This is a genomic window from Terrabacter sp. RAF57 (genome assembly GCF_052113925.1).
Classification (GTDB): domain Bacteria; phylum Actinomycetota; class Actinomycetes; order Actinomycetales; family Dermatophilaceae; genus Terrabacter.
Genome location: NZ_JBFRDT010000001.1, coordinates 54,880 through 111,563 on the forward strand (window position 1 = coordinate 54,880; position 56,684 = coordinate 111,563).

51 protein-coding genes and 2 tRNA genes (2 of these 53 only partly in view) are annotated in these 56,684 nt (G+C 70.7%); 26 read left to right on the forward strand and 27 right to left on the reverse strand.

Going from position 1 to position 56,684, the window contains the following annotated elements:
• The 3 genes in view from AB4Y83_RS00270 to pknB are tightly spaced (at most 1 nt apart) and all read left to right on the forward strand, a layout consistent with a single transcriptional unit that may run on beyond the window.
• Positions 1 to 1,240: the 3' portion of a peptidoglycan D,D-transpeptidase FtsI family protein gene (locus AB4Y83_RS00270; protein WP_442274450.1), read on the forward strand. It extends 221 nt beyond the left edge of the window; only the last 1,240 of its 1,461 coding nucleotides appear in the window; the start codon falls outside the window, past its left edge; its stop codon occupies positions 1,238 to 1,240.
• Entirely contained in the window at positions 1,237 to 2,601 is a 1,365-nt protein-coding gene (locus tag AB4Y83_RS00275; RefSeq protein ID WP_442274451.1) for a serine/threonine-protein kinase, read from the forward strand. Before AB4Y83_RS00270 ends, AB4Y83_RS00275 begins: the two co-directional genes overlap by 4 nt.
• 1 nt (position 2,602) lies before the next feature.
• The gene (gene pknB, locus AB4Y83_RS00280; RefSeq protein WP_442295673.1) at positions 2,603 to 4,540 is read left to right on the forward strand and encodes a Stk1 family PASTA domain-containing Ser/Thr kinase; all 1,938 of its coding nucleotides are present in this window, start codon (positions 2,603 to 2,605) and stop codon (positions 4,538 to 4,540) included.
• Positions 4,541 to 4,631: 91 nt separating this feature from the next.
• Here the strand turns inward: pknB and AB4Y83_RS00285 are convergent, their stop codons facing one another.
• Together AB4Y83_RS00285 and AB4Y83_RS00290 are read right to left on the reverse strand one after the other, a co-directional pair.
• Positions 4,632 to 5,270 (reverse strand): aminodeoxychorismate/anthranilate synthase component II, encoded by a 639-nt coding sequence (locus AB4Y83_RS00285; protein WP_442295674.1) that lies wholly within the window; start codon positions 5,268 to 5,270, stop codon positions 4,632 to 4,634.
• A gap of 31 nt (positions 5,271 to 5,301) precedes the next feature.
• Positions 5,302 to 6,111 carry a DUF881 domain-containing protein gene (locus AB4Y83_RS00290; protein WP_442295675.1) on the reverse strand — a complete coding sequence of 270 codons (810 nt, stop codon included), beginning with the start codon at positions 6,109 to 6,111 and terminating at the stop codon, positions 5,302 to 5,304.
• Between the two features lie 195 nt (positions 6,112 to 6,306).
• On the opposite strand from AB4Y83_RS00290, the gene AB4Y83_RS00295 reads away from it, so the two are divergent.
• Positions 6,307 to 6,495 carry a hypothetical protein gene (locus tag AB4Y83_RS00295; RefSeq protein ID WP_442274455.1) on the forward strand — a complete coding sequence of 63 codons (189 nt, stop codon included), beginning with the start codon at positions 6,307 to 6,309 and terminating at the stop codon, positions 6,493 to 6,495.
• A gap of 373 nt (positions 6,496 to 6,868) precedes the next feature.
• A complete protein-coding gene (locus tag AB4Y83_RS00300) occupies positions 6,869 to 7,120 on the forward strand; it encodes a cell division protein CrgA (protein WP_056780519.1) in 252 nt (83 codons plus the stop codon).
• Positions 7,121 to 7,423: 303 nt separating this feature from the next.
• On the opposite strand, the gene AB4Y83_RS00305 is transcribed toward AB4Y83_RS00300, so the two are convergent.
• The 3 genes from AB4Y83_RS00305 to AB4Y83_RS00315 form a co-directional block, all read right to left on the reverse strand.
• On the reverse strand, positions 7,424 to 8,008 hold the full coding sequence (locus AB4Y83_RS00305) for a hypothetical protein (protein WP_442295676.1): 585 nt from the start codon (positions 8,006 to 8,008) through the stop codon (positions 7,424 to 7,426).
• 7 nt (positions 8,009 to 8,015) lie between these two features.
• Positions 8,016 to 8,966, reverse strand: a complete 951-nt coding sequence (locus AB4Y83_RS00310) for a rhomboid family intramembrane serine protease (RefSeq protein WP_442274457.1) — start codon at positions 8,964 to 8,966, stop codon at positions 8,016 to 8,018.
• A gap of 79 nt (positions 8,967 to 9,045) precedes the next feature.
• Positions 9,046 to 9,564, reverse strand: a complete 519-nt coding sequence (locus AB4Y83_RS00315) for a peptidylprolyl isomerase (RefSeq protein ID WP_435988039.1) — start codon at positions 9,562 to 9,564, stop codon at positions 9,046 to 9,048.
• A 133-nt stretch (positions 9,565 to 9,697) separates the two neighbouring features.
• Here AB4Y83_RS00315 and AB4Y83_RS00320 point away from each other — a divergent pair, with 133 nt between their 5' ends.
• Together AB4Y83_RS00320 and AB4Y83_RS00325 are read left to right on the forward strand one after the other, a co-directional pair.
• Positions 9,698 to 10,363 carry an antitoxin gene (locus tag AB4Y83_RS00320; RefSeq protein ID WP_442295677.1) on the forward strand — a complete coding sequence of 222 codons (666 nt, stop codon included), beginning with the start codon at positions 9,698 to 9,700 and terminating at the stop codon, positions 10,361 to 10,363.
• Positions 10,364 to 10,488: 125 nt separating this feature from the next.
• Complete coding sequence (locus AB4Y83_RS00325) at positions 10,489 to 11,673, forward strand: hypothetical protein (protein ID WP_442295678.1); 1,185 nt, start codon at positions 10,489 to 10,491, stop codon at positions 11,671 to 11,673.
• 695 nt (positions 11,674 to 12,368) lie between these two features.
• Here AB4Y83_RS00325 and AB4Y83_RS00330 read toward each other — a convergent pair.
• The gene (locus AB4Y83_RS00330) at positions 12,369 to 15,116 is read right to left on the reverse strand and encodes a cation-translocating P-type ATPase (RefSeq protein ID WP_442295679.1); all 2,748 of its coding nucleotides are present in this window, start codon (positions 15,114 to 15,116) and stop codon (positions 12,369 to 12,371) included.
• 274 nt (positions 15,117 to 15,390) lie between these two features.
• Between AB4Y83_RS00330 and AB4Y83_RS00335 the strand changes: the two genes are divergently transcribed.
• The 3 genes from AB4Y83_RS00335 to AB4Y83_RS00345 all read left to right on the forward strand — a co-directional run bounded on the left by AB4Y83_RS00335 (position 15,391) and on the right by AB4Y83_RS00345 (position 18,715).
• Positions 15,391 to 15,831, forward strand: coding sequence for an aromatic ring-opening dioxygenase LigA (locus AB4Y83_RS00335; protein WP_442274461.1), 441 nt, complete (start codon positions 15,391 to 15,393; stop codon positions 15,829 to 15,831).
• Between the two features lie 122 nt (positions 15,832 to 15,953).
• Entirely contained in the window at positions 15,954 to 16,334 is a 381-nt protein-coding gene (locus AB4Y83_RS00340; protein ID WP_442274462.1) for an effector-associated constant component EACC1, read from the forward strand.
• Positions 16,331 to 18,715 carry a caspase family protein gene (locus tag AB4Y83_RS00345; RefSeq protein WP_442295680.1) on the forward strand — a complete coding sequence of 795 codons (2,385 nt, stop codon included), beginning with the start codon at positions 16,331 to 16,333 and terminating at the stop codon, positions 18,713 to 18,715. Before AB4Y83_RS00340 ends, AB4Y83_RS00345 begins: the two co-directional genes overlap by 4 nt.
• A 148-nt stretch (positions 18,716 to 18,863) precedes the next feature.
• Here AB4Y83_RS00345 and AB4Y83_RS00350 read toward each other — a convergent pair.
• The 7 genes from AB4Y83_RS00350 to AB4Y83_RS00380 form a co-directional block, all read right to left on the reverse strand.
• Positions 18,864 to 18,939: transfer RNA gene (locus AB4Y83_RS00350), tRNA-Ala, on the reverse strand.
• A gap of 17 nt (positions 18,940 to 18,956) precedes the next feature.
• Positions 18,957 to 19,136: a DLW-39 family protein gene (locus AB4Y83_RS00355; RefSeq protein WP_056780483.1), complete on the reverse strand. Its 180-nt coding sequence runs from the start codon at positions 19,134 to 19,136 to the stop codon at positions 18,957 to 18,959.
• A gap of 29 nt (positions 19,137 to 19,165) precedes the next feature.
• Positions 19,166 to 19,242, reverse strand: a tRNA-Ile gene (locus AB4Y83_RS00360).
• Between the two features lie 198 nt (positions 19,243 to 19,440).
• Positions 19,441 to 20,106, reverse strand: a complete 666-nt coding sequence (locus AB4Y83_RS00365) for a DUF3566 domain-containing protein (RefSeq protein ID WP_442295681.1) — start codon at positions 20,104 to 20,106, stop codon at positions 19,441 to 19,443.
• Complete coding sequence (gene gyrA / locus AB4Y83_RS00370; RefSeq protein WP_442295682.1) at positions 20,103 to 22,892, reverse strand: DNA gyrase subunit A; 2,790 nt, start codon at positions 22,890 to 22,892, stop codon at positions 20,103 to 20,105. Before gyrA ends, AB4Y83_RS00365 begins: the two co-directional genes overlap by 4 nt.
• A 134-nt stretch (positions 22,893 to 23,026) precedes the next feature.
• Positions 23,027 to 25,249, reverse strand: a complete 2,223-nt coding sequence (gene gyrB / locus AB4Y83_RS00375) for a DNA topoisomerase (ATP-hydrolyzing) subunit B (protein ID WP_442295683.1) — start codon at positions 25,247 to 25,249, stop codon at positions 23,027 to 23,029.
• A gap of 404 nt (positions 25,250 to 25,653) precedes the next feature.
• Positions 25,654 to 27,075, reverse strand: a complete 1,422-nt coding sequence (locus AB4Y83_RS00380; protein ID WP_442295684.1) for a M4 family metallopeptidase — start codon at positions 27,073 to 27,075, stop codon at positions 25,654 to 25,656.
• A 272-nt stretch (positions 27,076 to 27,347) separates the two neighbouring features.
• Between AB4Y83_RS00380 and AB4Y83_RS00385 the strand changes: the two genes are divergently transcribed.
• Positions 27,348 to 27,854, forward strand: coding sequence for a SigE family RNA polymerase sigma factor (locus AB4Y83_RS00385; RefSeq protein ID WP_442295685.1), 507 nt, complete (start codon positions 27,348 to 27,350; stop codon positions 27,852 to 27,854).
• Positions 27,851 to 29,179: a hypothetical protein gene (locus tag AB4Y83_RS00390; RefSeq protein ID WP_442295686.1), complete on the forward strand. Its 1,329-nt coding sequence runs from the start codon at positions 27,851 to 27,853 to the stop codon at positions 29,177 to 29,179. The genes AB4Y83_RS00385 and AB4Y83_RS00390 overlap by 4 nt, the downstream gene beginning before the upstream one ends.
• Positions 29,180 to 29,187: 8 nt before the next feature.
• Here AB4Y83_RS00390 and AB4Y83_RS00395 read toward each other — a convergent pair whose 3' ends face one another.
• On the reverse strand, positions 29,188 to 30,666 hold the full coding sequence (locus tag AB4Y83_RS00395; protein WP_442295687.1) for a protealysin inhibitor emfourin: 1,479 nt from the start codon (positions 30,664 to 30,666) through the stop codon (positions 29,188 to 29,190).
• Between the two features lie 60 nt (positions 30,667 to 30,726).
• On the opposite strand from AB4Y83_RS00395, the gene AB4Y83_RS00400 reads away from it, so the two are divergent.
• Entirely contained in the window at positions 30,727 to 31,248 is a 522-nt protein-coding gene (locus tag AB4Y83_RS00400; RefSeq protein ID WP_442295688.1) for a hypothetical protein, read from the forward strand.
• 13 nt (positions 31,249 to 31,261) lie between these two features.
• Here AB4Y83_RS00400 and AB4Y83_RS00405 read toward each other — a convergent pair whose 3' ends face one another.
• The 5 genes from AB4Y83_RS00405 to AB4Y83_RS00425 form a co-directional block, all read right to left on the reverse strand.
• The gene (locus tag AB4Y83_RS00405; protein WP_442295689.1) at positions 31,262 to 31,849 is read right to left on the reverse strand and encodes a DUF721 domain-containing protein; all 588 of its coding nucleotides are present in this window, start codon (positions 31,847 to 31,849) and stop codon (positions 31,262 to 31,264) included.
• On the reverse strand, positions 31,842 to 33,140 hold the full coding sequence (recF, locus tag AB4Y83_RS00410; RefSeq protein WP_442295690.1) for a DNA replication/repair protein RecF: 1,299 nt from the start codon (positions 33,138 to 33,140) through the stop codon (positions 31,842 to 31,844). The genes AB4Y83_RS00405 and recF overlap by 8 nt, the downstream gene beginning before the upstream one ends.
• 19 nt (positions 33,141 to 33,159) lie before the next feature.
• Positions 33,160 to 34,296, reverse strand: coding sequence for a phosphogluconate dehydrogenase (NAD(+)-dependent, decarboxylating) (gnd, locus tag AB4Y83_RS00415; protein WP_442274474.1), 1,137 nt, complete (start codon positions 34,294 to 34,296; stop codon positions 33,160 to 33,162).
• Positions 34,297 to 34,428: 132 nt separating this feature from the next.
• The gene (dnaN, locus tag AB4Y83_RS00420; protein WP_056823375.1) at positions 34,429 to 35,556 is read right to left on the reverse strand and encodes a DNA polymerase III subunit beta; all 1,128 of its coding nucleotides are present in this window, start codon (positions 35,554 to 35,556) and stop codon (positions 34,429 to 34,431) included.
• A gap of 658 nt (positions 35,557 to 36,214) precedes the next feature.
• The gene (locus AB4Y83_RS00425; protein ID WP_442295691.1) at positions 36,215 to 36,991 is read right to left on the reverse strand and encodes a TetR/AcrR family transcriptional regulator; all 777 of its coding nucleotides are present in this window, start codon (positions 36,989 to 36,991) and stop codon (positions 36,215 to 36,217) included.
• Between the two features lie 118 nt (positions 36,992 to 37,109).
• On the opposite strand from AB4Y83_RS00425, the gene AB4Y83_RS00430 reads away from it, so the two are divergent.
• Positions 37,110 to 38,105, forward strand: a complete 996-nt coding sequence (locus tag AB4Y83_RS00430; protein WP_442295692.1) for a saccharopine dehydrogenase NADP-binding domain-containing protein — start codon at positions 37,110 to 37,112, stop codon at positions 38,103 to 38,105.
• Between the two features lie 58 nt (positions 38,106 to 38,163).
• On the opposite strand, the gene dnaA is transcribed toward AB4Y83_RS00430, so the two are convergent.
• Positions 38,164 to 39,807, reverse strand: a complete 1,644-nt coding sequence (gene dnaA, locus AB4Y83_RS00435; protein ID WP_442274478.1) for a chromosomal replication initiator protein DnaA — start codon at positions 39,805 to 39,807, stop codon at positions 38,164 to 38,166.
• A gap of 541 nt (positions 39,808 to 40,348) precedes the next feature.
• On the opposite strand from dnaA, the gene rpmH reads away from it, so the two are divergent.
• From rpmH to rsmG, 6 genes are all read left to right on the forward strand, one after another.
• Positions 40,349 to 40,486, forward strand: a complete 138-nt coding sequence (rpmH, locus tag AB4Y83_RS00440) for a 50S ribosomal protein L34 (RefSeq protein WP_020141619.1) — start codon at positions 40,349 to 40,351, stop codon at positions 40,484 to 40,486.
• Between the two features lie 18 nt (positions 40,487 to 40,504).
• On the forward strand, positions 40,505 to 40,855 hold the full coding sequence (rnpA, locus tag AB4Y83_RS00445) for a ribonuclease P protein component (protein ID WP_442274479.1): 351 nt from the start codon (positions 40,505 to 40,507) through the stop codon (positions 40,853 to 40,855).
• A complete protein-coding gene (yidD, locus tag AB4Y83_RS00450; protein ID WP_442274480.1) occupies positions 40,852 to 41,226 on the forward strand; it encodes a membrane protein insertion efficiency factor YidD in 375 nt (124 codons plus the stop codon). The genes rnpA and yidD overlap by 4 nt, the downstream gene beginning before the upstream one ends.
• Positions 41,227 to 41,320: 94 nt before the next feature.
• Positions 41,321 to 42,313: a membrane protein insertase YidC gene (gene yidC, locus AB4Y83_RS00455; protein ID WP_020141622.1), complete on the forward strand. Its 993-nt coding sequence runs from the start codon at positions 41,321 to 41,323 to the stop codon at positions 42,311 to 42,313.
• Positions 42,314 to 42,411: 98 nt separating this feature from the next.
• Positions 42,412 to 43,149 carry a Jag family protein gene (locus AB4Y83_RS00460; protein WP_442295693.1) on the forward strand — a complete coding sequence of 246 codons (738 nt, stop codon included), beginning with the start codon at positions 42,412 to 42,414 and terminating at the stop codon, positions 43,147 to 43,149.
• Positions 43,150 to 43,221: 72 nt separating this feature from the next.
• The gene (rsmG, locus tag AB4Y83_RS00465; RefSeq protein ID WP_442274482.1) at positions 43,222 to 44,013 is read left to right on the forward strand and encodes a 16S rRNA (guanine(527)-N(7))-methyltransferase RsmG; all 792 of its coding nucleotides are present in this window, start codon (positions 43,222 to 43,224) and stop codon (positions 44,011 to 44,013) included.
• Positions 44,014 to 44,185: 172 nt separating this feature from the next.
• Here the strand turns inward: rsmG and AB4Y83_RS00470 are convergent, their stop codons facing one another.
• Entirely contained in the window at positions 44,186 to 44,557 is a 372-nt protein-coding gene (locus tag AB4Y83_RS00470) for a hypothetical protein (RefSeq protein ID WP_442295694.1), read from the reverse strand.
• Positions 44,558 to 44,941: 384 nt separating this feature from the next.
• On the opposite strand from AB4Y83_RS00470, the gene AB4Y83_RS00475 reads away from it, so the two are divergent.
• The gene (locus AB4Y83_RS00475; protein WP_442295873.1) at positions 44,942 to 45,796 is read left to right on the forward strand and encodes a ParA family protein; all 855 of its coding nucleotides are present in this window, start codon (positions 44,942 to 44,944) and stop codon (positions 45,794 to 45,796) included.
• Between the two features lie 509 nt (positions 45,797 to 46,305).
• Positions 46,306 to 47,412, forward strand: coding sequence for a ParB/RepB/Spo0J family partition protein (locus AB4Y83_RS00480; RefSeq protein ID WP_442295695.1), 1,107 nt, complete (start codon positions 46,306 to 46,308; stop codon positions 47,410 to 47,412).
• Positions 47,413 to 47,425: 13 nt separating this feature from the next.
• On the opposite strand, the gene AB4Y83_RS00485 is transcribed toward AB4Y83_RS00480, so the two are convergent.
• Positions 47,426 to 48,865, reverse strand: coding sequence for a hypothetical protein (locus AB4Y83_RS00485; protein ID WP_442295696.1), 1,440 nt, complete (start codon positions 48,863 to 48,865; stop codon positions 47,426 to 47,428).
• 187 nt (positions 48,866 to 49,052) lie between these two features.
• Here AB4Y83_RS00485 and AB4Y83_RS00490 point away from each other — a divergent pair, with 187 nt between their 5' ends.
• Positions 49,053 to 49,913 (forward strand): Fpg/Nei family DNA glycosylase, encoded by an 861-nt coding sequence (locus AB4Y83_RS00490; RefSeq protein ID WP_442274485.1) that lies wholly within the window; start codon positions 49,053 to 49,055, stop codon positions 49,911 to 49,913.
• A gap of 12 nt (positions 49,914 to 49,925) precedes the next feature.
• Here AB4Y83_RS00490 and AB4Y83_RS00495 read toward each other — a convergent pair whose 3' ends face one another.
• Positions 49,926 to 50,327, reverse strand: coding sequence for a nitroreductase family deazaflavin-dependent oxidoreductase (locus AB4Y83_RS00495; protein WP_442295697.1), 402 nt, complete (start codon positions 50,325 to 50,327; stop codon positions 49,926 to 49,928).
• A 129-nt stretch (positions 50,328 to 50,456) separates the two neighbouring features.
• Here AB4Y83_RS00495 and AB4Y83_RS00500 point away from each other — a divergent pair, with 129 nt between their 5' ends.
• Both AB4Y83_RS00500 and AB4Y83_RS00505 read left to right on the forward strand, forming a co-directional pair.
• Positions 50,457 to 51,350: a metallophosphoesterase gene (locus AB4Y83_RS00500; RefSeq protein WP_442295698.1), complete on the forward strand. Its 894-nt coding sequence runs from the start codon at positions 50,457 to 50,459 to the stop codon at positions 51,348 to 51,350.
• A gap of 102 nt (positions 51,351 to 51,452) precedes the next feature.
• Positions 51,453 to 52,256 (forward strand): alpha/beta fold hydrolase, encoded by an 804-nt coding sequence (locus tag AB4Y83_RS00505; RefSeq protein ID WP_442295699.1) that lies wholly within the window; start codon positions 51,453 to 51,455, stop codon positions 52,254 to 52,256.
• A 68-nt stretch (positions 52,257 to 52,324) separates the two neighbouring features.
• Here the strand turns inward: AB4Y83_RS00505 and AB4Y83_RS00510 are convergent, their stop codons facing one another.
• Positions 52,325 to 53,347, reverse strand: coding sequence for a glutathione S-transferase family protein (locus tag AB4Y83_RS00510; protein ID WP_442274489.1), 1,023 nt, complete (start codon positions 53,345 to 53,347; stop codon positions 52,325 to 52,327).
• A gap of 237 nt (positions 53,348 to 53,584) precedes the next feature.
• Here AB4Y83_RS00510 and AB4Y83_RS00515 point away from each other — a divergent pair, with 237 nt between their 5' ends.
• Entirely contained in the window at positions 53,585 to 54,241 is a 657-nt protein-coding gene (locus AB4Y83_RS00515; RefSeq protein WP_442274490.1) for a GNAT family N-acetyltransferase, read from the forward strand.
• Between the two features lie 23 nt (positions 54,242 to 54,264).
• Here the strand turns inward: AB4Y83_RS00515 and AB4Y83_RS00520 are convergent, their stop codons facing one another.
• The 3 genes from AB4Y83_RS00520 to trxB all read right to left on the reverse strand — a co-directional run.
• A complete protein-coding gene (locus AB4Y83_RS00520; RefSeq protein ID WP_056780418.1) occupies positions 54,265 to 55,482 on the reverse strand; it encodes an N-acetylmuramoyl-L-alanine amidase in 1,218 nt (405 codons plus the stop codon).
• Positions 55,483 to 55,622: 140 nt separating this feature from the next.
• Entirely contained in the window at positions 55,623 to 55,946 is a 324-nt protein-coding gene (trxA, locus tag AB4Y83_RS00525; protein WP_020141635.1) for a thioredoxin, read from the reverse strand.
• A gap of 70 nt (positions 55,947 to 56,016) precedes the next feature.
• Positions 56,017 to 56,684: the 3' portion of a thioredoxin-disulfide reductase gene (gene trxB / locus AB4Y83_RS00530; RefSeq protein ID WP_442295700.1), read on the reverse strand. 379 nt of this gene lie beyond the right edge of the window; 668 of the gene's 1,047 nt are visible here — the last part of the coding sequence; the start codon falls outside the window, past its right edge; it ends in the stop codon at positions 56,017 to 56,019.

Consider the following 56,684-nt stretch of genomic DNA (forward strand, 5'->3'; position numbering starts at 1 on the left):
CCTGCGCACCTACCCCCAGGACGAGCTGTACGCCCAGATGACCGGCTTCTACTCGTATGCCGTCGGCGCCCCCTACGGTCTCGAGCACGCCTCCGACGACCTGCTCTCGGGCGATGCTGACACCCTCTTCGTGCGGCGCGTCACCGACCTCATCACGGGCCGCAAGACCGCTGGCGCGACGCTCGAGCTGACGATCGACCCGAAGGCGCAGGCGGCGGCCGACAAGGCCCTCGGTGACAACAAGGGCGCCGTCGTGGCCCTCGACCCGAAGACCGGCGCGATCCTCGCGATGGTGAGCCACCCGTCCTACGACCCCAACCCGCTCTCGAGCCACGACCTCACCAAGGCGTCCAAGGCCTGGCAGACGCTGTCCAACGACAAGGACAAGTCCTACCTCAACCGCACCATCAACGGCGTCTACCCTCCCGGGTCGACCTTCAAGGTCATCACGGCAGCCGCCGCGCTCGAGAACGGCGTCGTGAGCGACGAGAACTCCTCCGTCCCCGGGCCGGCCGAGCTCGACCTGCCGCTGACGAGCACCAACCTGCCCAACGAGGACGGCCGCGCCTGCGGGCCGGGCGACAAGACGACGCTCATCCACGCGCTCGAGATCTCCTGCAACACGGCGTTCGGCTCCCTGGGGCTCGAGCTCGGCGGCGAGAAGATCCGCGCCCAGGCCGCGAAGTTCGGCTTCGGTGACGCCCTCCAGATCCCGATGCGCGTCTCGGTGAGCTCGGTCCCGGCCGACCTCAACGCGCCGCAGGCCGCACAGGCCGCCATCGGGCAGTACGACGTGCGCACCACGCCGCTCCAGATGGCCATGGTCGCGGCCGGCATCGCCAACCAGGGCCGGGTCATGACGCCCTACCTCATCGACTCCGTGCGCAGCCCCAACCTCGACATCATCGAGTCGACGCCCGACCCGGTGGAGCTGTCGCAGGCGACGTCCGAGCAGACCGCCTCGACCCTGACCAAGATGATGGTCTCCGTCGTCGACCACGGCAGCGGCGCTCGGGCGCAGATCGACGGCGTCGAGGTCGCGGGCAAGACCGGCACCGCACAGCACGACCCGGGCAAGCCCCCGCACGCGTGGTTCATCTCGTTCGCGCCGGCCACCGACGCCAAGATCGCCGTCGCCGTCGTCGTCGAGGACGGCGGCGTCACGGGCAGCGAGATCGGCGGTGGCCGCGTCGCCGCCCCGATCGCCCGCCAGGTCATGGAGGCGGTGCTGGGCCGATGACCCTCTCCACCGGCGCGACCCTCGGCGGTCGCTACACCCTCGGCACGGCCATCGCCTCGGGCGGCATGGGCACCGTCTGGGAGGCCACCGACGAGGTGCTCCGGCGTCCCGTCGCCGTCAAGGTCATGCGCCCGCAGGGCCCCGAGGACGACGCGTTCCTCGAGCGCTTCCGCGACGAGGCCCGGGGCAGCGCCTCGCTCCACCACCCCAACATCGCGTCCGTCTTCGACTACGGCGAGGAGGACGGCACGGCCTACCTCGTCATGGAGCTCGTGCCGGGACGCACGCTCGGCGAGATCATCCGCGAGAGAGACGGCGGCATGCCGGCCGAGGAGGTGCGCTCGCTGCTGGGCCAGGCGGCCCTGGCCCTGTCGGCGGCCCACGAGGCCGGCGTCGTGCACCGCGACGTCAAGCCCGCCAACATCATCGTCACGCCCGAGGGGCAGGCCAAGCTCACCGACTTCGGGATCGCCCGGGTCGGTGACGGGTCGGGGCACACGCTGACCGGCGAGGTGCTGGGCACTCCCGACTACATCAGCCCGGAGCAGGCCCTCGGCGAGCCGGCGACGGCCTCGAGCGACATCTACTCCCTCGGCGTCGTGGCGCACGAGATGATCACCGGCCGCAAGCCCTTCGACATGGGCACGCCCGTGGCGACCGCGATCGCGCAGGTCAACGACCCGCCGCCCGAGCTGCCCTCGACGGTGCCCCTCGACCTGCGGGAGGTCGTCGACGCGTGCCTCGCGAAGTCCGCGTCCGACCGCCCGGCCGACGCGCGCGCGGTGGCCGAGGCCGCCGGGGTGCCGCTCGGGTCCCTGCCCGGGGTCACGCCGCCCCCGGCGGCGGTCGACTCCACGACGGTCATCCCCGCCGCCGACCCGACCCGCGCGCTGGCCGGGACACCGGTTGCGGGAGCCGGCCGCGCCGGTGGCGCTGCGGCCGGACTCGTCGCTGCAGCACGGGAGCTCGTCGGCGCCGACCGTCGTGGTCCGTTCGCGCGTCCCTCGGAGACCGTCACGGAGCCTTCGGCGGGACGTCGCTGGGTCTGGCTGGCCGTCCCGGCCGTCGCCCTCGTGGCGTGGGGCGCCTTCGCGCTCGGCAGCGTCATGAACGGCGCCGCCGCGAGCCCCGCGGCCCGCCAGACGCCCCCCGCGACCACCACTCCGGCCACGTCCGCGGCTCCGACCACGACCCCGACCACGACTCCGACCACGACTCCGACCGCGAGCGCCTCCCGGGCGACGACGACGGCCGCGCCGACCCGCACGGCGACGAAGGCCACCGCCGCCACGCAGCAGACGAGCACCAAGCCGCACCATGCCCATGCCGGCAAGGGCAAGGGAAAGGGCAAGGTGAAGTGACATGACCGACCAGCCCGAGCAGCGCGATCCAGGCGCCCGACGAGTGGACCAGGATGACCCAGCACCCGAACGAGCAGAGGCCAACGACGTGAGCACCGCACCCCGTGTCCTCGGCGGACGCTACGAGGTCGGCGAGCTCATCGGTCGGGGCGGCATGGCCGACGTCCACCTGGGCCACGACACCCGGCTCGGTCGTCAGGTCGCGATCAAGATGCTGCGCTCGGACCTCGCCCGCGACGCGAACTTCCTCATGCGTTTCCGGCGCGAGGCGCAGTCGGCCGCCGGACTCAACCACCCGGCGATCGTCGCGATCTTCGACTCGGGCGAGGACGACAGCGTCGTCGAGGGCCCCAACGGCACGCGGACGACCCTGCCCTACATCGTCATGGAGTACGTCGACGGCGAGACGCTGCGCCAGCAGCTGACCGACCAGCAGCAGCTCCAGCCGGCCGAGGCGATCCGCGTCACCGAGGGCATCCTCGACGCCCTGGCCTACAGCCACCGGATGGGCATCGTCCACCGCGACATCAAGCCGGCCAACGTCATGATCACGACCGGTGGCCACGTCAAGGTCATGGACTTCGGCATCGCCCGGGCGATCGCCGACACGGCCGCGACGATGACCCAGACCCAGTCGGTCGTCGGCACCGCGCAGTACCTCTCGCCCGAGCAGGCCCAGGGCCAGACGGTCGACGAGCGGTCCGACCTCTACTCGACCGGGTGCCTCCTGTTCGAGCTGCTCGCCGGCCGCCCGCCCTTCACCGGGGACTCGCCGGTCGCGATCGCCTACCAGCACGTCGGCGAGCTCCCGCAGCCGCCGAGCGTCTTCAACGACGCCGTCGCCGGTGACCTCGACGCCGTGACGCTGCACGCCCTCGCCAAGGACCGCGAGGCCCGCTACCAGGACGCCACGGCCTTCCGGGACGACCTCGAGAACGTCCGGCTCGGCCGCCAGATCAGCGCCGCGGCCCTCGGCACCGCGGCCGCCGTGGGCGCCGCCGCCACCCAGACCCTCCCGCAGGCGTATGCCGCACCGGGCACCCCGACCGCCGTGCAGGCCCCCGTCACCTCCCGGAGCGAGCGCTACGCGAACACCGCGGGCCTGCCTGCCGTCGGCCACGACGAGCTGGAGCAGGACGACCGGAAGGGCGGCACGGGCAAGGCGGTGCTCATCACCGGGCTCGTCATCGCCCTCCTCGCCCTCGTCGGCTGGGGCGGCGTCAAGTGGTTCGGCAACCAGACGCCGAGCGTGACGCTCGTCGCGGTGCCGACGATCGAGGGCATGAAGGAGGACGTCGCGGCGCGCACCCTGGCGACGAACGGTCTCCGCGGTGAGAAGTCCCCGGCAGCGAGCACGACGGTCACCGAGGGTGACGTCATCAGCCAGGACCCCAAGCCGGGGACGAGGATCGCGGAGCAGTCGGTCGTCAGGTACCTCGTGTCGACCGGTCCCGACAACCTCACCGTGACCGACGTCACCGGCTTCAACAAGGACGACGCACGCGCCGAGCTGGAGAAGCAGGGCTTCGTCGTGTCGGGCTTCCAGGAGGAGAACACCCCGGACCAGGCGAAGAACAAGGTGACGAAGACCGAGCCGGCCGCCCAGTCCGTCGTCCCCAAGGGTTCGAAGATCAAGATCTTCTACGCGACCGGCAACGTCAAGGTGCCCGACAACCTCGTCGGCCAGGACTGGGCCCTCGCCGCCGTGGCACTGCAGAACGCCGGGCTCAACCCGGTCAAGGAGACCGTCGACTCCGACAAGAACCCCGACGAGGTGCTCTCCGTCGACCGGGCCGGCGACGTCGTCAAGATCGGCACCCAGATCACCGTCAAGGTCGCGCGCACCCCGAACCAGACGGCGACCGTCACGGTGACGCCCCCGCCGCCCAGCACGACGACGACGGCCCCGGGGACGACGACCCCGCCGCCGACCCCCTAGCGGTCAGCACCAGGCATACGACGAAGGGCCCCTCCCGAGCGGGAGGGGCCCTTCGTCACACGTGGTGCCGTATGCCGGGTCGAGCGTCGCGTCAGACGGCGGCGGTCACGAGGGGGCTGAGCCCCACAGAGCGCTGCACGGCGCCGGTGTCGCCGCAGAGCGCGAGGAAGTTCGCGAGCATCCGGTGGCCGCCCTCGGTCAGGACGCTCTCGGGATGGAACTGCACCCCGTGCAGCGGCAGGTCGCGGTGGCGCACCGCCATGACGAGGCCCGAGTCGGTGCTGCCGGTGGCGACGAGCTCGTCGGGCAGGGTCGCCGGGTCGATGGTCAGCGAGTGGTAGCGGGTGGCGGTGAAGGGGCTCGGCAGGCCCTCGAGGACGCCGGTGCCGTCGTGGTGCACGAGCGACGTCTTCCCGTGGAGCAGTTCCGGTGCCCGCCCGACGACCGCACCGGCCACGACGCCGAGCGCCTGGTGCCCGAGGCACACGCCGAACATCGGCTTCCCGATGCGGGCGCACTCGCGGATGATGTCCATCGACACCCCGGCATCCTCGGGAGTGCCCGGGCCGGGCGAGACGAGCACGCCGTCGTAGGCCGCGGCGTCGGTCGCCGGCACGGCGTCGTTGCGCACGACGGTGCACTCGGCGCCCAGCTGCTCGAGGTAGCCGACGATCGTGTAGACGAAGCTGTCGTAGTTGTCGACGACGAGGATGCGGGTGGGGCTGGTCATGCGGGGGCCTCAGAGGGGTGGTGGGGCGCGCTCAGCGGATCGGTGACGCGTACTGGAAGTCGACCGAGCCCGAGTATGCCGGGAACTCGATCGAGCTGTGTGTGTGCAGGGCGTAGCCGAGACCGACGGCGTCGACGTACTGCTTGTAGATGTTGACGGAGGCGTCGGCGTCGAGTCCCTGCTGCATGCGGTCGATGTCGCCGATGGCGGTGATCCGGTAGGGCGGGGCGTAGACGCGGCCCTGGAGGATGAGGGTGTTGCCGACGCAGCGGACGGCGCTCGTCGAGATGACCCGCTGGTCCTGGATCATCATCGCCTCGGCGCCCGAGGTCCAGAGCGCGTTGACGACGGCCTGGACGTCCTGCTGGTGCACGACGATGTCGTCGGCGGTGAAGCCGTCGGGCAGGGAGTCGGCGGTGCGCTTCGCGTCGTCGAGGGTCACCTCGAGGGCGGCGCCCCGGACCTTCGTCGTCGCGGCGGGGGCGGCGAGCTCGTCGGCGGCGCGGGTCAGGCTCGAGAGGTGCTCGTCGGTGGGGGCGTTCGTCTTCGAGAGCGCCTCGACCTCCTTCTGGAGACCGTCGAGGACGCTCGCCTTCTCGGCGACGCGCGAGTCACCCTCCATGATGAGCTGGGGCAGGTCGCGGTCGGCGCGGAGGTCTCGGCCCTGCGCGGTCTGGAAGCTCATCGCGAACATCACGCCGGCGGAGGCCATGACCACCGGGACGACCAGCCCCCACGTCAGACGGGGTCGGCGGCGGGAGGGCGCGGGAGACGCTGCTGCGTCGTCGGCAGCGACAGCGTCGTCGAACGTCTCCGGTTCGGGCTGCTCGGCGTCCGTCATGACTCGTGTCCTCGCTCGCGCGGACCCTCCGCGCCGCCTCCATTGTGCCTCGTCACGGCTCGTGGACCGACCGGAGGTCGGGCGCGTAGGGGGAGAGCTCGCTGGTCTGGGTGCCTCCGCGGAGGGCGAGCGTCGCCGCGGCGCGGTTGGGCGCGCCGAGCTGGGTGACGAGGTGGGAGATCTCGGCCCGCGACGGTGCGCACCGAGACCCCGTTCATCGTGCGGCTGCCGTCGACCGGGTCGAAGTTCATGATCGGCTGGATCGACCAGACCGAGCGGCGGGTCAGCGGCTCGACCGCGGTCGCCAGGTTGCGCTCGAACTGCTCGGCCCGGAACCCGACATCGGGCTGGTCATCGCATCGTCCCTTGATCTGCTGTCCGTGACTGCCAGCATGCCCGGTTCAGGACTCAGGTCAACTCGATGGACGCACCCCGTCCTGCAGGTTCGTGCAACAGAGGAAGCGCAGACGCGACACGCGGGCCTGCGCCTGTCATCCTCGACCCGGTCACCGGGTGTGGATCGGCGGCGGGCGGGGCGCAGACAGGGGGCGCATCCGCCCGCTCGCCGTCGACGTCCGAGGCACCCGTCGGGGTGCCCCTCGAGACGTTCTCGAGGGGCACCGCCGAGCGCAGGGGGCAACAGGACAGACCGGTCCGTCCGAGGGCATCGCCCCGATCACCGTGCCGGCACGCCTGCACGGGGACGCCGAGCGCGTCATTGGTTACCCTTGCCTCAACTCAGAGCAAGGAGAACGCAGTGCCCGAGTCCAAAGGCCGCGACCACAAGGCGGCGGCATACACCCCGCCCCGCACGAGCAAGGCCGCCGAGCCCAACCCCACCTGGTGGGCGCCCGTCTTCATCACGCTGCTCGTCCTCGGGCTGCTGTGGATCGTCGTCTACTACGTGACCGAGTACAAGTACCCCATCGGATCCATCGGGGTCTGGAACCTCGGCATCGGCTTCGTCCTGCTCATGGGCGGCTTCATCATGACGATGCGGTGGCGCTGAGCCCCACCGAAACCCGCACCGACCCGCATCCTGAGGGCCGCTCCTGTCATCACGACGGAGCGGCCCTTTGCACACACCCCACTGGGCGCCGGCTGTCCACACCTGTGGACAGCCGGCGTACGGCTTTCACGTCCACAGCTGTGGATGGCGGCCGTGCACAACCTCCAGCGCGGATCGCCCGACTTATCCACACAGTTATCCCCAACTGGGGATGAATGACACATGTGTAACTACATCCACAGGCTTATCCACACCCGGTGGACAACTCTCGGCTCCCCGTGGTGGAGAAGCACCCGACGGCCGTCAGAGCCGCGGCAGCCCGAGCTCGTCGACCACTCGCTCGGCGGTGGCGCGGGCGTCTCCGTGCGCGTTGTCCAGGCGCAGGTGACGGTGACCCGGCAGCAGCTGCTCGCCGTCCCGTGCGGGGTCGGTGTTGAGGCGGGCCCGCGACTCGAGGTCGACGACGTGGGAACGGGCCCACTCGACGTCGCGCTTGCTGCGCTTGTGATCCATCCGGTCAGTGCCACCCTCGCGGGCCAGCCGCACGTCCTGGGGCGCGTAGAGCTCTACGACGTCGATCGGCGCGCCGGCTCGCTCGACCGGCTCGACGAGCTCATGCAGCTGCGCGAGGTCGCCTGGGTGGTCGAGGTCGATGGCGAAGGTGAAGACGAGGCCGGGCAGGTCGGCGACGACCGACTCGGCGATGACCTCGCGGCGGATCAGGCCGTTGATCCGCTGGAACGAGGGCATGCCGAAGTCGTAGACCCCGAGCAGCGGCTCGATCGACATGTGGTTGTGGAAGAGCCGGAAGCCCGTCAGGTCGCACACGGCACGGCCCACCGTCATCTTGCCGACGGCCGGCGGGCCGGTGACGCAGACGAGGTGCACGGCGACCTCAGCCGAAGATGCTGAGCTCGCGGATGGCCTCGGGCACGGTGAGGTACTTGACGACGGTGACGGCGACGAGCAGCACGAGGACGGCGGTGAGCGCGGCCCACACGAGATGGCGTACACCCTGTCGTCGGAAGACGACGATGACGCCGGCGCAGACGACGCCGGTGACGAGGCCGCCGAGGTGGGCCTGCCACGAGATGCCGGGGTAGAAGAAGCCGAAGGCCGCGTTGATGGCGATCGTCGCGTACATCGCCGCCGAGGAGCGTCCGAGGTGCCGGTTGAGCACGAGGAGCGCGCCGAAGAGTCCGAAGATCGCGCCGGACGCGCCGACGACCGGGGTGAGCCACGCGTCGTCGAGGCCGGCCCGCAGACCCGGGATCGTCGGCGATCCCGCGAGGAGCGTCACGGCGACCTGTCCGCCGATGCCGCTGATGAGGTAGAGCGCCGCGAACCGGGCCCGACCGAGCATCGGCTCGAGGTACTGCCCGAGGCTCCACAGCGCGAACATGTTGAGCAGGATGTGGAAGATCGTCGCGGGCGAGTGCAGGAAGGCCGCGGTGACGAAGCGCCACGGCTCGGTCCACCCGACGACCGGCGCGAACGCGAAGTTCTGCGTGACGCTCGGGTTGGCCCGCTGCGCGAGGTAGGCGACGGCGCAGATCGCGATGATCGTGTAGGTGACGACGGGCGTGCCGTCGGTCGCCCGCCCACCGAAGACGGTGCGCGCGCTCGGCGTCGTGCGGGCGGCCTCGCGGACGCAGTCGACGCACTGGATACCGACGGCGGCCGGGCGCTGGCACTCCGGGCACGCCGGCCGGCCGCAGCGCTGGCAGCGGACGTAGGCCTCCCGGTCGGGGTGGCGCGGGCACACGGACGGACCGGCAGCGGGCTGCGGAACCCCCGGCTCGAGCGGGGGCTGACCCTGCTGGCCGTTGGGTGGGTTGTCAGACAACGGGAGTCCCCCTGCCGGTCACGTCCGTGGGCGGTGGTGCGGTGATGCGGGTGGTGCTGTCGTGCGGTGGAGCCGAAGCTCAGTCCTCGATGGTGACCGAGTTGATGACGACGTCCTCGACGGGCTTGTCGTTGGCGCCGGTGGCGACGGCACCGATCGTGTCGACGACGTCGCGGGACGCCTGGTCGGCGACCTCACCGAAGATCGTGTGCTTGCCCTGGAGCCAGGTCGTCGCAGCGGTGGTGATGAAGAACTGCGAGCCGTTGGTGCCCTTGCCCATGCGCTTGCCGGCGTTGGCCATGGCGAGGATGTAGGGCTTGGTGAAGTCCTTGTCGGGGCTGATCTCGTCGTCGAACGCGTAGCCCGGACCGCCGAACCCCTGACCGATCGGGCAGCCGCCCTGGATCATGAAGTTCGGGATGATGCGGTGGAAGATCAGTCCGTCGTAGAACGGGGTCGGGTTGGTCCGACCGGCGTCGTCCTTGTACTCCTTCTCGCCCTTGGCGAGACCGACGAAGTTCTCCACGGTCTTCGGGGCCTGGTGCTCGAAGAGGTCGATGACGATGTCACCGTGGTTCGTGTGCAGGGTTGCCTTCATGGGCCCAATCCTCGCACGACCGAGCACGTATGCCGTCCGGGCGGGTATGCGGCAGGGTGGCGGAACGCTGGGGGTGGACCCACCGTTGGCCTAGGAGAAGGATCATCCTCACAGCAGTCGAGGACGCGACCCGATGACAGCCGGCCCGGAGCCGGCGCAGGACGGAGTGCCGATGTCGTTCATGGACAAGCTGAAGAAGAAGGCCGAGGAGCTCGACCTCGAGACCAAGGCCAAGCAGCTGCAGGACGCGGCCACGCAGGCGGCGAAGCAGGCGCGTGAGAAGGCGGGTGACTACACCGCGCAGAACCGCGAGAAGATCGACGGCTACGTCGAGACGGCCACGACGAAGATCGACGAGAAGACCGAGGGCAAGTACGCCGACAAGGTGGCCAAGGTCAAGGAGCACGTCGGCCGCGGCGTCGACAAGGTCGCCGAGGGTCACGCCTCGGGACCGTCGACCGCCACGGGCGCTGCCGCTGCGGCGGGAGCCACGGACGTGACGGGCGGCGAGCCCTTCCCGGTCGACCCCGACGCCCCGGCCCCGGTGTCGGCCAGCCCGCTCGAGGCCCCGGCCCCGATCGACCGTCCGACGCCGGTCGACGAGCGCGGCTTCGACGCCGCCGCCGGCGACGTGCCGGTCCCGACCCGCGAGGCGCTCACCGACACGACCCTCGAGGACACCGTCCTCGGTCTCGACCACCCGCCGACGGCTCCGGCCGCGCACCCGGGCGCCCCGGCTCCCGAGGACGCCGACGCCGCCCCGCACGTGCCCCGACCGCCCCACGACACCACGAGCTGAACGGAGCGCGTGACGGCATACGCGATCCCGATCGGTGACGATTGCGTCCACGCACGGCTGGCAACCGTGCGGTGAGTGGCCGAAGTTGGCAGGATGGGTAAGGACGAGTGGACTTAGGAGGACGTATGTTCCGAACCAAGCAGTCCCGCACTGAGGCTGCAGTTGACCAGGCACGCTCCGCAGCAGCCGATCTCGGCTCGGCGGCAGGTGACCGGATCGGCACGCTGAAAACCAGCGCCGCTGACACCGCGAGCGATGCCGCCGCGGCCGCCAAGGATCGCGCGTATGCCGCGAAGGACGCTGCGACCCCGGCTGTCCAGAATGCCGCCGATGCAGCGCGTGAGCGGCTCGTGGCGGCCAAGGAGGCGGCGACGCCGGCGCTCCAGGACGCAACCGACACGGCCCGTGAGCGCTTCTACGACGCTGCGGCCACGGCCAAGGACGCCGCGGGCGATGCGCTCCACGAGGCGGCCGACCGCGCCAAGCCAAAGGTGGAGGCCGCCCAGTCGACGCTCGTCGACACGGTGCTGCCCAAGGTCGGCGCGGCCATCGCGACCGCCGCAGCCGCCCTCGCGGCCGGCGCCGAGCAGGCTCGCGAGGCGGCCCAGCCGCACCTCGAGCAGGCAGCCGTCCAGGCCAAGGAGACGGCTGCGGTCGGTGGCCAGCGCGCCCACGGCGCCTACTACGTGCTCAAGGGTGACGCGGTCGCCAAGAAGCGTCGGAGCAGGGGCAGGTGGCTCATCGCCGTCGGCCTGACCGCCGCCACCGTCGCCGCCGTCGCGGCCTTCCGCAAGCAGAAGCAGGCCGACGACCCGTGGGCCACGCCGCTCGACTCGCGCGCCGGCGCCGGCGCCGGTGGCTCGACGACCTCGGCCCTGGCTTCCGACGCGGCGACGCTCAAGGACAAGGCAGCCGAGCAGGTCGGCCACGCCAAGGTCGCCGTCACCGACGCCGCGAGCAAGGCCAAGGAGAAGGGTTCGGAGCTCGCCGACGCCGCGAAGGACAAGGCCGGCGACCTCGCCGCCAAGGGCCAGGCCGCCATCGCCGACGCGAAGGACCGCTCCGGCGAGGCCGTCGACGACGCGACCGACGCGACGACCGACGCGACGACCGACGCGGTGGACGAGCTCGCGGGTGCACCCGCGACCGCCGAGGGTGAGGTCACGGCGGTCGACGCCGCGCCCGACTCCGACGCGATCACGTCCGATGCGGTCGAGGGCGGCACGATCAACGGCGCCTCGACGAAGTCGTCCCCGCGTGGCTCGGCCAAGGCCAAGCTCGCGCAGGAGAACGGCGACAGCACGAAGTGACACCCTCCGGTGCCGGTCCCCTCGGGGCCCGGCGCCGGACCGGGGGCACACAGAGAAGGACCCGGATGCCGTGGGCATCCGGGTCCTTCTCTGCTTGAGCTGGCTCGCTCCGACAGGGGGACAGAGCGAGCCAGCACATGCAGAAGGGCTGGGCGCGGTTCGTGCGGGCCCAACCCTTCGCTACCACCAGTCTAGACCCTGTCCGGCTGGTTGCGCGAGGGGCTCGATGAAGATTGCATCACATCAAGCGCGTCAGTTCGGTTCCTTCCACGCATCACACCCACGAGCTCCGGTGTCCCTGAAGGGACTCGGGGACTTGCTGCACCACCGAGCATGGCACCAGAGCCGGGGTTGCGCCAGAGGAAGATCCCGTGGATTCGCTGTAGGCTCCCGAGCAGGACGGAGATCGTCCAGGACTGTCGGATGTGCCCCGAACTCCGGACGCCCCTTTTCGCCCACCTCTACGGTCCCACCCCCAGAGGCTGACTGATCGGGCACCCAGCTGAAGCTGACGGCCAAGCACAGCGGGCTGTCGCTCGCGGTCGACGGCGCCGGCAAGGTCGTCCAGGTGACCGACACCGGTGCGGCGACCCAGCGCTGGACGGCGCCGGCGAGCTAGCCGCCGCCGGGTCGGGCCCGGTTCGAGGTGATGCGCGCGTGTCAACGCGGCCGTGATGACCTCGAACCGGACGTCGTCATGCAGCGATGACGCCGGTCCGCCTGCGGCGGACCAGGACCCTCAGCTCGGAGGCAGCCAGCACGAGCAGCGGGGCACCAGCGCAGACCAGCCACTGCGTGGTGCTCAGCGCGACGGTCCCGAGGAAGGTCTGCAGCGGCGCGAAGACGGTGGTCAGCAGGAGGGTGACCACCGTCGCCGCGGTGCACCGAACCAGCGTCTTGTCGGCCAGGGTGTCGAGGCTGAAGACGGTGCGGGCCTCGTCCCTGGTGGCGAGGGAGAACACCAGGCAGGCCAACGAGAAGGTCACGACACCCATGGTCAGCGCGACGGGACGGCCGTAGGCGCTCTCGGCCCACGCGATGGTGGCCAAGGTCGCAGCGCCCATGACGACGCCGATGGTGACGAGCCAGAGCATCGTCGGTCGGGACAGGATGGGTTCCTCCGGGTCTCGCGGGCGCCGCTCCATGAGTCCGGCACCGGGTTCGCCGTAGCCCAGGCCGATCGCCTGGAACAGCATCGTCGTGAAGTTGATCCACAGCGTCTGCAGCGGGAGGAACGGGACCCCGCCGGCGATGTTGAGGATGGCCGCCCCGAGGAAGGAGACGATGAAGCCGAAGAGGCAGCCCATCTGGAACCGGATGTACTTCACGAGGTTGTCGTAGAGCCCCCGACCCAGCTCCACGGCCTTGACGATCGAGGAGAAGTTGTCGTCGGTGAGGACCATGACCGCCGCGTCCTTGGCGACCTCGGTGCCGGTGATCCCCATCGCGATGCCGATGTCCGCCTTCTTCAGCGCGGGCGCGTCGTTGACGCCGTCACCGGTCATCGCCACGATGTGTCCCTGTCGCTTCAGCAGGTCGACGAGTCTGACCTTGTCCTCCGGCGTCACCCGGGCGATGACCCCGACCTCGTCGATCCGGCCGAGGACCTGGTCGTCGTCGAGGCCGGCGAACTCGGCCCCCGTCATGACGCCCCCCTCGATGCCGAGCTGGCGGGCGATGGCGCCGGCCGTTACGGCGTGGTCTCCCGTGATCATCCGCACCCTGATGCCAGCACCACGAGCCGACGCGATCGAGGCCTTCGCCGTGGGCCGGGGCGGGTCGACGATCCCGACCAGCGCCATCAGCTCCAGACCCTCCGACACGAGCGGGAGCAGGTCCGCACCGGAGTCGAAGGTCGAGGCGTCGAAGTCCTTGCGTGCCGTGGCCAGCACGCGGAGGCCCTCCTGACCGAGGCGGGCGTTCTCGGCGAGGTAGCGGTCTCGGACATTCGCGTCGACCGGGACGGGGCCCGTGTCGGCGTCGTGGACGAAGGCGGCTCGCGCCAGCAATTCGTCGGGGGCGCCCTTGACGAAACACCGGACGACCTCGGTGCCGGACTCGTCGGTCATGCGGTGGAAGGTGGCCATCAGCTTGTACGCGGCGTCGAACGGTAGCTCGGCGACGCGCGGGTACGCCTGACGGGTGGCCACGGCGTCCACACCGCCTTTGGCGGCCAGCGCGACCAGAGCCCCCTCGGTGGGGTCACCGATGAGGGCGCCGCTGTCCAGGACCGCGTCGGAAGCAAGAACCATCGGAAGCAGGAACGGGTCCAGCTCGATCTCGCGTTGACCAGCCACACGGGTGATCTGCCCCTGAGGTGAGTAGCCGGAGCCCTCGATGGAGTAGCGCCGACCGACGAGGGCCATCTGGACGGCCGTCATCTCGTTGAGCGTGAGCGTGCCGGTCTTGTCGGAGTTGATCGCGGAGGTGGAGCCCAGGGTCTCCGTGGACTGCAGACGCTTCATGATCGCGCCGACCTTGGCCAGCGCCTGGGTGCCGTAGGCGAGGATCGTGGTGACCACGGCCGGCATGTTCTCGGGCAGAGCGCCGATGGCGAAGGCGACCGCCGCGTGGAAGATGGCGGTGAAGGTCTCACCCCGCGCGAGGTTGAGGATCACCGACACGAGAAGGGCCACGCCGGCGATGAGGAAGATCTGACGGGTCAGGGCATCGAGCTGCCGCGTGAGGGGGGTCTTGACCTCCTCCGTGGCCTGCAACATGCCCGAGATGTGGCCGACCTCGGTGGCCATCCCGGTGGCGACGACGACGAACACGCCGGAACCTCGCGTGACACTGGTGTTCATGTAGACCATGTCGCTGCGGTCCCCGAGGGGCGTCTCCGGCTGCTCCACGGCTGCCGTGCCCTTCGACACGGGCAGGCTCTCACCCGTCAGTGCGGACTCGGCGACCTCGAGGGTCGCAGCGCGGAGCAACCGCCCGTCGGCCGGGACGATGTCGCCTGCCTCGATCGCGACGATGTCTCCGGGCACCAGCTGCTCGGCGGGCAGCTGCGACAGCTGCCCGTCCCGCGTGACTCTCGCCTTGATGATCATCATCTTCTGGAGTGCGGCGACCGCGGCGGCGGCCTTGCCCTCCTGGCGTAGGCCGAGCACGGCGTTGAACACGGTGAGCAGGAGCAGCAGGACGCCGGTCCCCACCTCCTTGAGGGGATACAGGCTCCCGATCCCCGCCACCAGGAGGACGACCTGCATCGGGTCGGCGTACTGGCGCAGGAACGCGTGCAGCCCGGTCTCCGACGTCGCGGCCGTGAACCGGTTGGGGCCGAAGCGCCGGGTCCGGTCGTCCACCTCGGCCGACGTGAGACCGCTCGCTCCGTCGGCACCGATGCGTCGCAGCACTTCGTCGGCGCCGAGCACGTGCCACACGGTCCCATCGCGTGCCGGATCCGCCTCCGACGTCTCTGTTCGGATCTGTGAGGTCACGATGGGCTCCTTCAGGCTGATGACGACCGTCCCGGCGTCTCTCCGACGTGGTGAAGATGACACCCTCCGTCTGGCCGTCGTGACGATGGATGCTGGTCTGACGCTACGGATGAGAGGCGGACCACGGATCACCCCCTCGGGGCGACCTCCGCTCGCGCCCGACCCTCCCGAGAGCACGGCCCCCGGGCGCTCTCACCCCCCAGGAGTGACCCCATCGGGCGTGGACCCCCGAGAGACTGGGCGGGTCGAGATCAGACAACGAAAGGGGACTCCCATGGCGCGCGGGGCACAACGAGCGGGAACCATCGGCATCATCGTCGCGATCGTCGGGGTGATCTTCGCGGTGGCGGGCGTCGTCACCTGGATCGTCGTCGACAACCAGCTCGCGGCCGAGAAGATCACAGTGTCGCAGGACGCCGACTTCCTGGCTGGCCAGGACGTCACCGGGCCCTTCACCGCCTACGCCCAGGCGCAGGTGATCAACAAGCACGCCCTCGAGGCCACCGGGGGCAAGACCTATGCCGAGCTCGAAAAGGACGATCCCGCGCGGACGACGGCCATGCAGGCGTCATTCCTGCGGGCCTCGCTCTTCACCTCGGTCGTCGCCTTCGGCGTGGCTGTCCTGGCCGTCGTCCTGGGCATCGTGCTCGTGCTGATCGGATGGGCTCTCAGGTCGCTCGCCGCGACGCCCACCCGAGAGCTCGCGTCGCCCTGAGCCACGGGGAGGTCTCTCGCTGCCCTGCCGCACTCGCGGGAAGCTCCGTATCGCTCGTGCCCTGCGCCGCTACCATCGAGTGAAGGGATCCGGCGCCCTGAGGTGGGCCGATGGTGACGAGCATGAGCGTGGTGCTCCACGAGCGTGGGGCCGATGCCGCGCGTGTCGACCTGCTGCACCGACAGTTCCGTCAGGAGCTGCGACACGTCGACGCACTGGACGTCGTGCAAGACGCGGCGGCGCCTGCCGAACCCCCTGAGCCAGGCTCGCGCGGGCTGGACCCCGAGACGGTCAACGCACTGGCCGTCGCCGTGATCGGATCCGGTGGCCTGGCAGGGCTCATCTCGTCGGTGCGGGCGTGGCTCGGGCGGGCGCCCGAGGAGACCAGGACGGTGCGGCTCGAGATCAGCGGCGACGTCATCGAGCTGTCCGGGGCCACCTCGGCCGAGCAGGAGGACCTGCTCAGGGTCTTCATGGCGCGGCACGGCGCACCGACGCCATGAACGACACCACGGCAGCCGGCGCCCGGCGGGCGCTCATCATCGCCAACGACACCTACGACCACGCGAGCCTCGGCCAGCTGCGCGCCCCCGAGGCCGACGCGCGTGCCCTCGCGGCCGTGCTCGGCGACCCGGAGATCGGCGGCTTCGAGGTGTCGATCGTGCACAACGCCGCCTCCTACGAGGTGCAGTCGCACATCGACGACCTCTTCACCGAGAGTCGCCCGGACGACCTGCTGCTCCTGCACTTCTCGGGCCATGGGCTCAAGAGCGACTCGGGCGAGCTGTTCGTCGCGGCGCGCAACACCCGGCCGGACCGGCTGGGATCCACGGCGGTGCCGGCCGACTTCATCCAGCGCTGCATGCGCACCGCGCGAGCTCGCACCATCGTGCTCTTCCTCGACTGCTGCTACGGCGGTGCCTTCGGCGAGGGCGTCGCGGTTCGGGCGGCCGGACCGGTGAACGTCATGGAGAGCTTCCCGGCCGGGCGGTTGGGAGGCGGCCGTGGGCGAGCCGTGATCAGTGCGTCGAGCGCGATGGAGTACGCGTTCGAGGGGACGACCCTGACCACCGACCACGAGGTCCAGCCGTCGGTCTTCACCTCGGCGGTCGTGCACGGGCTGCTGACGGGCGAGGCGGACCGCGACGAGGACGGCCTCGTGTCGCTGGGCGAGCTCTACGACTACGTCTTCGACCGGGTCCGGGAGCAGAACCCCCGTCAGACGCCGGGGAGGGACGTCGAGATGTCCGGCGACGTCTACCTCGCGAAGAGCCGCCACAAGAAGGTGCGGCCGGTGCCGATCCCGGAGGCGATCGTGGCGGCCCTGCGTGAGCCCGACCCGACCTACCGACGCGGTGCCGTCGTCGAGCTCCGCGACCGGCTCGGACACCCCGACCTGGGCGTGGCGCTCGGCGCACTCGAGGCGCTCCAGGCCGTCGCCCGCGCCGACACGAAGTCCGTCGCCGACGATGCCGCCGCCGTCATCGACGCCTCGGCACCGCGGGTCAGCCCTCCGGCCCTGGACTTCGGCGAGATCGCCTTCGGGGCTGCGGTCGCTGTCGAGCGCGAGCTGCACGTGGCCGGCGTGCCGCTGGCACGAGAGGTTCGCGTCGAGGCCGACCCGCCGCTCAGCGCTGTCGTGGACGGTTCCGTCGTGACCGTGACCTTCTCCCCGACCGACAGGCCGTATGCCGGCAGCATCACCGTGACGAGTCCGACGGGGTCCGTCATCGTGCCGGTCACCGCCTCGGTCGGACGTCGGACGGGGTTCCTCGAGTCACCTCCACACCCGCCCGAGCCCGCAGCGACCGCGGCCAGCGTGACGGACCCCGCCTCCCACTCCGGACCCGATGACGAGGAGTTCGTCGGTCGACGCCTCCGGCCGGTCGAGACATCACGCGACGACGCGTCCGTGTCGGCACCTGCGTCGGGGGAGTCGGCCACCGTCGTGGGACCGACCGCGGCACCGGCGGAAGCCGAATCGGTATCCCCGCCCCAACCATCCGCTCCACCCGCGACACCCGCGACACCCGACGAGCGTGCCGTCCCCAGCGACCCTTCCACGCAGCCCGACCCCGTCACGGCCGCCGCGGCACACCGCACGACGGCGCCTGCGTGGCGACGAGTCGCGGGTGGAGCGACCCTCCTCGGTGGGCTTCTCGTCCTCCTGACCATCTTCCTGCCCTGGTTCGACGGCGGGACCTACGCCGACAACGCCCGCGAGCAGATCCCCGCTGCCGTCATTCGCGGCCTGTTGGCTCTGACCGCCGGGGTCACGATGCTCGTGCCCCGGGTCCGGGACCCGGTCGCGGTGGCGCTGCTCACCTCGACCGGCGCCGCTTGCGGTGCAGGCTCGCTCACCCTCGTCGGGGTGTTCAACGCGTCCGGCGCCGACCGCGTCGACATCGGCTGGCTGGTGGCGTTGGTCGGTGAGCTCCTCGTCGGCGCAACGGCCCTCGGGACCCTGCTGGCCGTGGCGTCACGGACACGGGTGCCGTTCCGACGGTTCGACCAGCGTGCCTGGCGCTCGGTCGTGACCCTGTGCCTCGGCATCGCGACGACCGCCGTCTTCATCGCCTACGCCATCCATGTCGCCGATCAGGCCTCGACGTACTGGGGGGCTGTGACCTTGGTCTGGGGTCTGTTGACCTTGGCATTCACCGTGTCCGCGGTGCTGCTCGAGGCCGCCGTGGGCCGGGCGCTGCTCGGCGGCTGGGCCGTGGGCGCCCTGAGCTACTCGGTGTCGGAGTGGGTCTACCTCAACCGCATGGATAGCGATCCACACGCCGTCCCGGTGCTGACCTTCGCGTGCGGGCTCCTCCTGCTGGCAGCAGCGGCGCTCCGCGACGGGTCGATCGACGGACCGACACCTCCCGCCACCTGATCGGGCGTGACGTCGCGCATCAGATCGCGCGCTCGATGTCGTCAGGACGCACCGATCGCACGATCTCGCGCCCGAAGCGCCAGCTCCATCACGCCATGACCCAGCCCCGAGAGCATGAACGACCTCGTCCGATGGACGAGGTCGTTGCTGGTGGAGCCAAGGGGACTCGAACCCCTAACCCCCTGCTTGCAAAGCAGGTGCGCTACCAATTGCGCCATGGCCCCGAGTGGGGAGAGCGGCCTCAGGCCGAGGTGTCGGCCTCGTCCGTCGCCGTCGGAGCGGTCGCCGGTGCGACGGGCGCCTGCACGTCGTCGGTGGCCTGGGTCCACAGGTCCTGCTCGGCCTGCTGCTGCTTCGCCTTCTTGCGAAGGAAGACGACGCCGGCGACGGCTGCACCGACGAGGGCGAGACGCTTCAGCATGCGAGGGATCCTCTCCGTGGTGGCGGTGATGGTGGGCCTAGGAGGACTTGAACCTCCGACCTCTTCCTTATCAGGGAAGCGCTCTAACCGTCTGAGCTATAGGCCCATCGTCACCTTCGCGCGGACGATCCACACCATCAGAGATGACGACCGGACGCGAGGGGAAACGTTACCCGATGCACCTCGCCTCATACAAAACGGCCCCCGCCCGTGAGGGTGGGGGCCGCTTGCGTATGCCGTGTGGCCGCGTCCACGACGCCGGCCGAGAGCCGACGGGGGCCGGCTCAGACCGGCTCGGACCGGCTCAGTCGTCGGTGAGCGTCAGCTGCACGCCACCGACGAGGGCGGAGCAGATGTTGTAGAGGAAGGCCATGACGGTCGCGATCGCCGTCATGAGGATGACGTCGATGACACCGATGACGATCGAGAGGGACACGACGCGGCCGAAGCCGACGTAGTCCTTGATCGAGAACGGGTCGGACGTCGTCGTCTGGAGCGACTGGAGCACGCCCTCGACGTCGGAGAAGACGTTCATCGTCGACAGGATCATCCACAGGACGGCCGTGAGGATGACGCCGGCGATGCCGAGCGCGACGGAGAGCAGGAAGCTCATCTTCATGACCGACCACGGGTCGACGCGCGCGACGGCGAGGCGGACGCGCCGCGGGCCCTTGGGCTTGCGGTGCGCGGTCGTGGTGCGCGCACCGGCGGCGGTCGACGAGGCTGCGCCGGACTGGCCGGAGCCGACCCGCTGCGTCGGGGCCGTGCGGTTGGTGACCGCGCCGCGCGAGAGTGCGGTGGCCGGGTCGGCGCTCGAGGCACCCGACGTGCTGCCGGACGACCCGCTCGAACCGGTCGAGGCGTAGTAGGAGCCGTTCTGGCCCTGGTCGTCGGTGAAGCCGGAGCCACTGCCCGTCCGGGTCGACGTGCCCGGGCTGCTCAGGGAGCCCTCAGGGCTGGTCGCGCTCATTCGTCACCTCCGTTGTCGGTGTCCGACGAGCTCGCCTCGTCACCCGACGTCTGGTCCGACGGTACGCCATCGGCGCCGGGAACCGTAGCGGGCGCTCCCGGAGCGGACGTCGCGTCGCTCTCAGCTCCCTCGCCGTCCTCGACCTCGCCCACGACGATGGCGGACTCGGCGTTGCGGGCCACGGCCACGATCGAGTCGCCCTTGTCGGGCGTCGCGAACTTGACGCCCTGCGACGAGCGGCCGGTGTGGCGCACCTCGTCGACGCGCGAGCGCACGATCTTGCCCTTCTCCATGACGACCATGACCTCGTCGGTGTCGATGACCGTGAGGGCGCCGACGAGGTCGCCGCCCTTCTCGGAGAGCTTGGCGACCTTGATGCCGAGGCCGCCGCGGCCCTGGAGGCGGTACTCCGAGACCGGGGTGCGCTTGGCGAGACCGTTCTCGAAGACGACGAACACGTCGGGGCTCTCGCCCTCCTCGACGACCGACATGGCGAGCAGGTCGTCGCCGTCGCGGAACTTCATGCCCGTGACACCGGAGGTCGAGCGGCCCATCGGGCGCAGCGCCTCGTCGGTCGCGGTGAAGCGCACCGACTGGCCCTTGCGCGAGACGAGGAGCAGGTCGTCGCGGTTGGACGCCAGGCCGGCGCCGACGAGCTCGTCACCCTCGCGGAGGTTGACCGCGATGAGGCCGCCGGAGCGGTTGGAGTCGTAGTCGGCCAGACGCGTCTTCTTGACGAGGCCCGCGCGGGTGGCGAGGACGAGGTAGTCGGCCTTCGCGTAGTCACGGACCGCGAGCACCTGGGCGATCTGCTCACCGGGCTGGAACGCGAGCAGGTTGGCCACGTGCTGGCCCTTGCTGTCGCGCGAGCCCTCGGGCAGCTCGTAGGCCTTGGCGCGGTAGACCCGGCCGAGGTTGGTGAAGAAGAGCAGCCAGTGGTGGGTCGTCGTCGTGAAGAAGTGCTCGACGACGTCCTCGCCACGCAGCGATGCACCACGGACGCCCTTGCCGCCACGCTTCTGCGAGCGGTACTGGTCGACGCGCGTGCGCTTGGCGTAGCCGCCGCGGGTGATCGTGACGACGACGTCCTCCTCGGGGATGAGGTCCTCCATCGACATGTCGCCGTCGAAGGGCACGATCGTCGTGCGCCGCTCGTCGCCGTAGCGCTCGACGATCCCGGCGAGCTCCTCGCTGATGATCTCGCGCTGGCGTACCGGCGAGGCGAGGATCGCGGTGTACTCGTCGATGAGGGCCTGCAGCTCGTCGTGGGCCTCGATGAGCTTCTCGCGCTCGAGGGCCGCGAGGCGGCGCAGCTGCATGTTGAGGATCGCGTTGGCCTGGATCTCGTCGATCTCGAGCAGCTCGATGAGGCCGTCGCGGGCGATCTCGACGGTGCGCGACCCGCGGATGAGGGCGATGACCTCGTCGAGCCGGTCGAGCGCCTTGAGCAGGCCGCGCAGGATGTGGATGTCGGCCTCGGCCTTGCGTAGGCGGAAGGTCGTGCGCCGGACGATGACCTCGACCTGGTGGTCGACCCAGTGGCGGATGAAGCCGTCGAGCGGCAGGGTCCGCGGCACCTCGTCGACGAGGGCGAGCATGTTGGCGCCGAACGTCGTCTGCAGCTGGGTGTGCTTGTAGAGGTTGTTGAGCACGACCTTGGCGACGGCGTCGCGCTTGAGCACGATGACGAGGCGCTGGCCGGTGCGGCCGGAGGTCTCGTCACGGATGTCGGCGATGCCCGAGATCTTGCCGTCCTTGACGAGGTCGGCGATCTTGAGCGCGAGCATGTCCGGGTTGACCTGGTAGGGCAGCTCGGTGACGACGAGGCACTGGCGGTTCTGGATCTCCTCCACCTCGACGACCGCCCGCATGATGATCGAGCCGCGGCCCGTGCGGTAGGCGTCCTCGATGCCCTTGTGCCCCATGATCAGGGCGCCGGTCGGGAAGTCCGGGCCCTTGATGATCCCGAGCAGCGCCTCGAGGAGGTCCTCGCGCGAGATGTCAGGGTGGTCGAGGTAGTACTGCGCGCCGGCCGCGACCTCGCGCAGGTTGTGCGCGGGGATCTGGGTGGCCATGCCGACGGCGATGCCGGCGGAGCCGTTGACGAGCAGGTTGGGGAAGCGGCTCGGCAGCACGGCCGGCTGCATCGTCTTGCCGTCGTAGTTCGGGACGAAGTCGACGGTGTCCTGCTCGATGTCGCGGACCATCTCCATCGCGATCGAGGCCATCCGGCACTCGGTGTATCGCGGGGCGGCGGCGCCGTCGTTGCCGCGGGAGCCGAAGTTGCCCTGGCCGTCGACGAGCGGGTAGCGCAGCGACCAGTCCTGCACGAGGCGCACGAGGGCGTCGTAGATCGCCGAGTCGCCGTGCGGGTGGTAGTGACCCATGACGTCGCCGACGACGCGCGCGCACTTGTTGTAGCCGCGGTCGGGGCGGTAGCCGCCGTCGTACATCGCGTAGACGATGCGGCGGTGCACGGGCTTGAGGCCGTCGCGCACGTCGGGCAGGGCGCGGCTGACGATGACCGACATGGCGTACTCGATGTAGCTGCGCTGCATCTCGGTGTTGAGGTCGATCGGCTCGACCCGGTCGTGCTGACTGATGTCGGCCGGCACGACGACCGCGCTGGCGTTCGGGTCGCCCTCGTCGTCGTCCGCCTCGGTGGCGTCCGGGTCGGGCCCGAGGATGTCCTCGATGCTCTGGTCGGGCGTCTCGTCGCCAGGTGTCTCGTTGCCGGGCGTCTCGTTGACGTCGTCTCCGTCGTTGGGAGGCAGGTCGTCGCTCACGTCAGATCCCTTTGTCTCTCAGTCACATTCGTACAGTTCGTGGGGCGCCGGTGGTGGCGTATGCCGTGTCGCCCGTTTCACGTGGAACGTCCCGTCCCGGCGGGCCGGGCCTGACGGCATACGCCCTCGGTCGGCTAGATGTCGAGGAACTTCACGTCGCGGGCGTTCTTCTGGATGAAGGAGCGACGGGACTCGACGTCCTCACCCATGAGGACGGCGAAGACCTCGTCGGCCTTGGCGGCGTCGTCGAGCGTCACCTGGAGCAGGGTGCGGGTGCTCTGGTCCATCGTCGTCTCGCCGAGCTCCTGGTAGTTCATCTCACCGAGGCCCTTGTAGCGCTGGATCGGGTTGTCCTTCGGCAGGCGCCAACCCTTGCCCTCGCCGAGCAGGCGCAGACCGTCCCGCTCGCGGTCGCTGTAGGCGAACTGGTGCTCGGCGTTGCTCCACCGCAGGCGGAAGAGCGGCGGCTGCGCGAGGTAGACGTAGCCGGCCTCGATGAGCGGGCGCATGAAGCGGAAGAGGAGCGTCAGCAGCAGCGTGCGGATGTGCATGCCGTCGACGTCGGCATCGGCCATCAGCACGATCTTGTGGTAGCGCGCCTTGTCGATGTCGAAGTCCTCGCCGATGCCGGTGCCGAAGGCGGAGATGAGCGCCTGGACCTCGTTGTTGGCGAGGATCTTGTCGATGCGCGCCTTCTCGACGTTGAGGATCTTGCCGCGGATCGGGAGGATCGCCTGGGTGTGCGGGTCACGGGCCTGGGTGGCCGAGCCGCCGGCGCTGTCGCCCTCGACGATGAAGACCTCGGAGATGCTCGGGTCCTTGCTCTGGCAGTCCTTGAGCTTGCCCGGCAGGCCGCCCGACTCGAGCAGGCCCTTGCGGCGGGTCGCCTCGCGGGCCTTGCGAGCCGCCATGCGTGCGGCCGCGGCCTGCACCGACTTGCGGACGATGTCCTTGCCCTCGGTGGGGTGCGCCTCGAGCCAGTGGCCGAACTCGTCGGTCATGGCGCGCTGGACGAAGCCCTTGACCTCGGAGTTGCCGAGCTTGGTCTTGGTCTGGCCCTCGAACTGCGGCTCGGCGAGCTTGACCGAGATGACGGCCGTGAGTCCCTCTCGGACGTCGTCGCCGGTGAGGTTCTCGTCCTTCTCCTTGAGGAGGTTCTGGCGGCGCGCGAAGTCGTTGACGAGCTTGGTCATCGCCGCGCGGAAGCCCTCCTCGTGGGTGCCGCCCTCGTGGGTGTTGATCGCGTTGGCGTAGGTGTGGACCGACTCGCTGTAGGCGTTGGTCCACTGCATCGCGAGCTCGAGGCTCAGCGAGCGGGCCTCGTCCTCGACCTCGATCGAGATGACCTCGGGGTGCACCGGTTCACTGCGCTTGCTGCCGTTGATGTGGTTGACGTAGTCGACGAGGCCGTTGTCGTAGCGGTAGCTGACCCGCTTGGCCGTGAGCGTCTTCTTCTCGCCGGAGCCGGCGTCGGCCGCGGCCGCCTGGGGCTCGTCGTCCTCGGTCGACTCCTCGACCACCTCGAGGTCCTCGTCGAGGTCGTCGAGGTCGACGTCGCGCTCGCCCGCGGGCTGCTCGATGCGCTCGTCGACGAGGTTGATCGTCAGGCCCTTGTTGAGGAAGGCCATCTGCTGCATCCGGGCCCGGATGGTCTCGAAGTCGTAGTCGACGGTCTCGAAGATGTCGGCGTTGGCCCAGAAGGTGATCGTCGTGCCGGTCTCGTCGGTGGCCTCCTGCTTCTCGAGGGGCCCGTCGGGCACGCCGTCGGTGAAGCTCATCCGGAAGACATRGCCCTTCTGGCGGACCGCGGCCTTGAGGCGGGTCGACAGGGCGTTGACGACGGAGCTGCCGACGCCGTGCAGGCCACCGGAGACCTTGTAGCCACCGCCACCGAACTTGCCGCCGGCGTGCAGCTGGGTCAGGACGAGCTCGACGGCGCTGATCTTCTCGACGGGGTGGATGTCGGTGGGGATGCCGCGGCCGTTGTCCTTGACCCGGACGCCACCATCGGCGAGGAGCGTGACGTCGATGGTGTCGGCGTAGCCGGCGAGCGACTCGTCCACGGCGTTGTCGACGATCTCGTAGACGAGGTGGTGCAGGCCGCGGGGACCGGTCGAGCCGATGTACATGCCGGGGCGCTTGCGCACGGCCTCGAGACCCTCGAGGACGGTGATCGCGCTCGCGTCGTAGTCGACGCCGTTGGGCCGGACGTCGGCCGGGACCGCAGGGGCCGCCGGTGTTGCAGGGACCACGGGTGCGCCGGGGTCGGGAGTCGCTGTGTCGGGTGCTGCCACGGAGTCGGATCCGGTGGAACTGGGGGTGGTGCTGGTGGTGATCGGCTCGTCGGCGTCGGACACGGCTCTCCTCGGTGGTCAGACCTCATGCGGGCGGCTCGACGTGGACGTCGAGCCGCAACCTCATCAGTCTAACGGTCCGGGGCCGTGAACCGTGCCCTCAGACGCGCGAAACGGGCACTTTCCGGCCCGAGAACCCGTGGATCCGAGGGGAGGATCACGCCCCGGGGCTCCAGCGCCCCTCAGGCACCCTCACCCGCCGCATCGCCCCGCGCCACCACGAGGCTCCCGTCCGCACCCATTCTCCTCCGTCCGGGCCGGCCCGAGAGCCGTCGTCCACAGGCCGTCCGGGCCTCGCCGCGCCGCGAGGCGGGCACCTACCGGGCACCTAGCCGGGTATGCCGGGAGGCCGGGTCCCAGCGGAACCGGCCTCCCGACATATGACCTCGGTGGGGTGGATCCCCGCGTCAGAGGATGCCGCGGGCGTGGAAGGCCGCGCGCACGGTGGCGGCGTCGGTCGCACCGTAGAGCGCGGTCGCGGCGTCGACGGTCTTCTGCGCTGCCGCGGCCCACGTCGTCGACGGGGCGTAGGAGAACTGGGCCTCGAGGATGATGCGCGTCGCCTTGTCCCGGCCGAAGGCCTTGTTGACGTCCCAGAGCGCATGGCTCCAGATCTCGCCGTCGTCGTGCACCTCGCCGGTGCGGTTGGCGACGGTCTTGGTCGTGTCGAGGCGGCGGATGCAGTGCGGCGTCGTCGAGGTGTAGGACGTCGAGYCCCAGTCCATGACGCAGACCCACGGCGTCGTGGCCGTGTCGGCCGAGTTGCCCTGCGACATCGTGGCCGCGAGGTAGTCACCGAAGCCCTCACCGATGGCGCCCGCGTCCGAGCCGCTGCCGAAGCCGGGCACCTGGTCGTCCTGGACCGCGTGGCCGTACTCGTGCCACACGACCTCCTGGTCCTCGCCGTCGTCGACGCCGCCCGTGCCGATGGTGATGGTGTCCTGGCTCGGGGTGTACCAGGAGTTGTCCTGGGTCGTCGTGTTGACGCTGAGGTCCTGGGACTCGTGGTTGACGTCGGCGAAGCCGAGCGACTGGATGTAGGCCTGGACCCGGTCGACGGCGTAGTAGCTGTTGACCTGCTCGAACCGTGTGTCGCTGCGGGTGTAGGGGAAGGTGAGCGTCGACGAGAAGGCGGCGGCGTTCTTGCCCTTCTTGCTGTTCGTGACGTTGGCCCAGCTGCCTTTGAGGTAGCCCGAGCCGTCGAGGTTGGCGAGGGTCACCGTCTTGTAGGCCGACGCGGGGACGGCGCTGTCGGCGTTGTTCGCGTCCTTGAGCGACTCGTTCTGCAGGGCGACGACGGGGTTGGGGTCGAAGACCTTGCCCGAGCCGCTTGCGAGGACTCGCTCGTCGGTGACCTTCGTGACCCGCCCGCTGCGGGCGTCGACGAGCACCTGCTTGTCCTGGTCGGTCGTGACCTGCCAGGCCAGCGTGGCCGCGCCCCCGGCGGCTCCGGGGACGACGACGAGCCGGCTGGCGCGGGCGTTGCCGTGGCCCTTGGCGGCGGTGGCGGCGGAGGCGCGCGCGACACCCGGTGAGACCGAGGTGAGGCCGGTGACGGCACGACGACCGTCGTCGACCGAGGCGGCGGCGCCCGTCGCGTGGACGGCGTACCAGCCGCCGAGCACCGGCACACCACGGTAGGTCTGGGCGTACCAGCGGTGCGAGCCGAGCAGGCTCTGGCGCACCTGGACGAGCGTGAGGTCCGCGGGCACGGAGGCCCCGGCCGTGGCGGGGGCCGGGGCGGCGACAGAGCCGGCGGCCGCCGTCGAGAGGAGGGCACCGACCGCGGCGACGACCGAGGCGGTGGCGATGAGCGGCGTACGACGCATGTCGAACCTTTCGAGGAGTGGAGGCCAACGACACAGGCAACCACGCGCGGGAGGTCCGCGTCCGGAAAGGATTCGTAAAGACTTCCCCTCGTTTCGGCAGGGTGGGCACCGGCGTCAGGACGACCCGGGCACACCGTGCCTGATCGTGACGTCAGGCGCCACCGCGCGCAGGCTCGAGTCGGGACACTGCGCGGACAACCTTTCCGTGTGGATGACGGTCTGGATGGGTGCCGGCACGTGCCGGGACGAGCCGACAACAGGGGACGCGGGTCATGGACGATGCAGAGCGGAGGGCCGACTTCACGGCCTACGTCAGGGCGCGCGAGCAGTCGCTCGCCCGACTCGCCTACCTGCTGAGCGGGGACCGGGACGCCGCCGAGGACCTGCTGCAGAACGCGCTCGCCAAGGTCTACCGCCACTGGGACCGCGTGCGGGGCGCCGAGCTGCCGGACGCCTACGTGCGCCGGCTCATGGTCAACGAGAACAACTCCCGCTGGCGCGGACTGCTGCGCCGCCACGAGTCACCGAGCAGCCACGTCCTGGAGGTGCTCGACCCGCCAGGTGCACCCGGGCTCGACCCGGCGACGTCGATCGACCTCTGGCACCACGTGCAGAGCCTGCCGCGCCAGCAGCGGGCGGCCGTCGTGCTGCGCTACTACGAGGACCTCACCGAGGCCCAGACCGCCGAGGTGCTCGGCTGCTCCATCGGCACCGTCAAGAGCCACACGAGCCGCGCGATCTCCGCGCTGCGCTCCCGGATGAGCGAGGCCACGGCATGAACCCCATCGACCCCGGTCTCAAGCAGGTGCTCGACGAGCGCGGCGAGGGCGTACGCGTCGTGGCCGACCTCGCGGAGCGCGCGATCGCTCGCGACCGTTCCAACCGACGCCGCGAGCTCGGCGGGACCGCGCTCGTCGCGGGCCTCGTCCTGGCCGTCGCCGTGCCGGCGGGGTGGTCAGCCGTCYGACCGACCGGTGACCGGCCGCTCCCCGTCGGACCGTCGGCGTCGACGACGGCTCCCACGGGGCGACCGTCCGCGCCGACCGGGAGCGCCAGCAGCGCCCCCACTCCCACGTCGATCCCGACCCTCACGGCCGACGGTGCCCCCGCGCCGGTCATGGTCCGCTTCGCCACGGGCGGGCCGACCGGGACCACGACCGTCCCCTACGTCGCGGACGGCGTCATTTACGACGGGACGAGGCAGGTCGCGCTGACCGGCAAGCTGACCGGGGGCTCGCTCGCGCGGCTGGGCGGTGGCGGGTGGCTCGTGGCCCAGGGGGAGACCGGTGTCTACTACGTCGTGGACTCGACCGGAGCCAACACGGTGCGGCTCGACGGCGAGTCCAGCACGGTCAACGCCGACGGCAGCGTCTTCGTCATCGAGTCGCGAGGCTCGCTCACGGCGTACGACGCCGCGGGGGCCCGCATCGGTCGCCTCGACGCCACCACGTGCGACTGCACGCCCGACGGGGTCTCCGACGCGGAGTCGCCCGGGTACGACGCCGTCGGGATCGTCGGGCCCGTCGTCTATGCCAGCCGAGGCTTCACCGGCAGCTCGGTCGCGTGGGACGTCGCCACGGGAACACGCCGAACGGTCGCCGGATCCCCCACCCTCGTCGATGCCGCCCGCGGGACGGCCCTCGTCGGCGTGGCACCGAAGCCGGGTTCGAAGCAGGTCTGCAACGAGCTGACGGACCTCACCTCAGGTCGGACGATCTGGCGGCTCTGCGGACCGCTCGTCTTTCGGGCGTTCTCGACGGACGGCGCCTACCTGCTCGCGACCGGCTACATCGACGGGCTCGACGACTCGCAGCTGGGCCCCGACCGGACGTTCCGTTATGGCGGACTGGTTGTCGTGCGCACCAGCGACGGCGCCGTCGTGATGGAGGCCGGCAGCAGCAGCGCACCTGGTGGTGGCGCCTCACCCGTCAGCTATCGCATGGGGGGCGACGGCACCGTCACCGTGCAGGTCGGTGCGACGACCGGGGACCGCAGCCTGCAGCGCTGCACCCTCGACGGCGAGTGCATCGTCGTCGCACCGGGTCGGGCGCGGGACACGGACATCCCCGAGGGGGAGGACCCGTACTTCCTCGCCGACAACTGAGCGCGTGCTCAGTCGTCGGCGAGCGTGCGCTCGAAGAGGGAGTGGATCGCCTCGGGCAGGTGGGGCTCCTGGAGCGTCACGTCGCAGCCGGCCTCGTCGCACACGACGGAGTAGATGTACGCGTCGGGGTGGGTGCGCTCGGTCGAGGCGGCGATGCGCTGGAGAGTCGGTGCGGCCAGCAGGTGCTGCCAGTCCTTCGCGTCCCGCTCGGACAGGTCGCCCAGGGCCAGGCGGCGTTCGCGGACCTGGCCGGCGAAGCCACCAGAGCGACGGAGGAGCACCTGGGTGTCGGCACCCGGGACCTGTCCGGACGGCCCGCCCCCGGCCGGACCAGGCGTCGGGGTCGAGCCGACGGCGCCGCCTGCCTGCCTGCCCGGACCGCCGGCAGCCGCGGTGAGCACGCCGACCTGCTCCCACGCCGAGCGCACGGCCGCCTGCTCGGCGGACCCGTCACCGTGGGCGCTGCCCGCGGCGGCCACGGTGAGGCCGGCGAACGTCGCGAAGTCGCAGTCGGCCTTGATGCCGTCACCCGACACGACGGCATACCAGATCGCGCCCGGGCCCTCCCAGGCATTGCCGCCGATCGCGTCGGCCGCGAGCACGAAGGCGCGGTTGGGGATGCCCGAGTTGATGTGGACGCCGCCGTTGTCGTCCTGGGTCTCGACGTAGTCGTCCATGTGCGCGGGCTGCGGGTCCTTGCCGAGCCGTGGGTCGTCGTAGGCCGTGCCGGGGTTGCGCATGTCGCGCAGGGCGCGACCCTGGACCGAGGGGTTGAGCAGGTCGGCGCCGACGAGCCAGTCGGCCTGCGCGGCGCTCTGGCCGAGGGCCTTCTGCTTGACGAGGACGCCGAACACGTCGGAGATCGACTCGTTGAGCGCGCCCGACTGGCCCTGGTAGAGCAGGCCGGCCGTGTGCTCGGTGACGCCGTGGGCGAGCTCGTGCCCGATGACGTCGAGGCTCTGGGTGAACCGCTCGAAGACGACCCCGTCGCCGTCGCCGAACACCATCTGCGAGCCGTCCCAGAAGGCGTTGTCGTAGTTGCGGCCGTAGTGGACCGTGGCGAGCAGCGGCATCCCCTTGCCGTCGAGCGAGTCGCGGTCGTAGGCCGTCGACCACAGCTCCCAGGTCGCGCCGAGTCCGTCGTAGGCCTCGTTGACCGCGACGTCGCCGCTCGCGGCCGCGCCCTCGGTGCGCACCGTCGTGCCCGGGGTCGTCTGGCTGCCCTGGGCGTCGGCGATCGTGCGGTGCGGTCCCGTGCCGTGGGCCGTCGGCGACGTGACGTCCTCACGGCGCGGGGCCCGTCGCGTCGTCGGGCGGGCTGTCGGCGTGTGCCGCGAGGAGCGCAGCTCCTCGTCGTGCCGGAGCGCCTCGCGGGCGTGGGCGGCCACGGCCGGCTCGTCGCTGGCCGCCAGGGCCTCGAGCATGTAGGGCGGGACGATCGTGCAGTGCGGCGTCCGGGTCTGCGGCGGTGGCTGCGTCGAGGTCATGACGACAGTCTGCGTCGGAACACCGACACCCGCCCTCCGAGCGGTCCTACAGTTCGCAGCGTGATCACGATCAACGTCGGCGGGCGCGAGTACGACTCGTGGGACGCGCTGCCCGAGGAGGTGCGGGCCCAGCTGCTCGCGGTCGGTGTCGACCCGGGACCGGACGGACGCCTCGACTCCGTCGACCTGTCGCGTGCCCATGGCTCGGTCACGCGGCGCACCACCGTCGCCGGACCCGGTGGTGCGCCCCTGCCTCCCGTCGTCGCCGAGGTGCTGTCCTCCATCGCCGACGCCTTGGGCTCGGCGCTGTACGGGGCCGTCGGGCCGGTCGCGCCGACCGCCGGAAGAGGGCCGGTGGTCGAGCCGGACGCACCGCCGGCGCCGACCACAACCGAGAGCCTGCCCGCCGTCGAGCGTGCGGCCGTCGAGACCGACGCCGAGGACGCCGAGGACGCCGAGGACATCGACGCCTCCGCGCCGGCGCGATTGCGGCGCGTGCCACGGGTCCTGGCCTGGCTCGTCATCGCCGGCACCGTGCTGCTCGTCGCCACCGTCGTCGTCATCGGCCTGAGCGGGGTCTGAGCGGCGCCGCCGATCAGCCGTAGGTGTCGCGCGGTCCTCGCGAGTCGGGGGAGCGACGGGCGCCGCGGTTCCACGACGGCGCGCTCGGGCCGACGACCTTGAGCTCGCGGACCGCGCCGGCTCCGATCTCCTCGTCGATCCGGGCGAGCAGCGACGAGGCGAGCAGGCGCATCTGCGTGGCCCAGGCCGTCGAGTCGGCGCGCACCGTGAGGATCCCGTCGACGAAGGTGAGCGGTTCGACGTGGCCGGCGATGTCGGGCCCCACGATCTCGGGCCAGCGGCCCATGACCGAGCCGACCGCGACGTCGACCTTCCAGCCGCGGTCGAGCAGCAACCGGTCGAGCTGGTCACCGAGCAGGGCCGGGTCGCGACCGTCGCGGGCCGAGCCGGACAGCACCGGCGCGTCACCGATCGGACGGCGTCGCTTCTTCGGCCGCATGCCGGGGCGCAGTCCCTTCTCGGCCGCTCCCGCCCGCGCCCGCGCCAGCGCCGAGGCCGCGGCGTCGGCGATCCGGGTGTCCTCGTCGTTCGGTTCGGGGGTCTCCTCGGCAGCACCGGCCGCCGTGTCGGCGGGCTCGGCCCCGGGGGCGTCGTCACTCATCGTCGCCCTCCCCACCCGACTCCTCGCCGGCGGTGTCCTCCGCGAGGGCCTGAGGTGGCTCGCTGACGGACGCACCCACGGAGCCTGCGGCCTGGACCTGACCGAGCACGACGGCATACGTCGTGCCGTTCTCGCGGAGCACGTCGGGCACGTCGGCCCCGACGGCGGCGGTGATGAGCACCTGCTCGCAGTCGGAGACGAGCGCCGCGAGCCGCTCGCGCCTGCCGGAGTCGAGCTCGGCGAAGACGTCGTCGAGCACGAGCACCGGGTCGTCGCCGAGGTCGCGCCGCAGGAGCCGGTATGCCGCGAGCTTGAGTCCCAGGGCGAAGCTCCACGACTCGCCGTGGCTGGCGTAGCCCTTGGCGGGCAGCTCGCCGAGGGAAAGGACGAGGTCGTCACGGTGGGGCCCGACGAGGGAGATGCCGCGCTCGATCTCGCTGGAGCGCACCTGCTCGAGGGTGTCGAGCATCCCGGTGCGCAGCTCCTCGATCTCGGGGACCTCACCGGCGGCGAGCCGCTTGGCGAGGTCCTCGTGGAGGGAGCTCTTGTAGGTGGCGCGTGCATTCGAGGCGGCCGCGCTCACCGCGTCGTAGCACTCGGAGAGGTCGGGCACGAGGTCGCGCAGCAGCCGCAGCCGTGCGTAGAGCAGCTGAGCCCCGACCGAGGCGAGGTGGTCGTTCCACACGTCGAGGGTGTGCAGGGCCGCCTCGCGGGCCTCGTCGACCGGCTGGTCGCTGTCGCGGGGCGGACGCGGCGGGCGACGGGCACCCTTGCGGAGCACCGGCGCCGCGGACTTGAGCAGGGCGTTGCGCTGCTTGAGGATCTTGTCGTAGTCGGACCGGACCCCCGACCACCGGGGCTGTCGCTGCACGAGCAGCTCGTCGAGGAAGCGCCGCCGCTCCGACGGGTCGCCCTTGACGAGGGCGAGGTCCTCGGGCGCGAAGAGCACCGTGCGCACCGTGCCGAGCACGTCGCGCGGCCGCGAGACGGGGGAGCGCCCGAGGCGGGCGCGGTTGGCGCGACCCGGCGTGATCTCGAGCTCGACCATCGTCTCGCGGTCGTCGCGGATGATGGCCCCACGCACGATCGCCTGGGCCGCGCCGAACCGGACGAGCGGCTGGTCCGTCGCCACGCGGTGCGACCCGAGCGTGGCGAGGTAGCCGACCGCCTCGACGAGGTTCGTCTTGCCCTGGCCGTTGAGACCCACGAGCGTGGTGACGCCCGGCGTCAGCGCGAGCTCGGCGCTCGGGTAGCTGCGGAAGTCCTTGAGGGTCAGGTGACGGACGTGCAAGGAGGGTGCGGCGCTCTGCTCAGGCCTTCTTGGCGGTCTTCTTCGCCGCGCGCTTCTGGCCGCGCGCGGAGTCGGCCATGTCGGTGGCCGTCGTCGCCGACGCCCGACCCGAGGAGGCGGCCTTCTTCGCGGCGCCGACGTTGGCCTGCGAGGCCGTCGCGGACGCGCGCTTGCTCGCCTGCTTCGTCGCGGAGCGACGCGAGGCGCCCTTCTTCGCCGCGGCCTTCTTGGCCGGGGCCGCCGGCACGTCGCCCTGGCGCAGCTTCTCGCCCTCGGCGATCGTCATGACCTGGTGCCCGCCGAACTGGCCGCGCAGCGCCGCGACGGCCTGCATCGTCGGCGAGCTCGACTGGCGCGAGGCGAAGCGCGCGAAGAGCGAGGCCGAGATGACCGGCATCGGCACGGAGAGGGCGATGGCCTCCTCGACGGTCCAGCGCCCCTCGCCGGAGTCGTTGGTGTAGTCGGACACGTCGTCGAGGTGGGGGTTCTCCTCGAGCGCGTCGACCATGAGGTCGAGCAGCCAGGACCGCACGACGGTGCCGCGGCTCCACGCCTTGAAGGCACCGGGGACGTCGGTGACGATGTCCTTCTTCTCGAGCAGCTCGTAGCCCTCGGCATAGGCAGCCATGAGGCCGTACTCGATGCCGTTGTGGACCATCTTCGTGTAGTGCCCGGCACCGACCTTGCCCGCGTGGACGAAGCCCTCCTCGCGCGGGCCCTCCGGCCGCAGCGCGTCGAAGATCGGCATGGCCCGGGTGACCCACTTCTTGTCGCCGCCGCACATGAGGCCGTAGCCGTTCTCGAGGCCCCAGATGCCACCGCTGACGCCGCAGTCGACGTAGCCGATCTTCTTCTCTCCGAGCAGCTTGGCGTTCTCGAAGTCGTCGGTGAAGCGCGAGTTGCCACCGTCGATGACGAGGTCGCCCGGCTCGAGCAGCTCGGCGAGCTTGGCGACGGTCTCACGGGTCGGGTCGCCGGCCGGCACCATGACCCACACGACGCGCGGGGCCTCGAGGGCCTTGACGAGCGCCGGCAGCGTGCGCACGTCGGCGACGTCGGGGTTGCGGTCGAAGCCGATGACCTCGTGGCCCGCGCGACGCAAGCGCTCGCGCATGTTGCCGCCCATCTTGCCGAGACCGATGAGACCGAGCTGCATGTCGCGAGCCTTTCTGCGGGGAAGTCTGCGGGAAGCGTGCGGAGCGGGTGGCGCGGTTCGAGGCTACGCCTGCCCGGCGGCGTACGGCACCGGGCGCTCGAGTGCGCCGTGAGCGCGGTGCGGGAGTGGTTGTCAGCTGGCGAAGCGGACCGGCATGAGGACGTAGCGGTAGCTGGTGTCGGGCTCGGAGTCGGCCTCGGCCTGGCCGGTCAGCACGGCCGGGCGGCTCGGCTGGGTGAACGAGAGACGGCTCCAGGCTGTGCCGACGGCGTGCAGGCCGTCGAGGAGGAACTGCGGGTTGAACGCGATCTGGATCTCGGGTCCGTTGAGCGTGGCCTCGACGGCCTCGGAGGCCTGGGCGTCGTCGCCGGTGCCGGCCTCGATGGCGACCTGGCCATCGGTGAACTTCAGCAGCACCGGGGTGTTGCGCTCGGCGACGAGGGCGACACGCTTGACCGCCTCCTCGAGCGCCGCTGTCTCGACGACCGCCTCGGTGTCGACCGACGTCGGGAAGATCGAGGTGACCTTGGGGTACTCGCCGTCGAGCAGGCGCGTCGTCGCGCGGCGCTGGCCGGCCTCGAAGCCGATGAGGCCGTCGCCGCCCTGGCCGAGCGCGAGCTCGACGGAACCGGACGCACCGAGGGCGCGTGCCGTGTCGGAGAGCTGGCGAGCCGGGATGAGCGCGACGTGGCTCGCATCGGTGGCCGACGGGCTCCACGTCAGCTCGCGCATCGCGAGGCGGTAGCGGTCGGTCGCGAGGAGGGTCACCTTGTCGCCGTCGATCTCCATCCGCACGCCGGTGAGGATCGGCAGGGTGTCGCCCTTGTCGGCGGCGATCGAGACCTGGGCCACCGCCTGGGTGAAGACGTCGCCGGCGATGGTGCCGCTCGTCTCGGGCGAGAGCGGCAGCGTCGGGTAGTCGGCGACCGGCATCTCGCGGAGCGCGAAGCGGGACGAGCCGCAGGCGACGTTGACCTTGCTGCCGTCGGTGCTGACGTCGATCGGCTTGTTGGGCAGGTTGCGCGAGATGTCGGCGAGCAGGCGACCCAGCACGAGCACCTGGCCGGCCTCGGCGACGTCTGCCGGCACGGTGATGCGCGCGGACACCTCGTAGTCGAAGGCGGACAGCGTCAGCGTGCCGTCCTCGTTCGCGTCGACGAGCACGCCAGCGAGCACAGGAACCGGCGGGCGCGCCGGGAGCCCACGGGCCACCCAGGTCACGGCCTCGGCCAGGACGTCTCGCTCAACCCGAAACTTCACGGTGCACTCACTTCGACGGGGAAGGACATTGGGGCTCAGACACTAGTGCCTGCCGGTGACTGGCACCACAGACACTCCCCGAATCGCCGAGGCGGCAAAATCACCCGATCGCCCATCGGGTCCGTGGACCCTCGCGAGCCGGCCCTGGGCGTCCGGTCGGACCCTCGTTGTCGGGGCTCCCCTCTATGACTGGGATCTCGTCATAGTCATAGGTGCTGTGGATGCTGTGGACAACCGGCGTCGGTGCAGGTCAGCCCACCGATGGGGGTGTGCACGGCGTGTGGGGTCGCGCCGGACGCGACAGGCCCGCCCTGTGGACGGATCTCGGCCGTGCACATCGTCCTCACAGGAAGCCCGGGGGTTGTCCGCAGCTTTCCGACCGTCGTCCACACGTTTCCACAGAGGCGTGTGGAAGAGCGGTCTGGATATGTCCGATTTGAAATGATTGAGGACTAGTCACCTGTGCACGATCCGGGCCACGGCTTCCACAGAGTTGTCCACAGGCGGTGGACAACTCTCGCGCCCCGCGGTCTCGTCGCGTCTGCTGCCTCGGGTCACGGAGAGGTCACGCTGTGCACACAGGTGTGGACAAACCTGTGGACGGATGTGGACGTATGCCGTGTGCGCGGGCGCGTGCAGGCGTCCCGGACGGGGCCGACTAGTCACCGGCCGGAGCGATGGCGCACCGTCGCGAGGCCGCGAGAAGACACTCGAAGAGTGCCTCGCCGTCCGGAACCGGCCCGAGCTGGGCGAAGACCTCGCTCGTCACGGCGCCGAGCAGCAAGGTCCAGGCGGCCAGTCCCTGGGTCAGGTCGACGGCGTCCAGCCGTGTCGCGGCGAACATCGGTGCCTCGAGCAGTGCGCCGACACCGGCCTCGGCGCGCGCCGGCACGAGTCCGAGCCGCTGGGGGTCGGCGAGCCGGCCCGCTGCCCGGACGTCGTCGAGCAGGGCGACGAGAAGGACGAGGACGGCCGTGCCCGGCTCCTCGGTGCGCTCGGACGGGGCCTCGTAGTCCGGGACCGGAGAGCCGTAGATGAGCGCGAAGTCGTGCGGCCGGTCGACCGCCCACGCTCGCAGGGCGCGGCCGATGGCATCCCATCGTGCCTCGAGGTCGTCGTGGGGGACGGTGTCGTGGGCGCTGCGGACGGCTGCGGCGAGCGACCAGTACGAGTCGACGATGAGGCGGGTGAGGAGCTCGTCGCGACTCTCGACGTAGCGGTAGATCCCGGAGGAGACCATGCCGAGGTCGCGGGCGACGGCGCGCAGGCTGAGCGCGGCCGCCCCGTCCGTGGCCAGGTGCTCACGCGCCACGCGGAGGATGTCGGCCTCGACGGCGAGCCGGTTCCGGGCGCGCTTGCCCAGCGGGGCGGCAGGCGTGTCGGCGGCGGGTGCAGGGGCGGACGCGTCCGCGGGTGTGATGTCGAACGGGTCCATGGACCGAGCCTGCCACATCTCGCGCGAAAATGTGAGCAGTGCTCTTGCTTTCGTCGCCGACTGCTGTCACCATCGAAATGTGAGCGGTGCTCACGCCACAATCTCGAAGGAGCAGACCATGACCCACCACCTCGTCCTCGGCGCCGGCGGCGTCGGCCGCTCGACGACCGCCGCACTCGTCGCCCTCGGCCACACCGTGACCCTCGCGTCCCGTTCGGGGCGGGTCGTCGAACGCCCCTGGCAGGACACCCACCCGGACGCGGTCGAGGTCGTCGCCGTCGACGCGAGCGACGGGTCCGCGCTGACCGCCCTGGCGGGCGGTGCCGCGAGCATCGTCAACGCCGTCAACCCGCCCAGCTACATGACCTGGGACACCGACTGGCCGCCGATCGCCGCCGCCACCCTCACCGCCGCCGAGGAGTCCGGAGCCGGCCTCGTCATCATCGGCAACCTCTACGGCTACGGCGAGGTCGAGGCGCCCATGCACGAGGACGACCCGATGCGGCCGTCGGGTCACAAGGGACGCATCCGTGCGGACATGTGGACCGAGGCGCTGGCCCGCCACGAGGCCGGCCGGCTGCGCGTCACCGAGCTGCGCTCGAGCGACTACTTCGGACCGGGCACGACGCCGCGGACCAGCTACCTGGGCGACGTGGTCATCGACGCGCTGCTCGCCGGCCGACCGCCCTTCGTGCCCGCCGGCCGCGCCGACGCGCCGCACTCGTGGACCTACGTCCCCGACGTCGGCCGGCTCGCAGCGCGGGTCGCCGCCGGCGACGACGGCTGGGGTCGAGCCTGGCACGTGCCGACCGCGCCCGCCCGCACGTTCGACGAGGCCGCCGGTGACGTCGCGCGTGTCGCCGGCGTCAAGCAGCGGAGGGTACGCGTGCTGCCCCGGCCGCTCGGCACCGCAGCCGGTGCGGTCGTCCCCTTCATGCGAGAGCTGCGCGAGACCCGCCACCAGTTCGAGCGGCCCTTCGTCCTCGACTCCGAGCTCACCCAGCGCACGTTCGGGCTCGCCCCGACCCCGTGGGACGAGGCGCTGACGACGACCGTGGCCGCCCGGCGCGCGGCCAAGGCTGCGAAGCCGGCCCACGCGGGGGCCGCGGCCTGACGCCGACGCGGCCCGACGGCATACGTCATCGGGCCGCGTCAGCGGACGTGCTCGGGTGTCAGTGCGACTGCTGGCGGATCCGGTTGGTCAGCTCGGTGACCTGGTTGTAGATCGCGCGGCGCTCACCCATGAGCTCGCGGATCTTGCGGTCGGCGTGCATCACCGTCGTGTGGTCGCGGCCGCCGAAGTGCTGGCCGATCTTCGGCAGGCTGAGGTCGGTCATCTCGCGGCAGAGGTACATCGCGATCTGCCGGGCCGTCACGAGCTGGCGCGAGCGGCTCGAGCCGCAGAGGTCCTCGAGCGTCACCGCGTAGTAGGCCGCCGTCACCGCCATGATCGTCGCCGCGGTCACCTGGTTCGGCGTCTCGTTGGGCAGCACGTCCTTGAGCACGATGACCGCGAGGGGCAGGTCGACCGCCTGGCGGTTGAGGTTGCTGAACGCCGTGACGCGGATGAGGGCGCCCTCGAGCTCGCGGATGTTGGTGCTGAAGTTCGTCGCGATGTACTCGAGGACCGGGTCGGGGACCGTCATCCGGTCCTGGATCGCCTTCTTCCGCAGGATCGCGATGCGGGTCTCGAGGTCGGGCGGCTGGACGTCGGTGAGCAGGCCCGACTCGAAGCGGGTGCGCATCCGGTCCTCGAAGCCGGACAGCTCGCGCGGCGGCAGGTCACTCGTGATGACGATCTGCTTGTTCGCGTTGTGCAGCGTGTTGAAGGTGTGGAAGAACTCCTCCTGCGTCTGCAGCTTGCCCTGGAGGAACTGGATGTCGTCGATGAGGAGCACGTCGACGCTGCGGTAGCGGTTCTGGAACGCGCTCGCCTTGTCGTCACGGATGCTGTTGATGAAGTCGTTGGTGAACTCCTCGGAGTTCACGTAGCGCACGCGCACGTTGGGGAACATCGTGCGGGCGTAGTGCCCGATCGCGTGGAGCAGGTGGGTCTTGCCCAGCCCGGACTCGCCGTAGACGAAGAGCGGGTTGTACGCCTTGGCCGGGGCCTCGGCCACCGCGACCGCGGCCGCGTGGGCGAAGCGGTTGCTCGCGCCGATGACGAAGGTGTCGAAGGTGTACTTCGGGTTGAGCCGGGTGTCGCCCGGCGAGCTGGGCTCGGGGCGCTGCTGGAGGCGCAGCGGCCCGCTCTCGCCACCGCTGAGCGGGTCGGGGCCGAGCTCCATCCGCGTCTGCGCCTCGTAGGTCGGCTGCCGCGGCTCGTCGAGGTCGGCGCCGTTGAGTGCTGGTGCGCTCTCGGCGAGGTCGCGCAGCGGGTTGTGAGCGGCCTGGCCGTAGCCGCCGTTCTGGTGGCCGCCGATGGCCCCGGAGCCGTTGCCGGACGGGGAGCCGGAGCCCGCGCCCCCGATCTGGCCGGCGCCCTGACCGCTGCGCGAGCCGTCGTGGACCTGCCCACTCGGCTCGTCGCTGATCATCCCGAGGTCGGTCTCGAGGCTCTCGTCGACCGAGACCGCGAGCTGGACCGGGTGACCGAGCTGGCTCGCGAGGGCCTCATGGATCTGCTCACGCACCCGCTGCTCGAGGAAGTCCTTGGTGAACGTGTTGGGTGCGCGCACGAGCGCCGTCTGGTCGAGCACGCCGACGAGGCGGCACAGCCGGACGAAGGCGCGCTCCTGGTTCGACAGGCCCACCGAGTCGAGAGTGCCGAGCGTCTGCTGCCAGATCTGCGCGTAATCGACGCCTGTATCGGCCACCTGATCCCACCTACCCCTGAGTCAATTCCGTTGCGCCTGTTGCGATCCCGGCTCGGTTCGTCTCGAGCAAGGGCTCGAGTGCGCCGGGGTCGGACCTGCGGGGTCCGTCCGTGTCCTGGTGAACGATGCCCTGTTGTCCACACGTTTGTCCACAGCCTGTGCATGGGGTGGCGAGGATCGTGAGAGTCGAAAACCTACAGCCGCAGGCTCACCGGTGACAATCGAGTCGTCCATAGATCTCCGGCCGGACGGCGTGTCGGCTTGCAATCGCCGTGGGACCTTCGAAGATCGTGAGTTTTGGTCTGCTCGCTCGGGGCGGCTCCGTCGGTTTGACCCTCTCTCGACGGCTCCCGTATCGTTGACCGAGCGTGTCTGCGACCTCTTTCGCATGCCCATGGCCCCGAGCCCGGCCCAGCCGGCCCCCTCGGCCCTCCACGGGCTTGCCGATTGCGGTCGCATCGGCCACCGACAGCCCCACAACGGGAGCCGGACCGACGTCGTCGTGACGTCGGACGGGCCCCTGCAACCTACGGAGAACCTCGTGAGCAAGCGCACCTTCCAGCCGAACAACCGTCGCCGCGCCAAGACGCACGGCTTCCGCCTGCGCATGCGCACCCGCGCGGGTCGCGCCATCCTCGCCCGCCGCCGCAGCAAGGGCCGCGCCGAGCTCTCGGCCTGAGCAGCCGGAGGCCGCGGCGTGCTGCCGGCACGTCACCGACTGCGTGAGCGGACGGACTTCACGACGGCAGTACGCGGGCCCGGCGCCAGCAGAGCAGGCGGGCGACTCATCGTCGTGCATGCCAACCGGACCGATGCGCGTGCGGAACTTCCGCCGCGCGTCGGTTTTGTTGTGTCCAAGGCCGTCGGCAACGCCGTCGTGCGCAACCGGACCAAGCGCCGGCTGCGCGCCAGCGTCGCAACCCGGCTGACCGGCATACCGACCGGCCTCGACCTCGTCGTGCGCGCCAACCCGGCCGCGGCGGAGGCGACGTGGGACGAGCTCGACCTCGCCGTCGGGCGCCAGCTCGAGAAGGCGTGCCGGCCATGAGCCCCACGGTCAACCAGGTGCTCGCGGCGCCGCTGGTGCTGGCGGTCCGCTTGTACCAGCGGTTCGTCTCCCCACTCTCCGGCCCCAGCTGCCGCTTCTACCCCAGCTGCTCGGCGTATGCCGTCACCGCGCTGACCCGGTTCGGACCGTTACGTGGTGGTTGGCTCGCGATCCGCCGGCTCGGCCGCTGCAACCCGTGGAACCCGGGCGGGGTCGACCCCGTTCCCCAGACGTGGGCGACGCGAAACGACGTGCGGCCGGAGGACTTCCGCCCGGCCGGAACCGCCGAGGACGAGCACGACCACCAGCACGACGAGCACGCCCCGCACGCAGTCCCGCACGCGGTCTCCCACCGCGAACCCACGACCTGACCAACCGGCATATGGTTGCCGATCAGTGGTGAGTGGCCCAGACACCTCGAGCCCGAGCTGAACCGGCCGGCCCACCAGACCACAGAGGAAACACGTGATCGACTTCTTCAACACCCTGCTCTATCCGATCAAGCTCGGTGAAGCCTGGGTCATGTACGGCTGGCACTGGCTCTTCGACAAGATCGGCCTCAACGGTGACCTGGCCGGCTGGGCCTGGGCCATGTCGATCGTCGGCCTCACCGTCGTCGTCCGCCTCCTGCTCATCCCGCTCTTCGTACGCCAGATCCACTCCTCCCGCCGGATGCAGCTCATCCAGCCGGAGATGCAGAAGATCCAGAAGAAGTACAAGGGCAAGCGAGACCCGGAGTCCCAGAAGGCCCAGCAGGCCGAGATCATGGATCTCTACCGGCGCACCGGGACCAACCCGTTCAGCAGCTGCCTGCCGATCCTCATCCAGAGCCCCTTCTTCTTCGCGCTCTTCCAGCTGCTCAACAACCTCAAGGCCCAGGCCGAGGGGGTGCCCGGGCACGACGCGATCGGCCCGATCACCCGCGAGGTGGCGGCCCAGATCGAGAGCTCGACGATCTTCGGGGCCAAGCTGTCGGACTCGTTCCTGACACCCGGTGCCAGCCTCAACGTCAAGATCCTCACGGCCGTCCTCATCATCCTCATGTCGGCCACGACGTTCACGACGCAGTACCAGCTGATGCGCAAGAACATGCCGGCGGCTGCCTTGGACAACCCGTTCGCCAAGCAGCAGAAGGTCCTGCTCTACCTGATGCCGATCTTCTTCGCGATCTCGGGCGTCAACTTCCCCATCGGTGTCCTGATCTACTGGCTCACGACGAACCTGTGGACCATGGGCCAGCAGTTCTACGTCATCCGCAACATGCCGGCCCCCGGGTCCGAGGCCGAGCGCGCCCGCCGTGAGCGGATGAAGCGCAAGGGCAAGGACATGCAGGAGCTGACCGTGCCGGGCCTCGAGTCGACCGAGACCGTCCCCGACGACGCGCCCAAGTCGGGCCAGCGCCAGCAGCCGAAGGGCAAGAAACGCGCCCGCACTCAGCCGACCAAGAATCGCCGCTGAGGTTCATCCACACACTTGTCCACACTGCCTTGGGGCCTCTGACCTGCGGAAACGTGAGTTGTCCACAGAAGTGCCCCCGGTGAACGAAGGAGTTTCCCATGAGCGACACCCAGGCCACGGACGTCGAGACGCCCGCTGACGACACTGCCGAGGCCGTCACCGGCGAGGCCACCAACGAGGCCACCAGCGACACCCCAGGGCAGCTCACCGAGGTGCCCGAGCCCACCCTCTCGGTCGAGGCTTCCCAGAACGACGAGGTGGCGGAGACTGCCTCGCCGGCCGAGACCCCGGGCGCGACTGCGGACTCCGACGAGCCCGATGTCGAGGACCAGGGCAACAAGGCGGACAAGGGCGACAAGAAGTCGCGGGTCCGGATGCTCGAGCGCGAGGGTGAGGTGGCGGCCGACTTCCTCGAGACCCTGCTCGACATCGCCGACCTCGACGGGGACATCGACGTCGACGTCGACGGCGACCGGGCTGCGATCGCCATCGTCGACTCCGACGAGGGCCGCGTCCCGCGTCGCCTCGTCGGGACCGACGGCAAGGTGCTCGAGGCCCTGCAGGAGCTGACCCGACTGGCCGTGCAGGTCGAGACCGGCGAGCGGAGCCGCCTCATGCTCGACATCGCCGGTCACCGCGCGCAGCGTCGTTCGGCTCTCGTCGAGCTGGCCAAGGTCGCCATCGCCGAGGTGCAGGAGTCGGGGACGAAGCGCGCGCTCGAGCCGATGACCGCGTTCGAGCGCAAGGTCGTCCACGACGAGGTCGCGGCCGCCGGTCTCGTGTCCGAGTCCGAGGGTGTCGACCCGCACCGTCACATCGTCATCCTTCCTGCGTGACCACCTCCCGTTTCACGTGAAACGGGAATCGACCCCTGCATCCGAGACGGCATCCACGAGGAGTGAGAGCGCGTGACCCACGGTGCTCTCGACCCGGCGGAGCTGCCCTCGACGCCGGCTGCGGCGGCCGCGGTCTTCGGGGACCGGCTCGCGCTGGCGGAGCACTTCGTGGCGATCCTGGCGGACACCGGGATCAGCCACGGCCTGATCGGCCCTCGTGAGACGCCGCGGCTCTGGGACCGTCACGTGCTCAACTGCGGCGTCGTCCACGAGGCGATCCCCCGGAGCGGGGAGACGCAGCAGGTCATCGACGTGGGGTCGGGTGCCGGTCTCCCCGGTCTGGCTCTGGCCATCGCGCGTCCCGACCTGGACCTGCACCTCGTCGAGCCGCTCGCGCGGCGCACCGGGTGGCTGTCGGGCACCGTCGCCCAGCTCGGTCTGACGAACGTCACGGTGCACACGGCCCGGGCCGAGACCATGTGGGACCGGCTGCACGCGCCATGGGTCACGGCCCGGGCGGTGTCACGCATCGTCCAGCTCGCCGAGTGGACGCTTCCCCTGCTCGAGTCGGGCGGCAGCCTGCTCGCCCTGAAGGGGAGCAGCGCCGTCGACGAGCTGGCTGAAGGGCGTACGGCACTCACGCGTCTCGGCGTGGTCGACGCCGAGGTGCACGAGTACGGTGGGGACCTCCTCGGTGAGCCCACCATCGTGCTCCGGGCGACGATCGGCGCGGTCGTGGACCGTCGACGGTTCCGCTCGCGCCAGCCATCCAGTGCCGGTTCGGCCCGCCGTCGGGCTGATCGGCCGCGCGGTTCGCGACGCTCCGGCCCGGAAGCGGGCGGGCGTCCGCGCCATCAGCCATGATCGTGTCCAGACCATTTCGATGGATGACCCTCGCGGATCCTGCCGCGGGCCGTCCCTCAACCCCGGAGGTGCACTCCCTGTGACGATGTCGACCAACCTGGGCTGGCCGAGCGAACCCGAGCCGGGACCGGAGCACCGACGTCTCGGTTGGCTGGCGCGCATGTTGGGCGTTTCACGTGAAACAGGCGACGGGCAGCAGGCAGAGTCGGGACCCGAGACGTCGGGCGACGAGACGCAGGCAGCGAACGCTGCCGAGGTGGGAGGCTCCGGCACCGGCGAGGTCGTCGACACCCCGTCTCAGGCGGACGCCGCGTCCGGAACCCATGATGTGGCGGGGACGACCGACGAGAGCAGCGTCGACGAGAGCAGCGTCGACGAGAGCAGCGTCGACGAGAGCAGCGCGGAAACGGAGCCCCGCGACGACATCGCTTCGGATGACCGGGCCGGCGAGCCGGACCCTGAGACGGTGGAAGCGCACGTCGAGCCCACGCCCTCCGACACCGAGGCGCCCGGCGCCCAGCCCGATCCCCTCGAGCTCGGGCACGACCTTTCGGCCTCCGACGAGTGGCTGCCGTCGCCCGACCAGCCGCTCACTGACGAGGCCGCGGCCTTCGGTGAGCGTCAGGTGATTGAGCCCGCTCCAGGAGCGGCACCCGACGACCGGCCGGTCGAGGAGTCGGGGCCTGCACCCGTCGAGGTCGAGGCGCCGGGGGTCGAAGCGGCGCAGGACGAGCTGCCACCCCCTGTGGACAACGCGGTGGATGACGCTCCGGGAAATGCCTCTGTTGAACGGGAAATCACGTCGAACGAGGCTGGGGACAACGCTGTGGACGAAGCCCGACGCGCCTCCGAGCTCAGGGCCGACCATGCCGATCGTGAGGCCCTCGCAGCAGCCATCCCGACCGCCGGCCAGGACACGCCGCTGGCGATGGAGCTCGCCGAGAACGCCCGTCGCCGCATCCAGCTGACCGGTCGTCCGTTCCCGAAGCCGGTGGGTCCACGGGTGCTCACCGTGGCCAACCAGAAGGGCGGCGTCGGCAAGACGACGACGACGGTCAACGTCGCGGCCGCCCTCGCGCAGTCGGGACTCAAGGCCCTCGTCATCGACCTCGACCCGCAGGGCAATGCCAGCACCGCCCTGGGGATCGACCACCACGCCGAGGTGCCGTCGATCTACGACGTGCTCGTCGAGGGGACCCCGCTGCTCGATGTCGTGCAGCGGTGCACCACGGTTGAGAACCTCTACTGCGCGCCGGCGACGATCGACCTCGCCGGTGCCGAGATCGAGCTGGTCTCGCTCGTGGCGCGGGAGTCGCGCCTCCAGAAGGCGATCGCTGCCGCGGCCGAGGCCGGACACGAGTTCGACTACATCCTCATCGACTGCCCGCCGAGCCTGGGCCTGCTCACCGTCAACGCCATGGTCGCGGCCAGCGAGGTCTTCATCCCCATCCAGTGCGAGTACTACGCCCTCGAGGGTCTCTCGCAGCTGCTCAAGAACATCGACCTCGTCAAGCGTCACCTCAACCCGGCGCTGCACGTCTCGACGATCCTGCTGACGATGTACGACGGCCGGACGCGCCTGTCGGCTCAGGTCGCCGACGAGGTCCGCGAGCACTTCCCCACGGAGGTGCTCCGGACGTCGGTGCCCCGGTCGGTCCGAGTGTCGGAGGCGCCGAGCTTCGGCGAGACCGTGATGACCTACGACCCGGCCAGCAGTGGGGCTCTCGCGTACCTCGAGGCGGCGGGTGAGATCGCCGACCGTGGAGCCGCCGGTCGCACCTGACCTCGACACGCTCCTCGTCCCGACACGGGGCCGTCACCGTCGTGACGGCCCCGTTTCACGTGAAACGCGCAGAGGCATCCGTTGATCTGAGGACCGTTGCGGCCGGCGTCCGCTCGGTGCACCTCGCGACGTCGCAGAGTCCAGGTGAAGCGAGAAGAGATCGCGGAGCGGCTCGACAGGGTGGGGAGACGTGTCACTGGCAATCGCATCGACGCCTGTTTCACGTGAAACGAGAGGGACGCGGCTCAGTGTCGAAGGACTCGGGTATCCAGGCGCACTCTCCAGGGGCCATCGGGGGATGGCCGGCCCGCCATGGGCACCCGCCGTTCCACGTGAAACACCGTGCGGCTCGGCTCGGAGCGACCGGCGTCGTTTCACGTGGAACGTCACCGCTGGGCTGTCGACGCGATATCGCGACATGAGGTCGGGTGCGCGGGTGGAGTGGTCACGTGCACCTAGACTGACCGACGGACGCGATGGTCGCGTCGGAGATGGCGAGGGGTTGGCGAATGGCGGAGAAGCGTCGAGCACTGGGTCGAGGCCTCGGGGCACTCATCCCGAGCGCGCCGAGCGGAGGCGCCGGTCGACCCGTGGACGTCTTCTTCGCCGAGCAGAAGCAGGCAGAGCCCACCACGCCCCACGCGCCGGGTGCGTCCTCCGGCCCCGACGGAGCCGCCGACCCGACCACGCCGCCGACCACGGCCCCCCCGAGCATGTCGACATCCAGCGCTGACGCTGCGGTCCCGGCAGCCGAGACGACGAGCAGCGGACTCGCCGTCGTCCCGGGCGCGGAGTTCGCCGAGCTCGACATCGACTCGATCCGCCCGAACCCCAAGCAGCCGCGCACGGTCTTCGACGAGGACCACATGGGCGAGCTCGTGCACTCCATCCGTGAGATCGGTGTGCTCCAGCCCATCGTCGTACGGCGCATCCCCGCCGACCAGCTCGACGAGGCCGAGGGCAAGACCTTCGAGCTCATCATGGGTGAGCGCCGCTGGCGTGCCTCGCAGGCTGCGGACCTGGGCGTCATCCCGGCCATCATCAAGGACACGAGCGATGACGACCTCCTGCGCGACGCACTGCTCGAGAACCTGCACCGCAGCCAGCTCAACCCGCTCGAGGAGGCTGCGGCCTACCAGCAGCTGCTCGACGACTTCGGGTGCTCCCACGAGGAGCTCGCCACGCGCATCGGTCGCTCCCGACCGCAGATCTCCAACACCCTGCGGCTGCTGAAGCTCCCGCCACTCGTGCAGCGACGCCTGGCGGCCGGTGTCCTGAGTGCCGGCCACGCCCGCGCCCTGCTCGGCATGGCCGACGGTGCGGCTATGGAGCGGATGGCCCAGCGCATCGTGGCCGAGGGCCTGTCCGTGCGCAACGTCGAGGAGCTCGTCGCGCTCGGCGAGGGCAACGACGCCCCCAAGCCCCGCCGTCCGCGCGCAGGGAGCCGCCACCCGCAGCTCGACGACTTCACGTCGGGGCTCTCGGACCATCTCGAGACCCGCGTCGCGATCGCGCTGGGTCAGCGCAAGGGCAAGATCACGGTCGAGTTCGCCTCGATGGAGGACCTGCGCCGCATCCTCGGGCTCATGGGCATGTCGTCCCCGACGCGCGACTGACGCACACCGTCCGTCAGAGCCAAGCCGGCGGACGGGGGATGCGCACGACGGTGAGACCGCCGACGCGCAGCACGTCGGCGTGGGGATCCTGCTGCACGGCTTGGGCGATCGACGTGCACTCGGCCGGCTCGCACCACCGCGGGTAGAGACCCTGCTGGTCGTAGAGCATGGACCGCACGGTGACGGCGGTCATCGTGCCCCGGGCCGTCGCCTTCCAGCGCGGCTCCATCCACATGACGACGGTGTCGCCTGGGTGCTGGCCCACCAGGGCTGCGGTGTCGCTGACGATGACGTCGTACTGGTCACGCGTCACCCGGTGCTCCCCGAGATCGGTGCGCCAAGAGACGACGCCGACGACGGCGATGAGGGCCAGCGCCACCAGGCCGGCGATCCGTGACGGCCGAATTCCTTTGAGCAGCAAGGCCGCCGGCAAACACACGGCGGGCCAGGCCCAGAGCGATGCCCTCGTGCCGGTGACCACGCCGGAGTAGACGGTGAGCCCCGCCTCGAGTCCAACGACGATGACGAGGGCGCCGAGCACGATGACGGCCGCGCGTCGCGTCGTGGAGTCGACGAGCGCCCAGACGACGCAGACGACCGCGACGACGGCCGCCCATCCGAGAAGTGCCAGGAGGGAGGCGAACTGGGTGCCGTAGCGCCCGAGGTTGGTCGTGAGGTCGTCGAGGCTCCTGAGGGGGTTCGGCCGACGCCAGGCCGAGATGGTCAGGCCGAACGTGCCGAACGCGAGCCAGTTGAGGGCGTACACCGTCAGGACACCGATGCCGTACGACGCGACGAAGGCGACGGCCCCGACGAACAGGCGGCGCGTGGACTCACCGAGTTCCGTGACGACGAATGTGAGGAACACGAGGGCGGCCACCGGCGGGTAGGAAAGGATCGACAGGACGACGAAGACCACCATCCAGACCGCGAGCATCCAGCGGCGTCTCCGGGCCCAGGGGAGCGTCCACACGGCCGTGGCGGCGACGATCATCGAGGCCGAGAGCGTGCCGGGCCAGTAGATGAGGCGGATCCAGGTCGCCGACAGGAACACGGCGAAGGTCAGGACGAACGTCGAGAGCCGAGTGGGCGGCGCCAGCGCGCGGACGAACCCCCACACGAAGGCGGAGTACGCCACGACGAAGACCGTGGAGGCCACGACGATCGAGGTGCGCTGTCCGATGACGTACCAGTAGACGGTGTTGAGCCAGCGGCCCTCGTAGAGGTTGCGGATGCGCTGTGCCGTTGATCCCGGCTCGTGGCGACCCAGGGTGAACGGCCAGTCGTCGTGCCGGATGAACGGGTGTGCCACCTGCAGCACCGCTCCGGTGACGACGAGGGCGAGGCACAGGGCGCCGAGGACCACGAGCCATTCGGGCAGTGTGCGACGAGGGCGCCACGACGAGCGCTCCCTCGTCGCCGGCTCCGCCGTCACGCTGGCGGTGTGGGTCATGCGGCCCCCTGGGTCTGGTGGGGTCGAACGTACGGGCAGAGCCCCTGACTCTGCTCTCCCGCACCACGGTAGCCCCAGCACCTGCACGGTCACTGGTACGTCGATGCCAGGACCCGGTGCGTCGCGGATCGGGTACGTCCTGCAGGATCGAGCCACCGGGGCAACGAAGGGCACAGGGAGGTCGAGGATGCCCGAGGGTCACACCATCCACGCGCTCGCCGACCGCCTCGACCGGGCCTTCCGGGGCCACGAGGTCGAGGCGTCGAGTCCGCAGGGTCGGTTCGCGGCCGACGCCGAGCGCCTCGACGGACGGGTGTTCGAGCGGGCCCAGGCGTGGGGCAAGCACCTCTTCGTCGAGATCGGGGATGCGACGCTGCACGTCCACCTCGGACTGATCGGCATGTTTCCCGTGAAACATCTCGACGGCGCCGTCCCACCGGCCCCGGTGGGAGCCGTCCGGCTGCGGCTCGTGGGTCCCGAGCACTGGGCCGACCTCCGCGGGCCGATGATCTGCACCCTCGTCGACCGGGCGAGACAGCGCGAGATCGTCGGGACGCTCGGACCCGACCCCTTGCGGCGTGGTCAACGTGCAGACGCCGGGTGGGACCGGGTGCGCCGGAGCCGTCGCACCGTGGCGGAGCTGCTCATGGACCAGTCCGTCGTGGCCGGGGTCGGCAACGTCTACCGCTGTGAGGTGCTCCATCGTCTCGCCGTGGACCCGCTCACGCGAGGCGTCGATGTGTCCGAGGAGGTATGGCGCGAGATCTGGGCCGACCTCGTCCTCCTCATGCCGCTCGGTCGGGTGTTCTCGCAGATCCTCACCGTCCCGGACCAGGTCGAGGCCGCCGCCCGCGCCAAGCGCTCGGGGCGGGCTCGGGCGGTCAGCCGACGGCTGACGGGGGAGCGGCTCGGTGACACCTTCGACCGGAGGTTCCTCGTCTACAAGCGCACCGGAGAACCGTGCCCGAGGTGCTCGAATCCCTTGCAGGAGAGGGAGATTGCTGGACGTCGGCTCTACTGGTGCCCGGCGTGCCAGGTGCGGCACTGAGACCCGCGCGACTCACCAGCCCCTGAACGGGGCACGCGCCAGGACGGGGATCTCGACGTAGTCGTGGCAACCGAGCACCGGCAGCATCATCCGGGCCGGCTGGGGCATCCGGGACCGGCCCTCGTCCTCGGCGAGGTCGACGGGTGCGCCCAGGGCCAGCACCTCGTCACCCAGGTGCATGCGCCCGCCGCCTGCGGCCCTGAGGTTGGCGAGCCAATCGACCCTGCGACCGTAGGTCAGGGCGACCGTGACGACACGGCCGCGGTCGAAGGCCATCATCGGCACCCGGAAGGTGCGCCCCGACCGTCGGCCGACGTGCTCGAGCTCGACGAACCAGCCATGGCCGGCGAGGTGGACGAGGGCCTTGTTGAGAACCTTCTTGTTCAGCTGCGTGACCGCACGAGGGATCGGCATCGGGACCTCCGCCCCCAGCCTCGCACCCGCGACGCCTGCCGGCACCCCGGAAGGTCTCCCACCGCCCTGACGACGGAGAGAGACACGACACCTGTCCTTGCAGGGCCCACGCCCGCCTAGGCTGGCGCCATGGCCTTCACCGGATCGCGGCCGGCGCCGACCCACGTGCTCGCCCACCTGTCCGACACGCACCTCATCGCCGCCGGCGGACTGCTCGCCGGCCACATCGACACCGAGGCGCAGCTGCGCAAGGCTCTTGCGCGGGTCGAGTCGTCGGGGGAGCGGGTCGACGCCCTCGTCCTCTCGGGTGACCTCGCCGACAGCGGCGACCCCGCGGCGTACGAGCTGCTGCGCGACATCGTCGACCCCGTCGTCACGCGGCTCGGTTGTGCCCTCGTCCTGACCGGCGGCAACCACGACGAGCGTCGCCCGATGGCCCGCACGCTCCACGGCATCGACACGGATGCCCCGCAGGACACCGTGACCGACTGCGACGGGCTGCGCGTCATCGCCATCGACTCCGCGGTGCCGGGTTATCACCACGGCGGCTTCTCCGACGACCAATATTCTTGGCTGGCAAGGGAACTGGCCACACCGGCGGAGCACGGCACGATTCTCGTCATCCACCACGCCCCCATCACCTACCGATCTCCGGTGATGCAGCTGCTCGACTTCGACGACGTGGACAGGCTGCGCGCGGTCGTGGAGGGAAGCGACGTTCGCGCGGTCCTCAGCGGCCACCTCCACGTCACGAGCTTCGGGACGCTCGGTTCGGTCCCGGTCATCGTCGCGGGTGGCGTCAGCTACGTCGACGACGTCGGAGCGCCGCGTGAGCTGCTCATGGGCGTCGACGGCCCCCAGTCGTGGAACCTCATCGAGGTGCACGCCGACCAGGTCGTCGCCACCGTCGTGCCGATCGAGCAGCACGAGACGTGGCCCGCGCTCTCGGAGGCCGTCACGGAGTTCATGGCGACGGTGCCGGAGGCCGACCGCCGCGAGGTCTTCTCGCGGAAGCGCACGTGACCAGATGCACCTTTCGAGAATCGAAGTGTCGAGAAGGGGGATCCCCGATCGACATGGGAGTGAGGGTCCGAGACGCGGGCCGCACGCAGCTAGGAGTCAGACATGAGCCAGGTCGAGAAGGCCACATCCGCGGACGGCACGACCATCGCCTTCGAGGCCTACGGCACGGGACCCGTCGCGGTCGTCGTCGGTGGCGCCTTCTGTGACCGCGGCGCGTTCCGGGACCTCGCCCAGGCGCTGGGCGAGCTGGGACTGACGGGCGTGACGTACGACCGTCGTGGACGCGGCGACAGTGGAGACACGCAGCCGTACGCGGTTGCGCGCGAGGTCGAGGACCTCAACGCCGTCATCGCGGCAGCAGGTGAATCCGCTTCTCCCGCCTACGCTTTCGGTGTCTCGTCCGGCGGCGCGCTCGTCATCGAGGCCATCGCCGCGGGCGCACCGCTCGCCAAGGGGTCGGCCATCGAGGTGCCCTACCGCAACGACGCCTGGCCCGCGCCGGACGACTACATCGGCACCCTCGAGCGCTTCGAGGCGGCCGGTGACCGCGAGGGCATCCTGCGCTACTTCAACAACATCGTCGTCGGGATGCCGGACGAGATGGTCGAGGGCATGAAGGGCACACCGATGTGGGAGCCGATGCTCGCGATGACCTACACGGTCAAGTACGACGGCCTCTGCCTCGGGGGTGACGACCAGAACCTGCCCACCGAGACCCTGGGCCGCGTGACGGTGCCCTTCCTCTCGGTCTGCAGCAGCGGCACGATGATGCCGGCCCTGCACGACTCGGCCGTAGTCCTCGCCGACGCGCTGCCTGACGCCCGGGCGGTCGAGCTCCCCGGGGAGTTCCACCAGGTCCCCGCGGCGGTGCTCGCCCCGGTCCTCGCGGACTTCTACCGCTCCTGACGCGCGCACGCCGATGGGTTGCCTTGTGTGACAAGGCAACCCAACGGCATACGCCGTCGACGCACTCGTCAGCCGGCCAGCAGGGCGAGCACGGGGTTGTGCTCCGGCGGCACGACCTCACGCGGCGGTCCCGGCGGCGTGCCGTCACCGAAGGGCGAGCCGCCGAGCTCCTCACGGCCGTGCGGCGTCGCCCAGTTCTCGAGGGACGGGCCGAGGGGCACGACTCCTGTCGGGTTCACGTCGGTGTGCACGACGTAGTAGTGCCGCTTGATGTGCGTGAAGTCGACGGTGTCGCCGAAACCGGGCGTCTGGAAGAGGTCACGCGCGTAGCCCCACAGAGCCGGCATCTCGATGAGCTTGCTCCGGTTGCACTTGAAGTGGCCGTGGTAGACGGGGTCGAAGCGCACGAGCGTGGTGAAGAGGCGCACGTCGGCCTCGGTGATGTGGTCGCCGACGAGGTAGCGGCGCGTTGACAGGCGCTCCTCGAGCAGGTCGAGGTTCTCCCAGAGCCGACGGTAGGCCTTGTCGTAGGCGTCCTGGGTGCCGGCGAAGCCGCAGCGGTAGACGCCGTTGTTGACGTAGCGGTAGATGGGCTCGCTCACCGACTCGATCTCGTCGGCGAGGGCCTCGGGGTAGAGGTCGGGTGCACCCTCGCGGTGGAGGTCGCGCCACTGGGTCTCGAGGTCGACGGTGATCTGCTTGAAGTCGTTGGTCACCACGGCGCCGGTCGGCACGTCGACGATCGCGGGAACGGTGATGCCGCGCGGGTATTCGGGGTCGCGCGTGAAGTAGGCGTCCTGGATGCGGGGGATCTGCAGCACCGGGTCGAGGCCGCCGGGGTCGAGGTCGAAGGTCCAGCTGCGCCGGTCGTGGGTCGGGCCGCAGATCCCCATCGACAGGGCGTCCTCGAGCCCGAGGAGGCGGCGCACGATGATCGCGCGGTTGGCCCACGGGCAGGCCCGGGATACGACGAGGCGGTAGCGGCCCGCCTCGACGGGGAAGCCGTCCCGACCGTCGGCGGTGATGCGGGTCGTGATGTAGTTCGTGTCGCGCTTGAAGTTCTTCTCGACGTAGGTGCCCGGCTCGCTCATGCTGCCCACCCTAATTCGATATGCCGGGTCGCCCGGGGAGCAGCCTCGGCAACTCTCGACAGGGCCCCGTGGCGAACGCGCCACGCCCCCGAGCCACCTCGACACCGCCTCGACACCGCCTCGACACCGCCTCGACACCACCTCGACACCACCTCGACACGGCGGTTCTCGTGGTCATGCTGCCGACCGGGGGGCGGCGGGTCAGAATGGGGAGCATGAGGGCTGTGAGGAGACGGGATGCGTGAGCTCTTGCCCCTGACCCCCGACGTCGTCGGCGACCTGGTCGGTGCGTGTGCGCCGTGCACGTTCTGGCAGACGGTGCCGCGCAACGGCCACTCCGACGCGGGCGACCCGCTCGACGTGCTGGCCGAGTGGGTCGAGACGGTGACGGCCGACTGGGGACCTCCGGGTCGGATCGCCTACGTCGACGGCACCCCGGCTGGTCACGTCGTCCTCGCCCCGGCGCGGCACGTCGCGCGGCTCGCGGCCTTCCCGACCTCGCCGCAGGACCCGTCGACGCTCATGCTCGTCACGGCGGTCACGAGGCCTGAGTACGCAGGCCGGGGACTGCGCAAGGCCCTCGTGCAGTCGGCCGCGAAGGACGCCCTGCGGCACCGCACGCGCTCCCTCGAGGCGGTGGCGGCGCGCCCGCTCGCCGTCTCGAGGCACACCTGCGTGCTCGACGTCGCCTTCCTCGAGAAGGTCGGCTTCCGCGTCGAGCGCGACCACCCGGCATACCCGCGGCTGCGGATCGACCTGCGCACGGTCGTCACGTTGCGCGACGGGGCGGCGGCAGCGATCGTCCGGGCCCTGGACCGGGTGCCCGGGGTGCGGCCGGTGCCCGAGACGCACCCCAACGGGTCGAGCCACGCGCACGTGACCGACCGCCGCTGAGCCGTCGAGACGGCTGCCGCGCGTCAGCCGACCGTGCGCTCGGCTCCCACCTGCTGCGCGCGCATGGTCTCGAGGTGGCGACGCAGGTCATCGAGACGCAGGACCCCGGTGCGCGACGTGTCGGCCTCGCCGAGGTAGACCCGCTGCAGCGCCACGACGACGGCCTCGGCCACGTGGTCGAGGGTCTGCGCGCTGGCCAGGGCCGAGGCGTCGCCCTCGTGGCTGAGGTAGCCGAAGTCGAGGCGGACCGCGGGCATCCGCGTGCGTCGCAGCAGCGGCCACGTGCGGGCATGAGCGCGGCAGTCGGTCAGGCCGGTGCGGGCCACGACCTCGCGCAGGAGCAGGTCGGCGAAGCTCTCGCCGATGACCGACCAGTCCGCGTGCGCAGCGTTGTCGGGGTGGCCGTAGAAGTAGGTGGCCGCTCCGTGGGCCGAGCCCGTGACGGAGTGGTCGGTGTGCAGCGAGAGCACGAGGTCGGCCTCGCAGGAGTTGGCGAAGGCCGCCCGCTCCTCGTCGGTGCCGCCGTCGGTGGCCTCGGTGTGGGTGAAGACGACGCTGACGCCGTGGGCGGAGAGCCGGCCCTCGATGCGTCGGGCGAGGTCGAGCGCGAGCCGACCCTCGGCCAGGCCACGCAGGCCCTGGGCGCCGACGTCGCCGCCGCCGTGTCCGGGGTCGAGCACGATGGTGCGCCCGCTGAGGCTGTACCCGCTGCGACGGATCTGCTCGCGCTCGCGCAGGGCGTTGGCCGACCCGCCGCTGACCGAGCGGCGCAGCCCGGCGAAGGCCCGCATCGTCTCGGGTCCGACGGTGCCGTCGGGGACGAGCCCGACCGCGGCCTGGAAGGCGCGCAGCGCGGCGTCGGTGCTCGGTCCGTGGAGGCCGTCGACCTTGCCGGGCGTGAAGCCGAGCTCGACGAGCCGGGACTGGAGGGCCACGACGTCGTCACCCTCGACGAAGTGCTCGGGGACGTAGCGCAGCACCCGGTCACCGAGCGCCCAGCGGGCGCCGTCGAGGACGGCATACGTAGAGCGGCCGACGATGCCGTCGACGATGAGGCCACGACGCTGCTGGAAGGACTTGACGGCCTGCTCGACGCGTTCGTCGTAGACCGCGTCGCCGAAGCGGTCGCTGTGGCCCGAGCCGCCGGGGAGGTCGCCCGAGAGGACGAGGCGTTCGCACACGGCGGCCACGGCCGGGCCGGAGTCACCGCGCCGGAGCACGACTGACTGCTGTGGGGTCATCTCGGCTCCTTTCCTTGAGGGGCTCCGGAGGGGGTCGCGGGTGGCTGTGCGTCAGTCCGGAGCGGTCGGGCGCCGTCAGCAGCGTAGTACGCGAAAGGGGTGGCACCGTGACGGTGGACCACCCCTTCGACGTTTGCCGGTCAGGCGATGAACTCCTCGAGCTCACGCAGGAGCTTCGGCTTCGGGTGCGCGCCGACGATCGTCTTGACGACCTCGCCCTTGACGTAGACGTTGAGCGTCGGGATCGAGACGACGCCGTAGCGGGCGGCGGTGTCGACGTTGGCGTCGGTGTCGAGCTTGACGACCTCGATCTTGTCGCCGTACTGCTCGTTGATCTCCTCGAGGATCGGGGCGACCTTGCGGCACGGGCCGCACCACGTCGCCCAGAAGTCGACGAGCACGGGCTTGTCGCTCATGAGGACGTCGTCGGCGAAGGTGGCGTCGGTCGTGTTCTTCAGTGCCATGGAGATTCCTTCTCGTGGTTGGCGCGGGGGCGGCGGGGCTGGGTCGTGCGTTCGGGCGTCGGGATCGACGTTAGGCGTCGGCGCCGACGGTGACGCGCGGGTCGGGGATCTCGCCCGAGTCCGTCTCGTCGATGACGGCGGCCTCGGCAGCGGCCTCGGCGGGTGACGTGGTGTCCTCGAGCGCGGCGAGGTAGTGCTCGGCGTCGAGGGCGGCGGCGCAGCCCGACCCGGCCGCAGTGATGGCCTGGCGGTAGGTGTGGTCGACGAGGTCCCCGCAGGCGAAGACGCCGGGCACGTTGGTGCGGGTCGACCGGCCGTCGACGACGACGTATCCGGCGTCGTCGAGAGACACCCTGACGCCGTCGCCGGTCGCGAGGAGCTCGTTGCGCGGATCGTGACCGATGGCGACGAAGAGCCCGGTGATGGGCAGCTCGCGGGTCTCACCGGTGACCGTGTCGCGCAGCGTGATGCTGGAGAGCTTGCCCTCGCCGTGGATCTCGGCGACCTCGGAGTTCCAGGCGAAGCGGATCTTGTCGTTGGCGAAGGCGCGGTCAGCCATGATCTTGCTGGCGCGCAACTCCTCGCGGCGGTGGATGATCGTCACGGTGCGGGCGAACTTCGTCAGGAAGGTCGCCTCCTCGATGGCGGAGTCGCCGCCACCGACGACGGCGATGTCCTGGTCGCGGAAGAAGAACCCGTCGCAGGTCGCGCACCACGAGACGCCGTGGCCCGAGAGCT

Coding starts and splice junctions, on each gene's coding strand:
- AB4Y83_RS00355 (WP_056780483.1), bottom strand. CDS start 19,136: ATGCTGAAGCGTCTCGCCCTCGTCGGTGCAGCCGTCGCCGGCGTCGTC.
- AB4Y83_RS00320 (WP_442295677.1), top strand. CDS start 9,698: ATGACAGCCGGCCCGGAGCCGGCGCAGGACGGAGTGCCGATGTCGTTC.
- pknB (WP_442295673.1), top strand. CDS start 2,603: ATGACCGACCAGCCCGAGCAGCGCGATCCAGGCGCCCGACGAGTGGAC.
- AB4Y83_RS00365 (WP_442295681.1), bottom strand. CDS start 20,106: ATGAGCGCGACCAGCCCTGAGGGCTCCCTGAGCAGCCCGGGCACGTCG.
- AB4Y83_RS00490 (WP_442274485.1), top strand. CDS start 49,053: ATGCCCGAGGGTCACACCATCCACGCGCTCGCCGACCGCCTCGACCGG.
- AB4Y83_RS00500 (WP_442295698.1), top strand. CDS start 50,457: ATGGCCTTCACCGGATCGCGGCCGGCGCCGACCCACGTGCTCGCCCAC.
- AB4Y83_RS00290 (WP_442295675.1), bottom strand. CDS start 6,111: ATGACGGACGCCGAGCAGCCCGAACCGGAGACGTTCGACGACGCTGTC.
- AB4Y83_RS00340 (WP_442274462.1), top strand. CDS start 15,954: ATGAGCGTGGTGCTCCACGAGCGTGGGGCCGATGCCGCGCGTGTCGAC.
- AB4Y83_RS00505 (WP_442295699.1), top strand. CDS start 51,453: ATGAGCCAGGTCGAGAAGGCCACATCCGCGGACGGCACGACCATCGCC.
- AB4Y83_RS00460 (WP_442295693.1), top strand. CDS start 42,412: ATGAGCGACACCCAGGCCACGGACGTCGAGACGCCCGCTGACGACACT.
- AB4Y83_RS00395 (WP_442295687.1), bottom strand. CDS start 30,666: ATGACCTCGACGCAGCCACCGCCGCAGACCCGGACGCCGCACTGCACG.
- AB4Y83_RS00315 (WP_435988039.1), bottom strand. CDS start 9,564: ATGAAGGCAACCCTGCACACGAACCACGGTGACATCGTCATCGACCTC.
- AB4Y83_RS00345 (WP_442295680.1), top strand. CDS start 16,331: ATGAACGACACCACGGCAGCCGGCGCCCGGCGGGCGCTCATCATCGCC.
- AB4Y83_RS00515 (WP_442274490.1), top strand. CDS start 53,585: ATGCGTGAGCTCTTGCCCCTGACCCCCGACGTCGTCGGCGACCTGGTC.
- AB4Y83_RS00325 (WP_442295678.1), top strand. CDS start 10,489: ATGTTCCGAACCAAGCAGTCCCGCACTGAGGCTGCAGTTGACCAGGCA.
- yidD (WP_442274480.1), top strand. CDS start 40,852: ATGAGCCCCACGGTCAACCAGGTGCTCGCGGCGCCGCTGGTGCTGGCG.
- gnd (WP_442274474.1), bottom strand. CDS start 34,296: ATGCAGCTCGGTCTCATCGGTCTCGGCAAGATGGGCGGCAACATGCGC.
- AB4Y83_RS00510 (WP_442274489.1), bottom strand. CDS start 53,347: ATGAGCGAGCCGGGCACCTACGTCGAGAAGAACTTCAAGCGCGACACG.
- AB4Y83_RS00485 (WP_442295696.1), bottom strand. CDS start 48,865: ATGACCCACACCGCCAGCGTGACGGCGGAGCCGGCGACGAGGGAGCGC.
- AB4Y83_RS00475 (WP_442295873.1), top strand. CDS start 44,942: ATGGAGCTCGCCGAGAACGCCCGTCGCCGCATCCAGCTGACCGGTCGT.
- AB4Y83_RS00285 (WP_442295674.1), bottom strand. CDS start 5,270: ATGACCAGCCCCACCCGCATCCTCGTCGTCGACAACTACGACAGCTTC.
- AB4Y83_RS00405 (WP_442295689.1), bottom strand. CDS start 31,849: ATGAGTGACGACGCCCCCGGGGCCGAGCCCGCCGACACGGCGGCCGGT.
- AB4Y83_RS00425 (WP_442295691.1), bottom strand. CDS start 36,991: ATGGACCCGTTCGACATCACACCCGCGGACGCGTCCGCCCCTGCACCC.
- trxA (WP_020141635.1), bottom strand. CDS start 55,946: ATGGCACTGAAGAACACGACCGACGCCACCTTCGCCGACGACGTCCTC.
- AB4Y83_RS00495 (WP_442295697.1), bottom strand. CDS start 50,327: ATGCCGATCCCTCGTGCGGTCACGCAGCTGAACAAGAAGGTTCTCAAC.
- AB4Y83_RS00480 (WP_442295695.1), top strand. CDS start 46,306: ATGGCGGAGAAGCGTCGAGCACTGGGTCGAGGCCTCGGGGCACTCATC.
- AB4Y83_RS00520 (WP_056780418.1), bottom strand. CDS start 55,482: ATGACCCCACAGCAGTCAGTCGTGCTCCGGCGCGGTGACTCCGGCCCG.
- AB4Y83_RS00385 (WP_442295685.1), top strand. CDS start 27,348: ATGGACGATGCAGAGCGGAGGGCCGACTTCACGGCCTACGTCAGGGCG.
- AB4Y83_RS00275 (WP_442274451.1), top strand. CDS start 1,237: ATGACCCTCTCCACCGGCGCGACCCTCGGCGGTCGCTACACCCTCGGC.
- AB4Y83_RS00430 (WP_442295692.1), top strand. CDS start 37,110: ATGACCCACCACCTCGTCCTCGGCGCCGGCGGCGTCGGCCGCTCGACG.
- AB4Y83_RS00335 (WP_442274461.1), top strand. CDS start 15,391: ATGGCGCGCGGGGCACAACGAGCGGGAACCATCGGCATCATCGTCGCG.